The 47892-nt window shown below is 64.0% G+C and carries 52 protein-coding genes and 1 pseudogene; 36 read left to right on the forward strand and 17 right to left on the reverse strand.

The features are described from left to right. A pseudogene (locus tag FXB38_RS44065) lies at window positions 1-180 on the reverse strand (IS110 family transposase); the annotation flags it as partial. A 111-nt stretch (window positions 181-291) separates the two neighbouring features. Then, the gene (locus FXB38_RS28270; protein ID WP_148754210.1) at window positions 292-663 is read right to left on the reverse strand and encodes a nuclear transport factor 2 family protein; all 372 of its coding nucleotides are present in this window, start codon (window positions 661-663) and stop codon (window positions 292-294) included. 151 nt (window positions 664-814) lie between these two features. Here FXB38_RS28270 and guaA point away from each other — a divergent pair, with 151 nt between their 5' ends. The 7 genes from guaA (at window position 815) to FXB38_RS28305 (ending at window position 5973) form a co-directional block, all read left to right on the forward strand. After that, window positions 815-2413 (forward strand): glutamine-hydrolyzing GMP synthase, encoded by a 1599-nt coding sequence (gene guaA / locus FXB38_RS28275; protein WP_187435203.1) that lies wholly within the window; start codon window positions 815-817, stop codon window positions 2411-2413. Between the two features lie 74 nt (window positions 2414-2487). Next, the gene (locus tag FXB38_RS28280; protein ID WP_148754212.1) at window positions 2488-3099 is read left to right on the forward strand and encodes an HNH endonuclease; all 612 of its coding nucleotides are present in this window, start codon (window positions 2488-2490) and stop codon (window positions 3097-3099) included. Window positions 3100-3185: 86 nt separating this feature from the next. Continuing rightward, on the forward strand, window positions 3186-3428 hold the full coding sequence (locus tag FXB38_RS28285; RefSeq protein WP_148754213.1) for a type II toxin-antitoxin system Phd/YefM family antitoxin: 243 nt from the start codon (window positions 3186-3188) through the stop codon (window positions 3426-3428). A 3-nt stretch (window positions 3429-3431) separates the two neighbouring features. Then, on the forward strand, window positions 3432-3869 hold the full coding sequence (locus tag FXB38_RS28290; protein WP_148754214.1) for a type II toxin-antitoxin system VapC family toxin: 438 nt from the start codon (window positions 3432-3434) through the stop codon (window positions 3867-3869). Between the two features lie 275 nt (window positions 3870-4144). Further along, window positions 4145-4477: a hypothetical protein gene (locus FXB38_RS28295; RefSeq protein ID WP_148754215.1), complete on the forward strand. Its 333-nt coding sequence runs from the start codon at window positions 4145-4147 to the stop codon at window positions 4475-4477. Between the two features lie 168 nt (window positions 4478-4645). Then, complete coding sequence (locus FXB38_RS28300) at window positions 4646-4888, forward strand: hypothetical protein (protein ID WP_148754216.1); 243 nt, start codon at window positions 4646-4648, stop codon at window positions 4886-4888. Window positions 4889-5091: 203 nt separating this feature from the next. Next, entirely contained in the window at window positions 5092-5973 is an 882-nt protein-coding gene (locus tag FXB38_RS28305; protein WP_148754217.1) for an AraC family transcriptional regulator, read from the forward strand. A 188-nt stretch (window positions 5974-6161) separates the two neighbouring features. Here the strand turns inward: FXB38_RS28305 and FXB38_RS28310 are convergent, their stop codons facing one another. From FXB38_RS28310 to FXB38_RS28315, 3 genes are read right to left on the reverse strand one after another with little or no spacing between them, the layout of a single operon-like run. Next, complete coding sequence (locus tag FXB38_RS28310) at window positions 6162-6833, reverse strand: isoprenylcysteine carboxylmethyltransferase family protein (RefSeq protein WP_187435201.1); 672 nt, start codon at window positions 6831-6833, stop codon at window positions 6162-6164. Window positions 6834-6864: 31 nt separating this feature from the next. Further along, a complete protein-coding gene (locus FXB38_RS45330; RefSeq protein WP_488226228.1) occupies window positions 6865-7017 on the reverse strand; it encodes a GFA family protein in 153 nt (50 codons plus the stop codon). A 43-nt stretch (window positions 7018-7060) separates the two neighbouring features. Beyond that, window positions 7061-8200 (reverse strand): FAD-dependent oxidoreductase, encoded by a 1140-nt coding sequence (locus FXB38_RS28315; RefSeq protein ID WP_148754219.1) that lies wholly within the window; start codon window positions 8198-8200, stop codon window positions 7061-7063. A gap of 76 nt (window positions 8201-8276) precedes the next feature. Here FXB38_RS28315 and FXB38_RS28320 point away from each other — a divergent pair, with 76 nt between their 5' ends. The 3 genes from FXB38_RS28320 to FXB38_RS28330 all read left to right on the forward strand — a co-directional run bounded on the left by FXB38_RS28320 (window position 8277) and on the right by FXB38_RS28330 (window position 10080). After that, window positions 8277-8993 carry a TetR/AcrR family transcriptional regulator gene (locus FXB38_RS28320; protein ID WP_148754220.1) on the forward strand — a complete coding sequence of 239 codons (717 nt, stop codon included), beginning with the start codon at window positions 8277-8279 and terminating at the stop codon, window positions 8991-8993. A 62-nt stretch (window positions 8994-9055) separates the two neighbouring features. Then, window positions 9056-9718, forward strand: a complete 663-nt coding sequence (locus FXB38_RS28325) for an SRPBCC family protein (protein ID WP_148754221.1) — start codon at window positions 9056-9058, stop codon at window positions 9716-9718. After that, window positions 9718-10080: an ArsR/SmtB family transcription factor gene (locus FXB38_RS28330; protein ID WP_148754222.1), complete on the forward strand. Its 363-nt coding sequence runs from the start codon at window positions 9718-9720 to the stop codon at window positions 10078-10080. Before FXB38_RS28325 ends, FXB38_RS28330 begins: the two co-directional genes overlap by 1 nt. Window positions 10081-10116: 36 nt before the next feature. Here FXB38_RS28330 and FXB38_RS28335 read toward each other — a convergent pair whose 3' ends face one another. After that, window positions 10117-10626, reverse strand: a complete 510-nt coding sequence (locus tag FXB38_RS28335) for a peptide deformylase (RefSeq protein WP_148754223.1) — start codon at window positions 10624-10626, stop codon at window positions 10117-10119. Window positions 10627-10703: 77 nt separating this feature from the next. Between FXB38_RS28335 and FXB38_RS28340 the strand changes: the two genes are divergently transcribed. Further along, window positions 10704-11288, forward strand: a complete 585-nt coding sequence (locus FXB38_RS28340) for a TetR/AcrR family transcriptional regulator (protein ID WP_148754224.1) — start codon at window positions 10704-10706, stop codon at window positions 11286-11288. Between the two features lie 126 nt (window positions 11289-11414). After that, entirely contained in the window at window positions 11415-11993 is a 579-nt protein-coding gene (locus FXB38_RS28345; RefSeq protein ID WP_148754225.1) for a DUF308 domain-containing protein, read from the forward strand. Window positions 11994-12010: 17 nt separating this feature from the next. On the opposite strand, the gene FXB38_RS28350 is transcribed toward FXB38_RS28345, so the two are convergent. Continuing rightward, window positions 12011-12472: a cupin domain-containing protein gene (locus FXB38_RS28350; protein WP_148754226.1), complete on the reverse strand. Its 462-nt coding sequence runs from the start codon at window positions 12470-12472 to the stop codon at window positions 12011-12013. A gap of 159 nt (window positions 12473-12631) precedes the next feature. Here FXB38_RS28350 and FXB38_RS28355 point away from each other — a divergent pair, with 159 nt between their 5' ends. Next, window positions 12632-15991: a DEAD/DEAH box helicase gene (locus FXB38_RS28355; RefSeq protein ID WP_246230218.1), complete on the forward strand. Its 3360-nt coding sequence runs from the start codon at window positions 12632-12634 to the stop codon at window positions 15989-15991. A gap of 274 nt (window positions 15992-16265) precedes the next feature. Next, a complete protein-coding gene (locus FXB38_RS28360) occupies window positions 16266-17492 on the forward strand; it encodes an MFS transporter (RefSeq protein WP_148754227.1) in 1227 nt (408 codons plus the stop codon). 18 nt (window positions 17493-17510) lie between these two features. Here the strand turns inward: FXB38_RS28360 and FXB38_RS28365 are convergent, their stop codons facing one another. The 6 genes from FXB38_RS28365 to FXB38_RS28395 form a co-directional block, all read right to left on the reverse strand. Beyond that, window positions 17511-17897, reverse strand: coding sequence for an ester cyclase (locus tag FXB38_RS28365; RefSeq protein ID WP_148754228.1), 387 nt, complete (start codon window positions 17895-17897; stop codon window positions 17511-17513). 60 nt (window positions 17898-17957) lie between these two features. Beyond that, a complete protein-coding gene (locus FXB38_RS28370; protein WP_148754229.1) occupies window positions 17958-18830 on the reverse strand; it encodes a helix-turn-helix domain-containing GNAT family N-acetyltransferase in 873 nt (290 codons plus the stop codon). 158 nt (window positions 18831-18988) lie between these two features. Beyond that, window positions 18989-19936: a hypothetical protein gene (locus tag FXB38_RS28380; RefSeq protein WP_148754230.1), complete on the reverse strand. Its 948-nt coding sequence runs from the start codon at window positions 19934-19936 to the stop codon at window positions 18989-18991. Between the two features lie 10 nt (window positions 19937-19946). Next, window positions 19947-21260, reverse strand: coding sequence for an HlyD family type I secretion periplasmic adaptor subunit (locus FXB38_RS28385; protein ID WP_148754231.1), 1314 nt, complete (start codon window positions 21258-21260; stop codon window positions 19947-19949). Beyond that, entirely contained in the window at window positions 21257-23005 is a 1749-nt protein-coding gene (locus FXB38_RS28390; RefSeq protein ID WP_148754232.1) for a type I secretion system permease/ATPase, read from the reverse strand. The genes FXB38_RS28385 and FXB38_RS28390 overlap by 4 nt, the downstream gene beginning before the upstream one ends. A 124-nt stretch (window positions 23006-23129) precedes the next feature. Next, window positions 23130-23432, reverse strand: a complete 303-nt coding sequence (locus FXB38_RS28395; protein ID WP_148754233.1) for a hypothetical protein — start codon at window positions 23430-23432, stop codon at window positions 23130-23132. Between the two features lie 1174 nt (window positions 23433-24606). On the opposite strand from FXB38_RS28395, the gene FXB38_RS28410 reads away from it, so the two are divergent. The 3 genes from FXB38_RS28410 to FXB38_RS28420 all read left to right on the forward strand — a co-directional run bounded on the left by FXB38_RS28410 (window position 24607) and on the right by FXB38_RS28420 (window position 27524). After that, complete coding sequence (locus FXB38_RS28410) at window positions 24607-26271, forward strand: acetolactate synthase large subunit (RefSeq protein ID WP_148754234.1); 1665 nt, start codon at window positions 24607-24609, stop codon at window positions 26269-26271. Between the two features lie 208 nt (window positions 26272-26479). Continuing rightward, a complete protein-coding gene (locus FXB38_RS28415; protein WP_148754235.1) occupies window positions 26480-26827 on the forward strand; it encodes a Lin0512 family protein in 348 nt (115 codons plus the stop codon). 4 nt (window positions 26828-26831) lie between these two features. Further along, window positions 26832-27524 (forward strand): GNAT family N-acetyltransferase, encoded by a 693-nt coding sequence (locus FXB38_RS28420; RefSeq protein WP_148754236.1) that lies wholly within the window; start codon window positions 26832-26834, stop codon window positions 27522-27524. 31 nt (window positions 27525-27555) lie between these two features. Here FXB38_RS28420 and FXB38_RS28425 read toward each other — a convergent pair whose 3' ends face one another. Then, window positions 27556-28104: a hypothetical protein gene (locus tag FXB38_RS28425; protein WP_148754237.1), complete on the reverse strand. Its 549-nt coding sequence runs from the start codon at window positions 28102-28104 to the stop codon at window positions 27556-27558. Window positions 28105-28349: 245 nt separating this feature from the next. Between FXB38_RS28425 and FXB38_RS28430 the strand changes: the two genes are divergently transcribed. From FXB38_RS28430 to FXB38_RS28440, 4 genes are all read left to right on the forward strand, one after another. Next, window positions 28350-29540, forward strand: coding sequence for a serine hydrolase domain-containing protein (locus FXB38_RS28430; RefSeq protein ID WP_148754238.1), 1191 nt, complete (start codon window positions 28350-28352; stop codon window positions 29538-29540). 149 nt (window positions 29541-29689) lie between these two features. Beyond that, window positions 29690-30355, forward strand: a complete 666-nt coding sequence (locus tag FXB38_RS28435) for a DUF429 domain-containing protein (RefSeq protein WP_148754239.1) — start codon at window positions 29690-29692, stop codon at window positions 30353-30355. A 108-nt stretch (window positions 30356-30463) separates the two neighbouring features. Further along, window positions 30464-30607: a hypothetical protein gene (locus tag FXB38_RS43080; protein ID WP_187435202.1), complete on the forward strand. Its 144-nt coding sequence runs from the start codon at window positions 30464-30466 to the stop codon at window positions 30605-30607. Window positions 30608-30709: 102 nt separating this feature from the next. Beyond that, window positions 30710-31414, forward strand: a complete 705-nt coding sequence (locus tag FXB38_RS28440; protein WP_148754240.1) for a glutathione S-transferase family protein — start codon at window positions 30710-30712, stop codon at window positions 31412-31414. 102 nt (window positions 31415-31516) lie between these two features. Here FXB38_RS28440 and FXB38_RS28450 read toward each other — a convergent pair whose 3' ends face one another. Next, window positions 31517-31888: a tRNA-binding protein gene (locus FXB38_RS28450; RefSeq protein ID WP_148754241.1), complete on the reverse strand. Its 372-nt coding sequence runs from the start codon at window positions 31886-31888 to the stop codon at window positions 31517-31519. A gap of 120 nt (window positions 31889-32008) precedes the next feature. Between FXB38_RS28450 and FXB38_RS28455 the strand changes: the two genes are divergently transcribed. Then, window positions 32009-32368 (forward strand): ArsC family reductase, encoded by a 360-nt coding sequence (locus tag FXB38_RS28455; RefSeq protein WP_148754242.1) that lies wholly within the window; start codon window positions 32009-32011, stop codon window positions 32366-32368. A 3-nt stretch (window positions 32369-32371) separates the two neighbouring features. Here the strand turns inward: FXB38_RS28455 and FXB38_RS28460 are convergent, their stop codons facing one another. Continuing rightward, window positions 32372-33022: a PAS domain-containing protein gene (locus FXB38_RS28460; RefSeq protein ID WP_148754243.1), complete on the reverse strand. Its 651-nt coding sequence runs from the start codon at window positions 33020-33022 to the stop codon at window positions 32372-32374. Between the two features lie 339 nt (window positions 33023-33361). On the opposite strand from FXB38_RS28460, the gene FXB38_RS28465 reads away from it, so the two are divergent. The 7 genes from FXB38_RS28465 (at window position 33362) to FXB38_RS28495 (ending at window position 39851) form a co-directional block, all read left to right on the forward strand. Then, a complete protein-coding gene (locus tag FXB38_RS28465) occupies window positions 33362-34117 on the forward strand; it encodes an ABC transporter ATP-binding protein (RefSeq protein WP_148754244.1) in 756 nt (251 codons plus the stop codon). Beyond that, window positions 34110-34856 (forward strand): ABC transporter ATP-binding protein, encoded by a 747-nt coding sequence (locus tag FXB38_RS28470; protein ID WP_148754245.1) that lies wholly within the window; start codon window positions 34110-34112, stop codon window positions 34854-34856. The genes FXB38_RS28465 and FXB38_RS28470 overlap by 8 nt, the downstream gene beginning before the upstream one ends. Before the next feature lie 49 nt (window positions 34857-34905). Then, complete coding sequence (locus FXB38_RS28475; RefSeq protein WP_148754246.1) at window positions 34906-36126, forward strand: ABC transporter substrate-binding protein; 1221 nt, start codon at window positions 34906-34908, stop codon at window positions 36124-36126. 71 nt (window positions 36127-36197) lie between these two features. Then, complete coding sequence (locus FXB38_RS28480) at window positions 36198-37061, forward strand: branched-chain amino acid ABC transporter permease (protein ID WP_148754247.1); 864 nt, start codon at window positions 36198-36200, stop codon at window positions 37059-37061. 1 nt (window position 37062) lies between these two features. Further along, entirely contained in the window at window positions 37063-38031 is a 969-nt protein-coding gene (locus FXB38_RS28485) for a branched-chain amino acid ABC transporter permease (protein WP_148754248.1), read from the forward strand. A 156-nt stretch (window positions 38032-38187) separates the two neighbouring features. After that, window positions 38188-38832 (forward strand): DUF47 domain-containing protein, encoded by a 645-nt coding sequence (locus FXB38_RS28490; protein ID WP_148754249.1) that lies wholly within the window; start codon window positions 38188-38190, stop codon window positions 38830-38832. 14 nt (window positions 38833-38846) lie between these two features. Beyond that, window positions 38847-39851 (forward strand): inorganic phosphate transporter, encoded by a 1005-nt coding sequence (locus tag FXB38_RS28495; protein ID WP_148754250.1) that lies wholly within the window; start codon window positions 38847-38849, stop codon window positions 39849-39851. On the opposite strand, the gene sugE is transcribed toward FXB38_RS28495, so the two are convergent. Beyond that, on the reverse strand, window positions 39844-40158 hold the full coding sequence (gene sugE / locus FXB38_RS28500) for a quaternary ammonium compound efflux SMR transporter SugE (RefSeq protein ID WP_148754251.1): 315 nt from the start codon (window positions 40156-40158) through the stop codon (window positions 39844-39846). The two genes, FXB38_RS28495 and sugE, sit on opposite strands and share 8 nt — an antisense overlap. A 175-nt stretch (window positions 40159-40333) precedes the next feature. Between sugE and FXB38_RS28505 the strand changes: the two genes are divergently transcribed. The 7 genes from FXB38_RS28505 (at window position 40334) to der (ending at window position 47826) form a co-directional block, all read left to right on the forward strand. Beyond that, window positions 40334-41953, forward strand: a complete 1620-nt coding sequence (locus tag FXB38_RS28505) for a peptide chain release factor 3 (RefSeq protein WP_148754252.1) — start codon at window positions 40334-40336, stop codon at window positions 41951-41953. Between the two features lie 116 nt (window positions 41954-42069). Beyond that, on the forward strand, window positions 42070-42648 hold the full coding sequence (locus FXB38_RS28510) for a hypothetical protein (protein WP_148754253.1): 579 nt from the start codon (window positions 42070-42072) through the stop codon (window positions 42646-42648). Between the two features lie 71 nt (window positions 42649-42719). Beyond that, window positions 42720-43304: an NnrU family protein gene (locus tag FXB38_RS28515; RefSeq protein WP_148754254.1), complete on the forward strand. Its 585-nt coding sequence runs from the start codon at window positions 42720-42722 to the stop codon at window positions 43302-43304. Between the two features lie 72 nt (window positions 43305-43376). Next, on the forward strand, window positions 43377-44972 hold the full coding sequence (locus FXB38_RS28520; protein WP_148754255.1) for a class I adenylate-forming enzyme family protein: 1596 nt from the start codon (window positions 43377-43379) through the stop codon (window positions 44970-44972). Between the two features lie 173 nt (window positions 44973-45145). Further along, entirely contained in the window at window positions 45146-45799 is a 654-nt protein-coding gene (locus tag FXB38_RS28525) for a tetratricopeptide repeat protein (RefSeq protein ID WP_148754256.1), read from the forward strand. 30 nt (window positions 45800-45829) lie between these two features. Then, the gene (locus tag FXB38_RS28530; RefSeq protein ID WP_148754257.1) at window positions 45830-46393 is read left to right on the forward strand and encodes a hypothetical protein; all 564 of its coding nucleotides are present in this window, start codon (window positions 45830-45832) and stop codon (window positions 46391-46393) included. A gap of 50 nt (window positions 46394-46443) precedes the next feature. Then, on the forward strand, window positions 46444-47826 hold the full coding sequence (der, locus tag FXB38_RS28535) for a ribosome biogenesis GTPase Der (RefSeq protein ID WP_148754258.1): 1383 nt from the start codon (window positions 46444-46446) through the stop codon (window positions 47824-47826). Window positions 47827-47892: the final 66 nt, after the last annotated feature.

Genomic DNA, 47892 nt, shown 5'->3' on the forward strand with positions numbered 1-47892 from the left:
ACAGCTTCATCAAGCCGGCAATATCGCCGGCCGTGAGGCTATGCCTGGACATCTTCTCGCTTTGCCAGGCGAAAGCGAGGTTATCAGCCAATTCGAACGACTCAGTTCCAGCGACACAAAAATTGCGCCAAACTGCGTGCGGATAGCGGTCGGTCCGTCGGAAGGATGATCGAGCAACATCGTCGTCTCCAGGTTGGGTGGTTTTGCAACCTCAGTCTGGCCTCAGACCTGGTCGCTATCCACTCCCCATGGAATCTTCGCTGCGCTCGCAATGACGGGGAGGGAGCGACGTCAATCCGGTAGATGGTTCGCCGATCCCTGCACGATCAGCCCCGCATCATTCACCCGCAGGTATTCGCAGATCCGCTTGCCCCGCTCGTTCTCGTAGAACACCACCACGCTGTCAGGGCTGACGAACACGTCAATCAGTGAAAAGTGCAGGTCCGGCAGCAGCCCGAGCGCCTTGCCCCAATAGGCGCGCAACGCGTCCTTGCCGCGCACGGTGCCGCTGGCGCCGAATCCCATCGCGGGGATCCGGTCCGACGTCATCACGGCCGCGTCGTCGTAGAGCGTGAGCACGCGCTCGAGATCGCGCGTGTTCCAGGCCTCGACCCAGGTCCGGCCGAGCGCGGCTAGCGTTGATGGCTGATGGTGCTGTGACATGGCGTTTCTCCCTGATTGGCCCCGGTTTGGTGGAGGGGGGCAATTAGGTCAATAATACTTACCTATATCCATTTGTCCATGCCCAAAGAAGAATGTGGGCGCCCAGCCCCACGCGGTTGCGAGGAGGGGCGTGGTCGCGTATCTGCTTGCCATGACAGCAGCACAGAACGACCGCTCCGCGTCGACGCCCTCCGTGGCCTCGGCGCACGACAAGATTCTCATCGTCGACTTCGGCAGCCAGGTGACGCAGCTGATCGCGCGTCGCGTGCGCGAGGACGGCGTCTATTGCGAGATCGTCCCGTTCAACAAGGCCGAGCAGGCCTTTTTGGAGATGAAGCCGAAAGCGGTGATTCTCTCCGGCGGCCCGGAGTCGGTGCATGAGGCCGGCTCGCCCCGCGCGCCGCAAGCGATCTTCGCCTCCGGCGTGCCGGTGATGGGCATCTGCTACGGCCAGATGACCATGGCGGAGCAGCTCGGCGGCACCGTCGAGGGCGGCCATCACCGCGAATTCGGCCGCGCCGATGTCGAGGTCAAGGCGCCGAGCAAGCTGTTCGAGGACGTCTGGTCACCAGGCGGCAAGAACCAGGTCTGGATGAGCCATGGCGATCGCATCACAAAAATGCCGCCGGGCTTTTCCGTCGCCGGCACCTCGCCGAACGCGCCCTTCGCGATCATCCAGGACGAGACGCGCAAATATTACGGGCTGATGTTCCACCCCGAAGTGGTGCACACGCCCGACGGCGCCAAGCTGATCCGCAATTTCGTCCGCAAGATCGCCGGCCTCACCGGCGACTGGACCATGCGCGCCTTCCGCGAGGAGGAGATCGCAAAGATCCGCGCCCAGGTCGGCAAGGGCAAGGTGATCTGCGGCCTCTCCGGCGGCGTCGATTCAGCCGTCGCCGCCGTGCTGATCCACGAGGCCATCGGCGACCAGCTGACCTGCGTGTTCGTCGACCACGGCATGCTGCGCCTCGACGAAGCCAAGACCGTGGTCGATTTGTTCCGCCACCACTACAACATCCCGCTCGTGCACGTGGACGCCTCGAAGCAGTTTTTGGGCGAGCTCGAAGGCGTCACCGACCCCGAAACCAAGCGCAAGACCATCGGCCGCCTCTTCATCGAGGTGTTCGAGGCTGAGGCCAAGAAGATCGGCGGCGCGGACTTCCTGGCACAAGGCACGCTCTACCCTGATGTGATCGAGAGCGTCTCCTTCACCGGTGGTCCCTCGGTGACGATCAAGTCGCACCACAATGTCGGCGGTCTGCCCGAGCGCATGAACATGAAGCTCGTCGAGCCCCTGCGCGAGCTGTTCAAGGACGAGGTGCGCAAGTTAGGGCGCGAGCTTGGTCTTTCCGAAATCTTCGTCGGCCGCCACCCGTTCCCGGGCCCCGGCCTCGCCATCCGCTGCCCCGGCGACATCACAAGCGACAAGCTCGACATCCTGCGCAAGGCCGACGCCGTCTACATCGACCAGATCCGCAAGCACGGTCTCTACGATGACATCTGGCAGGCCTTCGCCGTGCTGCTCCCCGTCAAGACCGTCGGCGTCATGGGCGACGGCCGCACCTACGACTACGTCGTCGGCCTGCGCGCTGTCACCTCCACGGACGGCATGACCGCGGACTTCTACCAGTTCGACATGAAGTTTTTGGGCGAGACCGCCACGCGCATCATCAACGAGGTCAAGGGCGTGAACCGGGTGGTCTATGATGTGACCAGCAAGCCGCCGGGGACGATCGAGTGGGAGTAGGGGCGGCGTTTGCTGTCGCGTGATGGAGCTGCAATTCGAGATGCTCGCCAGTGCGCGCGCAGCGGAGTTGTGCCATGGCAAGACCACGATATGACGACGGCCTTCCGTCGAGGACTGAGATATTCGAGTTTTGGAAGGATCGTATTGCCGGATTGGTACGTTGGATTGATTGGGGCAAGCCCAGTTGTTGGGCTTGCAAATTTCACTACGGTCTCAAGTACGACATCAAACGATCCGACGCGAGTTGGGGTGAAATCCTCCGATGTTGGGATCGCATTCCCCTCCAACGTTGCCACATCGTAGGGCACTCACTTGGAGGCGGCGACGACGTCGCGAACCTGTTTTTGATGTGCCGCGAGTGCCACGATCGCATGCCGAATACGACCATTCCGGAGGTGTTTTTCGAGTGGGCGCGGGCTCAGAGCTGGAGCGCACGCGAGGATGCCAAGATCCGGGATGCGATGCAGACATTCGGAGTTGATGACACGACTATGCCTGATTTGGATCAGGTGCTGAATTCTGAGGATTTCAAGATTTGGTCCGGTGACAAGATCGGATTGCATTGGCCCCAATCAAGTTATCCATCCATTTCATCGCGCTTGACGCCGGCGACAATATTGGGACTTGCCATCTATTATCGCCGCACTTTTGGGAAGCGAACTCTGGAGAGACAATGCGGGCGCTAGCTGGAGAGCAGCAAGCGAACCGCATGAAACTCCCTTGAAATATAAATGCCGTTTTGATATGACTACTGTAGTCATATAGGTGTGCCATGCGAGAAATTCAGCTCCGTGATGCCAAAGCCAATCTCTCCGCAGTCGTCGACGAGGCGGTCGACGGCAAGCCGGCGGTGATCACGCGTCACGGCAAGAAGCAGGCGGTGGTCTTGAGCTACGAGGAGTGGCGACGTCTGTCGCAGGTTCCGAGCTTCGGACGCTTACTGATGGCAGCTCCCGTGAGGACAGGCGATCTGCCGGCGCGCAATCGTTCCAAGCTGCGCAAGACCGATTTCTGAGACGTGTACCTCGTCGATACCAACGTCATATCTGCTGTCTCACCGAATCGGCCAGCGTCGATGGCGCTGGTCGAATGGATCGATGCGCAATCCGCCTCTTTGTTCTTGTCCGTCGTGACGATTGCGGAAGTCGAGGATGGAATAGCCAAGCTACGCCGCGAGAAAGCCACGCGCAGGAGTAGGGACTTGACCCAGTGGCTTGACGCCGTACTGCACCTCTATGGTGATCGTATACTTGTATTCGACATGCAGACTGCGCGGCTCGCAGGCGAGCTGTCGGATCGGGCTCGCGGGCGGGGGCATGCGCCCGGATTTGCAGATATCATCATTGCTGCCACTGCACGCCAATACGCGCTGACAATCCTGTCGCGCAACGTCAGGCATTTCGAGCCGCTCGGCGTGCCTGTGCTCGATCCCTTTCGCCGGTTGCCCCCGTCCTGATCGTCACGCAGGTGAGTAGGATCGGTAGAGCGTAGCGAAACCCATCGCGACTACGAAGCGTGATTGATGGGTTTCCCTTTGCTCTACCCATCCTACAAAGTACTGATCGAGAAGCTCACGATCAAGAAGCTGCCGCACGGGCGGTTCGCATAGTCATCCGAGCGAAGCCCATTGCTGGACCAGTTCGAGCAACAGCTCGCCGACCTGGACGAGAACGCGGCCACACTTTATTTTCGGAAGTGGTTTTGGAGAGCGTGATCGAGAAGGAGGCCAACATGCCGATCATCCGTGTGTCCGTGATCCGCTGCGAGCCGCAGCACTTCGCCGAAATCAAGAAGATGATGGCGGACTCGCTTGCCGTGCTCGAACCGGGCATCCGCGCGATGCGCGGCCTCATCCACTTCTACGCGGGGGAAGATGAGGCGGTGAGCTCGCTGGTCAATGTCAGTCTGTGGCGCACCCTGGAGGATGCGAAGCAGCTCGACACATTCCAGCCGATGCTCGATCTCGGCAAGGCGTTCGTGGGCAAGGGCGCTACGTTCGAGCGCCCTGTCATGAATTACGCCTCGCAATGGGAGTTCGGGCCGGAGCGCTCGTCGCCCGATTGATCGCGGGGGTACGATCACAGTGCACTTGACCCCTGCGGCGTTGCTAGAGCGGCGAAATCTTGCAGCCCTTTACATATAGGCGCATGTAGTCACCATGACCCACATCAGCATCCGAGGTCTCCAGAAGATTTCCGGCGAAGCCATCGGCGGCTGCCGGGGCCGACACCCGTGAAATCGGGCGAGCGGACGGTGGGGCTGCTCATTCCCCTCAGGTCGGCCGATCCGGATCGCCTTGCTGCCGTGTTGAAACGGGCAACAGCGCTGGCCAAGGGCCGCGATGTGCGGGCGGACGACGTGGGGCTGGCGGCGTTCGGCGATGTCGATCCGGTCGATTGGTCGATCGCGGCCGTGAACGCCCTGACGGGCAAGCCCGGCAGGTCCCGTAACAATTCCCGCAAGTCGAAGCGGTGAGGCGGCCCTCGACGACGATCGTCATCGACGCGGTCATTTTGGTTGCCGCGGCTCGAGCGCGATCCTGAAGGCCGCCGGGTGTGCGATTCTGGTCACGACCGATCCGCGAGATCGTCGAGGACGCCGAGCAGCCCAAACCGCAAGATCGGTCGAGCGCATCGCGGCCATCGCGGCCTAACTCAAGCCGCCACGGAGGAGGGACGATGACGGCGGCACTGCGAAACTATCAGGCCCGGATGCGGCGGGTGCTGGATCATATCGACCGGCATCTCGACGCGGATCTGGATCTGGCCAGCTTAAGCGCTGTCGCGGCGTTCTCGAAATTTCATTTCCACCGGCAGTTCACGGCGACCTTCGGGCTGTCAGTGCATCGCTATGTCCAGCTGGCCCGTCTGAAGCGTGCATCGCATCAGCTGGCCTACAATGACGCCTTGGATGTCACCGAGATCGCGATGGATGCCGGTTACGATGCACCCGACGCCTTTGCCCGCGCCTTTCGGCAACGGTTCGGGCAGTCGCCGTCGTCGTTCCGGAAATCGCCGGACTGGGAGCCGTGGCTTGCGGCCTTCGGGCCTCTCGACAACGCCAGGAGCAAGCTCATGCAGAAGAACTTCAGCACTGACGACGTGACGATCCGCGATGTACGGCCCACCAGGGTGGCGATCATGGAGCATCGGGGCAGCCCTGAGAAACTCGGTGACACGATCCGGCGGTTTATCGCCTGGCGCAAGGCGGCCGGCCTGCATCCCAGCACAAGTCCGACCTTCACTGTCTGGCATTCCGAGGGGCGTCCGGTGCAGCATGACGAATATTGGATAGACCTTTGTGTCGGGACCGACCAGCCGATCGCGGCGAATGGCGAAGCGGTCAAGGACGGCGAGATTCCCGGCGGCCGCTGCGCGGTGCTGCGCGTCGTCGGTTACACCGATAATCTGGAGCCCGCCGCGCTCTTTCTCTATCGCGACTGGCTTCCGGCCAGCGGCGAGGAAGCCCGCGACTTCCCGATCTACTGTCAGCGGCTGAGACTTTTCCCGGAGGTGCAGGAGCATGAGACGGTCGCGGACGTGTTCTTGCCGCTGAAGTGATGCGCTGCCGTAAGGCGGATTAGCCCGCGGCCGCGCGAAGCGCGGTCCGCCGGCGTAATCCGCCATCTCTCATCACGTCGCGCTGATGGATGGCGGATTACGCTGCCGCTAATCCGCCCTACGGGTTCTGAGCTGCGCTCGACGACGGCGCCCCGTCCATGCAGCGCGATAGTCGCCGGCTTCGACACCTACCAGAACATCGGCACCAATCGGTAGCCCACGCGGTCGCAGTATTCGTCGTAGCCGGCTAGATGAGCCAGCAGGAGCGCCTCCTCGCGCATCAGTCGCCACACGAGAACCGGGACCAGCAGTGCGACTGGGAGAAGCCCAAACCACGAGCCCAGTGCCAGAGGTATCCCCGCAACCATGACCAGCGCACCCGAGTACATCGGGTGGCGTACGATCGCATAGGGACCAGTGACGATCACCTGCTGGCCCTCTGCGATCTCGATGGTTCCGGCAGTGAACGTGTTCTCCCGGAAGGTGAGGAAAACAATCAGGAAGCCGATAGCGATCATCCCCGCACCAGCCAGCGAAACGGCGAGGCTCACGTGTGACCAGCCGAAGCGCATGTCGAGCCCCGGTACGGCAAAGGTCGCCAGGAATACGAGTCCTGCCAGTGCCTGGACGACACCCTGGATCGGATCGGGCTCCGAACCCGGTCCCGCCTTCACGCGCCGTTCCAGCAGCGCCTTGTCGTGAAACCACAGCCAGACGGTGATCGCCGCAGCGCATCCGAAAAACACAGCCAAGGTCATCCAGGCGCGCCCGAAGTGCAGTGTCCCCGCCGAGCCGAAAAGCACGACGGCGATGGTCGCGAAAAGGAAGATGAGTCCAGCAAAGGCACGCACGAGCAGCATCCTGCTATGGTCGTGCTTTGGACCGCAGAATTCAAGATCGGGACCGCAACACGGCCGGTGCATCCGGCAGCGCTTCGATCTTGCCTGCGCCCTTCCGGCGGTCGTCGCAATAGCAGACGGCGCTGACGATCGGATGACCGAACGCTCTGACTTCAACAGCCCCGCAGGCGCATGCTGCAGTCATGACGGGAGCAGGGGGGCATGTTGGCAATCACCATGAGGATGGATCATTCCGGCATCCTCTCGCGCATCCCGGTGAAGAAGTCCACCAGGCCGAACGGCGCGCGTTCGCCGAGGCAGAGCTCCAGGATTTCATGCGCGCTGACGGCGGCCGACTGGCTGCGCGGGAACAGCGCGGCTTCGTAAGTCGCCAACGCCGCTTCGATGTCGCCGGGGTGTGCAGCGATGGCCTTGCCAAGTTCCGCGCCGTCGAGCATCGCGAGGTTCGCGCCGTCGCCGGCCGGCGGCATCAAATGCGCGGCATCGCCGAGCAGCGTCACTCCACGCCCGCGCGCCCAGCGATGGTCGTTGGGAAGTGTGTGGAGCATGCGCAGCACCGGCGGCGTGTCGGCGTCGGTGATCAGTGCCGTGAGCGCCGGCGCCCAGCCGGCGAATTCGGCTGCGATGCGCGCCGTCGCAGTGGCGACATCGGTGAAGTCGATCGCGGTAAACCATTCGGCGGGACGGTTCAGCGCGATGTAGGCATGAAGCGCGCTGTCCGGCTCGCGGTGCGCGAAGATGCCCTTGCCAGGAGCGTGCGCGAACAGCGCGCCGCCGCCGACCGCCTCAGCCGCAGCACGATGCCGTGCGTCCGCATCGTGCAGATAAGTTTCGATGAAGGACGTGCCGGCATAGTTGGGCGTCGCGTCCGACAGCAGCGGCCGCACCTTCGACCACGCACCGTCGGCGCCGACGAGGAGCTCGGTGCTGACGCCAAAACCGTCGGCGAATGTCAGCTCATGCCGCCCGCTGCCGCGTGCAACGACGCTCGCTAGCTTCTTGTCCCATCGGATTGTCTCCGGGGGCAGGGAGTCCAGAAGGATGCGCCTCAGCGCGCCCCGGCGCACCTCGGGCCGCCCGCCCGTGCCGTCGTCCGGCTCGTCGAGCAGCACCTTGCCGTGCTGGTCGAGCACACGCGAGGCCTGGCCGCCCTCGTGGATGAGTGCGCGGAATTGCTCGAACAGGCCAGCCGCCTTCAGCGCGAGCTGCCCGCTGTCGTCGTGGATGTCGAGCATCCCGCCTTGCGTCCGCGCCATCGCCGATACCTCGGCCTCGTAGACGGTGACGGGAATGCCATGCAGGTGAAGCACGCGGGCGAGGATGAGGCCGCCGAGGCCTGCACCGACAATCGTGACCGGAGGCGCCATCGGGTCCTTTACCAAAGTCAATGGAACGTCGTTCCATAGTATTGGAACGTCGTTCCAGTCCTGTCAAGATGACGACATGGCGAAGAAGACTCACCGGATTGAACGGCGCACCGATGCGCTCTCGCGGGAGCGGATCGTCGCGGCCGCGATCGAGATCCTCGACAGCGGCGGCGAGGGTGCGCTGACCGTCCGCGCGCTCGCGGCGCATCTGGCAACCGGCAGCGGGGCGATCTACTGGCACGTTGCCGACAAGGGCGAGCTGCTTGCGGCCGCGACCGACGAGGTCATCGCCCGTGTGATGTCCGAGGTAGCCGGTGGCACTAAGCCTCGCGAGGCGATCCGCGCGGTGGCACTCGGCCTGTTCGACGCGATCGATGTCCACCCCTGGGTCGGTACGCAGCTCTTTCGCGAGCCGTGGCGGCCCGCGATGCTGGAGATCATCGAGAGCGTCGGCGGACGGCTCCAGGCGCTCGGTGTGCCCCATGCCGCGCAATTCGATTCCGCATCGGCGCTGGTGCACTACATCCTCGGCGTCGCCGGACAGAACGCCGCGAACGCCCGCGTTCATGCCCCCGATACGGATAGATCGGCTTTCCTCACCTCCGTCGCAGCGCAGTGGGATGCGCTCGACCCCGCGAAATATCCATTCGTGCGACAGATGGCGACGCAGTTGCGCGACCACGATGATCGCGCGCAGTTCCTGGCCGGCATTGATTTGATCCTGGCGGGGATCGGCACGGTCCGGTCGGGCGGCGCCGACGAGCCGCCCGACGCTGCACCAATATCTATATAAGACTTGACTTATATTAGTGTAGATCGATATTCATCCGTGCGCACCGATAAGGGAGGATCGTGATGGAGATCGACGTCGCCAGGGTCTTGGGACTCGTTACGCGTTCGGTGACGAATTTCGAGAAGGACGGGAAGGCGGCCAGTGCGGTGACACTGACGCGGCTTTACGACACGAGCGTTGACGATCTCTGGGACGCCGTGACCAGTAGGGAGCGCATTCTGCGCTGGTTCTTGCCGGTCGAGGGAGACCTCCGGCTCGGCGGAAAATACCAGCTCAAGGGCAATGCGGGCGGCACTGTCACGGCGTGCACGCCGCCGACCCATTTTGCGGCGACGTGGGAGTTCGGCGGCGCGGTGGGCTGGATCGACGTCACGTTGACCGCAGAACGAAGTCAGGCGCGTTTGACGCTGGAGCACACCGCGATCATCGAGGATCATTGGAATCGGTTTGGTCCAGGTGCGGTCGGGATCGGTTGGGACCTCGCCATTGCAGGACTTGAGCGATATCTTGCGACCGGGGCATCGGTCGACCATGAGACGGCCGAGGCGTGGATGGGCTCTTCCGCGGGCAAGGAATTCATGACGATTTCAGGCGAATATTGGCGCGTAGCGCACGTCGCAAGCGGGGTCGATCCCGACACGGCGAAGCAGCGCTCGGACCGCACCATCGCCTTCTATCGTGGCGAGATGCCGCCTGACATCGCACATCCGGGCACAGGAAGCTGATGCACATCTTCGAGGTTCTCGCCGATCCCGTGCGCCGCCGTATTCTCGAACTGCTGGCGCCCGGCGAAATGGCGTCCGGCGAGGTCGTCGAGGCGATCGGGGCCGAGTACGGGATCACGCAGGCGGCCGTGTCGCAGCATCTCAAGGTGCTACGCGAGAGCGGCTTTGCAACGGTTCGGGCGGAGGCGCAAAGACGGCTCTACTCGGTCGACCCTGCGGGGCTTCGGGCGGTGGATTCGTGGATCGGCCAGTTCCGGAATTTCTGGGAGCCGAGGCTCGATGCGCTGGCAACCGAGATCGCGCGCGGCAAACGCGAGCGTCGCAACGCGCCAATGACCAGGCGGGGCGGGAAGAGGGCCTGAGGTCGCGGAGCGGATTACACCTTCGGCTAACCCGCCCTAAGGGGCCGATGACCCTCGTGACATCTTCTCGACCTTCCTTACCAGCCGCTCGCGCTTCAGCCGCGACAACCGCTGGATCCAGAACAGGCCATCGAGTTGATCGATCTCGTGCTGATGGCAGACGGCGCGCAAGCCATCCGACTCCTCGCTCTGCGTGGTGCCGTCGAGATCTTGATAGCTGATCCGCACGCGGGCGTGGCGCTGGACCTCGTCGTTGATGCCGGGCATCGAGACGCTGCCTTCGCGGTGCATGATCATCTCGGGTGAGGCCCATTCGATGTGTGGATTGACGTAGGTCTGCGGGCCCGTCTTGGCGTCGAGCTCGAGCACGACGACGCGCAAGGACACGCCGATATGCGGCGCCGTGATGCCGATGCCGGGCGCGGCGCGCATCGTCTCCAGCAGATCAGCTGCGAGCTCGCGCAAGCCGTCGTCGAAGGCGGTGACGGGGCGGGCGGGCATGGCGAGCCGGCGGTCGGGATAGCGCACGATCGGGCGAATGGTCATTGAAGGCTCCTACCACTCACGGGGGAGTGAAGCATCTCGTTCTTGACGCCCTACCAACTGGAAGGTAGTCATTCTCCATGATCAACGTTTCCTCGACCGCCGAAGACATTCTGGCCAGCGCCCGCGCGCTGATCATCGCGGGCGGCTACAACGGCTTCAGCTATGCCGACGTCGCCGAAATCGTCGGCATCCGCAAGCCGAGCATCCACCATCATTTCGCCAGCAAGGTCGACCTGGTTCGCACCCTGGTGTCGCGCTATCGCGAAGAGGCCGCGGCGGGGCTGGCGGCGCTCGAGCGCAACATCCCTGATACGCGCGAGCAGCTCAGAAATTATGTCGGATATTGGGAAGCGTGCATCACTGACGCGACGGCGCCCTTCTGCGTCTGTGCGCTGCTGGCCAGCGAGCTTCCAATCCTGCCGGAGGAGGTGGCGCTCGAAGTCCGCTCGCATTTCCGTTTCCTGGCGTCCTGGCTGGCATCGGTGATGGAGCGCGGCAAGCGGAAGGGGCAGCTCAAGCTCTCCGGAACGGCACGGGTCGAGGCTGAAGGATTCATGGCGACCATTCACGGCGCGATGCTGTCGGCGCGCGCCTATGGCGATCCCAAGATGTTCGGCGTGATCACCGCTCCGCTGCTGGATCGGCTGTCCACGAAACACTGAGAGACATCGGCAAGACGATATCGGCAAGACGGTATCAGCAAGACGACAACGGCACCCGCAGGCATGGGGTGAAGGCATCTTGCTGCGCGCGGAGACTACCAACTAGTAGGTAAAGGACTGAAAGCAATGACTCATCATCAAATGGATCTCGTTCGTGCCGACCGCGAGCAATGGCTCAAGCAATACTACTTCCTCCGCGCGGCATTCTCCGTCGCCTGGGTCGTTGCCGCGTTTGCCGTCGCGCCGTCGTCCCCGGCAATCGCCGGCGCCTTGCTCGTGCTCTATCCGGCATGGGACGCGGCCGCCAATTTCGTCGACGCCTTGCGCAGCGGCGGGCTCACGCAAAACCGCACGCAGGTTCTCAACGTTGTGGTCAGCCTCGCGACCACCATCGCGGTCATCGTCGCCTTGCGAACGGGCATGAACTGGGTGCTCGGCGTCTTCGGTGCCTGGGCGATCCTGTCCGGCTTGCTCCAGCTGGGAACCGCGATCCGGCGCTGGAAAAGTTTTGGCGCGCAATGGGCCATGGTACTCAGCGGCGGTCAGTCGGCGCTCGCCGGCGGCTTCTTCATCGCACAGGCCTTGACGCCCGCGGTGCCGTCGATCGCGAATGTCGCGGGCTATGCCGGGGTCGGCGCGCTCTACTTCTTCGTCTCGGCCGCATGGCTCGCCGCCAGCGACTGGCGCCGGCGCGCCGTGACGTAGCGCTGCGTCGCTTCCGGTCACGCGTCCGGATAGGGCGTGCCGTCCTTGTGCACGAACCTCCCGTCCGAATTTGCGCTCATCATGTCGATGTCCGAGCAGGTCGTGAGGTCGTCGGGCGAGCGCGAGCCGATCTCGAGATAGACGGCCACCGCGTCCGACCGGTTGATCATGTGATGGCCGTTGCCGCTGCCCTTCGGGAAGGCGGCGCAATCGCCTGCGCGCAGTACGGTTTCGCCGTCGTCCTCGATCAGCACCACCTCGCCTTCGAGCACGTAGACGAATTCGTCCTCGTGCGAATGCCAGTGCCGCTGGCTCGACCAGTTGCCCGGCGGCAGACGCATCAGATTGACGCCGAAATCGGAAAGGCCTCCGGCATTGCCGAGCCGCTTGCGGACGCGATCGGCGCAAGGAGCGTTGAAGGGCGCGGGATAGCCCGAACCCTTGCGGACTGGCAGGGCGGCAATGTCGATTTTTGGCATGGACATATTCCGTTCATTCGCAGTCGAGGCGAAGGCACATCTTGTTGGCTTGGAGCATCGACGTCTGGACCACGAACCGCTATTTTCCTGGAACGGGCGTGGCAGCGCGCCAGCATCGGCGGCGCGTTCGAACACTATAACGCTCTGGTCGAAACGGCTATGCTGCTGCCGATAATCTGGGTCGTGGAATCGCTGCAAGTGCTCTCGGACGTTCTCAAGCGAAAAGAAATCTATAGTTATTTCAACCGCTCGGCGATGGAGAAGGCGCACGCCTATCAGGCGCAGGGTCGCGTTTCGGCGGTCGGCGTCAGCGACGACCTGACCCACATCAGTTCCCGGGTGCTAGGCAGCGCGTCCTCGAATTATCGCGTTGACATCCAGCTGGAGTTCGACAACGGCAGGCTCACCGACATCGACGGCGATTGCAGTTGTCCGATGGCCCTCAACTGCAAGCATGTCGCGGCGACCCTGCTTGAAGCGCTGAGCGACAGGCAGCCGTCGACGCTGCCGCCGGTGCCACCCCCGCAGGCAGCAAAGCCTGCCAAGACGGAAGCGCCGTCGGCTCCGCCGGTCCTTGGTGTCGAGGTCAACAACTGGATCGACACTGTCGGCCGCGCGGCGCGGAGCGGCGATCATGCTGCGGACGAGAGCCAGCGATTGCTGTATTGCCTGCAGCCGTCGGACGACCCGATGCCTTACCTCGCGATAACCCTGCGATCGGTCCGGCTCCGCAAGGGCGGAGATTTTGCCGACAACTACACCAGTCCCAGCCTGTACGAATTCAAGCCGGAACGGGCGCCGAAATACTTCCGTGATGTCGACGTCGACATCGTGACGGAGGCGAACGGCCGCATCCGCAAGTCCTACACCCAAGGGCCGTGTCCGGAAGAGCTGTTGCACCGGATTGTCGCGACCGGCCGCGCATTCTGGCTTGACCACAAGCGGGCGCCGCTGAGCTGGGGCGAAGCGCGCGAGGGCCGGATCGAATGGCGCCCGGCGACCAGAGGCGTTGCACCGAACCTCGTCGTGTCGGGGGCGGTCGCGCTTAATGCCGAACCGCCGGTCTATGTCGACGAAGCCAGCGGTGTGATCGGGCCCGTACAGCTCGGCCTGCCGCCTCGGCTAGCCTGCCAGTTCCTGGCTGCACCCTCCATTCCGCGGGCGCAACTCGAAGAGGTGTCGCGCCGCCTGAGCCAGAGGCTGCCCGAGCTTCACCACGGTCTGCTGCCGGTGCCGCCGGCGGCTGCGGTGCTCGTCGACGAGGATCCGCGCCCCGTGCTGCGGCTGAAGCCGGGACATGTCGGTGCAAGCTATTACTACTATCGCAACAAGAACGAACAGTCGGGTCCCGCCGGCGTGGCCAGCCTCGGCTTCCGCTACGGCGGGTTCGACATCGATCCGAGCCAGCGAGCGAGCCGGCTGGAGCTGTTCCAAGGCGGGCAGGTCTATGCGATCGCGCGCCGCCAGGCGAAGGAAAAGCAGGCACGCAAGCGCCTCGCCGACGCCGGTCTCACCGAAGCGAGGTCGGCGCTTCCGATCCTCGACTACCGCCATGCCACGGACCTTACGCTGCGCGACCAGCGCGGCTGGTTCGATTTTCTTGCGCTGCACGCCGGGCAATTGCGGTCGGAGGGGTTCGAGATCCTGACCGACGACGATTTTCCGTTCCGGATGGCGGAGTCGTCGGGCGATTTCGATGCGGTGCTGGAGTCCAGCGGCATCGACTGGTTCGAACTGTCGCTCGGCATCGAGATCGAAGGCGAGCGGCGCGATCTCGCGCCGCTCCTGGCCGCGCTGGTTTCGACGCCCGGCTTCAGCCCCGAATCGCTGACGGCACTCGCGGACAAGGGCGAACGTTTCCTGCTGCCTCTCGCCGACGGCCGGCACGTCGCGCTGGCTGCGGATCGCTTCCTGCCGCTCGTGCTGGCGCTGCATGGCCTGCACATGAGTGGCGCTTTCGAGGACGCCTCCAGGAGCATCAGGCTGTCGCGCGCGGACGTCGTTCCGCTGCTCGGCGTCGAGAACGAGCGCTTCGCCTTTGGTGGAGCCGACAGTCTTCGCCGCCTCGCAGGCCTGCTCCAGGCGCGCGGCTTGACCGCGCCGGAACTGCCGCCGACCTTTCGCGCCACGCTTCGGCCCTATCAGGCGCAGGGTGTGGCATGGCTCGATCTGCTCCGCGAGAGCGGGCTGGGCGGAATCCTTGCCGACGACATGGGTCTGGGCAAGACCGTCCAGATCCTGGCCCTGATCGCGCTGGAGAAAGCGCGAGGTCATCTCGCCAATCCCGTGCTGGTCGTCGCGCCGACCAGCCTGATGACGAATTGGTCCGCCGAAGCGCAGAAATTTGCGCCGGAGCTGAAGGTCCTCGTCCTGCACGGGGCAGATCGCAAGCACAAGTTTCCCGCCATCGCCGAGCACGATCTGGTCCTGACCACCTATCCGCTGATCGCGCGGGATCGCGAAATTCTGCTGGCGCGGGAGTGGCATATGGCCGTGCTGGACGAGGCGCAGACGGTGAAGAATCCGGATGCCGCCACTACGCGATTTCTGCGCGAGACCAAGGCGCAGCATCGCTTCTGTCTCACGGGCACGCCGATGGAAAATCATCTCGGCGAACTCTGGTCGATCATGAGCTTCGTCAACCCCGGCTATCTCGGCGACAAGGCGGCCTTTTCGCGCCAGTGGCGCACGCCGATCGAAAAGCGCGCCGACAAGCCGCGGACCGCGGCATTGGCGCGGCGCGTCAAGCCCTTCCTGTTGCGACGGACCAAGACGGAGGTGGCGACCGAGCTGCCGGCCAAGAGCGAAATGGTGGAGACCATCACGCTGGAAGGACCGCAGCGCGATCTCTACGATTCGATAAGGCTCGCGATGTCGCGCAAGGTTCGCGAGGCCATCGCAAAGCGCGGCCTTGCCAAGAGCCACATCGTGGTGCTCGAAGCCCTGCTTCGGATGCGGCAGGCCTGTTGCGATCCGGCGTTGCTGAAACTGGACGACGGCGTCGAACGGCCATCGGCCAAGCTCGATCGTCTGATCGACATGGTGGGCGAGCTGCTGAGCGAGGGGCGCAAGATCATCATCTTCTCGCAATTCACCTCGATGCTCGATCTGGTCCGGAAGCGCCTTGACACGGGAGGCCTGCGCTACAGCATCCTCACCGGTCAAACCAAGGACCGAAAGACGGCGATTGAATCCTTTCAGCAAGGCGCGGCCGAAATCTTCCTGGTCAGCCTGAAGGCAGGCGGTGTCGGCCTCAATCTGACGGCCGCCGATACCGTCATCATTTTCGATCCCTGGTGGAATCCCGCTGTCGAGGAACAGGCGATCGATCGGGCCTATCGCATCGGGCAGGACAAGGCCGTCTTCGTTTACAGGCTGGTGGCCACCGGGACGATCGAGGAAAAGATGGACGAGCTCAAATCCAGAAAGCGCGCGCTCGCCGACGGCCTGTTCGACCGTGACGGCGGGATCGCGGCGGCCCTCACGGAGAGCGATGTGAATGCATTGTTCGACGCCTAGCCAGGCGCAGCAGACGCTCGGCGATGATGCGATCGAGTTCCACGGAATATGACATATTGCCGGTGTTTTGCCCGACGTGTCAAATTGCGGGTTTGCATCGTCGGCCGCCGGTAAGTCATTGATCCCGCAATGGCCGGCTACTGTGCATGGGGTTGTTTTCGGCATTTTGTTTTGGCGACACATCATGTGCCGGGCATAATTTAATCGCGCCGCCCTGTCTGCTTTCGCCAGTTCCATTCGTCTTCCACCCAGACAGACCTGACGGGAGACAAAGATGACTGCTTCCTCTTATCGCTGGGTGATCGTCGCCGCCGGCGGCCTGCTCGGCTGCGTCGCGATCGGCGGCATGTTTTCGCTGCCGGTGTTCCTGCAGCCGATCGCCAGGGACACCGGCTGGTCGGTGACCGGCATCTCCAGTGCGATGACGATCGGCTTCCTCGCGATGGCCTTCACCAGCATGGCGTGGGGCACGGTGACTGATAGGTTCGGGCCGCTGCCGGTGGTGCTGACGGGATCGATCGTGCTGGCGCTGAGCCTGTTCGCCGCGAGCCACGCGACCTCGCTGATCGTGTTCCAGTTCGTGTTCGGCCTCCTGGTCGGCGCCTCCTGCGCCGCGATCTTCGCGCCGATGATGGCGACCGTCGCCGGCTGGTTCGACACCCATCGCGGCCTCGCGGTCTCGCTGGTGTCGGCCGGCATGGGAGTGGCGCCGATGACGATGGCGCCGCTCGCCGCCTGGCTGGTTTCCCATCATGACTGGCGCACCGCGATGCAGATCGTGGCGCTGGTCGTCGCTGCCATCATGATCCCGGTCGCGCTCCTGGTCCGCCGTCCGCCAGCGCTCGCGCATCCGCCGGTCGCGGTGGCCGGCCAAGGCGGCCCGCAATCCGAGATGACCGTGGGCGAAGCGTTGCGCTCGCCGCAATTCCTGATCCTGCTCGCCACCAATTTCTTCTGCTGCGCCACCCATTCCGGCCCGATCATCCATACCGTCAGCTATGCCGTGAGCTGCGGCATTCCGCTGATCTCGGCGGTGACGATCTACAGTGTCGAGGGGCTGGCCGGCCTCGGCGGCCGCATCGCCTTCGGCCTGATGGGCGATCGGCTCGGCGCCAAGCGCGTGCTGGTCTCGGGCCTGCTCGCGCAAGCCTTCGGCGCGCTCGGCTATGTCTTCGCCCATGAGCTCACGACCTTCTACGCGGTCGCGACGGTGTTCGGCTTCATCTATGCCGGCACCATGCCGCTCTATGCGGTGATCGTCCGCGAAAACTTTCCGCTCAGGATGATGGGCACCGTGATCGGCGGCACGGCGATGGCCGGCAGCCTCGGCATGGCGACCGGCCCGCTCGCCGGCGGCCTGATCTATGATGCGTTCTCCAGCTATGCCTGGCTCTATATCGGCTCCTGGGCGATGGGCCTCGGCGCCTTCCTGATGGCGATGACGTTCCGGCCGTTCCCCAAGCCGCAAGCCGAGCCGGCGCCGGCACCGGTGGCGGCATGACGAGAATGAGGCGCAGCCTCAGAGCTGCGCCTCAATCGCCGCCTTGTCGATGATCGACCACACCTGCCGGATCTTTCCGTCGCGAAATTCGTAGAACACGTTTTCGCAGAAGGACACGCGCCGGCCGTTCACGGCCAGCCCAAGAAATGTCCCGACCGGCGTGCACTCGAATTTGAGCCGGGCAGCGACGTGGGGCGGCTCGGAGATCACCATCTCGATGTTGAAGCGCAGATCCGGAATCTCGCGAAAATCCTGCTCCAGCATCGCGCGGTAGCCCGCGAGCCCGAGCGGCCGCGCATTGTGGGCGACCTCGTCGTGCACGAACCGGCCGAGCGCGGGCCAATCCTGCCGATTCAGGCAAGCGATGTAGTTGCGATAGATGTCAGCAAGCTCGACTCCGGTCACGGTGATACTCCTGCGGCCCCGAGCCTAACTAACGCGGGAGCAGGGGAATCGACGCGCCGCTCACAGGCGTTTTTCGAAGAACAGATCCGGATACGGGTCATCGTTGAAACGCGGGATCTCGCGCCAGCCGGTGGTGCGGTAGAGCCGGCCGGCTTCCGGCAGCGCGCTGTTGGTGTCGAGCCGCAGCAGCGCGATGGCGAGCCTGCGCGCGGCATCCTCGGCGGCATCCATCAGGCGCTTGCCGAGGCCCAATCCGCGCGCCGAGGGCGCGACCCACAGCCGCTTGATTTCGGCATAGCCATGATCCGTTCCCTTCAGGCCGACGCAGCCGATCGGCAGCGTGTCCGACATCGCGACGATGAAGCTGCCGCGCGGCCGGCGCATGTCCTTGGCATCAGGGTCGCGCGACAGCGAGACGTCGAAGCCCTGCTTGAAGCGCCGGCCGAGCTCGGCGTAATATTCGCCAAGACAATAGCGCGCCTCGTCGCTGCGCGGATCCATTTCGGCGAGCGCGATGCGATCGCGCGTCAGCGCGGAGGCGACCAGATCCATCGCCGCGAGCAGCGCCTCGGCTTGCACATTCCGGGCGAGAAAGCTTTCGGCCTGCGTGTTCGACAGCGCCTCATAGGCCGCGAATTCGCGCTTGCCGGCGCGGGTCAGGCTGGCGACGCGACGGCGCGCATCGTCCTCATGCGCTTGCGTCTCGATCAGGCCTTCGTCTTCCAGGTTGCGCAACAGCCGGCTCATCAGCCCGGAATCGAGGCCGAGATAGTCGCGGACCTCGCCGACGTCCGAGCGTCCCTGTCCGATCGCATTGAGCACGCGCGCCGCGCCCAGCGGCCGGCCGCGCCCGAGGAATGAATTATCGAGCGCGCCGACGGCGGAGGTCACGGCACGGTTGAAGCGGCGGACGCGGGAGACGGGATCGAGCATTATCTGACTTTAGTCAGATATAAATCTGCCGTCAATCGCCGCGGGGATCGATCATCGAGAAACGGTCGGTACCTCGCCTTCATCCGCGATCCCAGCAACGGCTTCGTCTCGATGACGCCGCCGCTCAAGCGCGGCACGGAGCTGTCGCTGAAGGTCGCTTAGAAGTGATGCACGCCGAGCGCCGAGAACGCGCCGTCGTGCAGATCGTGGCTATCAGTCGGTTGGCCGAGAAAGCCAAGATGCAGCGTCACCGGCGGCAGCGTTGCCATCGGCACCGCGCCGGCGGTGTCGATGCCGCCGATATCGACGTGCGTCGCCGCGCTGTCATGAGGCGACGCCAGCGGTGTGCTGATGATATCCGTGACCAGCGCGCTGAACAAATCGGGGGAGGACGCCTCATGCCCGTCACCTCCGACGGAATGCAGCAGGCCGCCGACGAGGCCGGTGACGCTGTCAGTGAGCTGTCCGATTGTTCCGGTTACCGTGGATGTCAGCTGCGACACCGTCGTGCTCAGGCTGTCGAGCGTGTGCGAGACGGCGGACAGCGAGGTGTCGACAAAGTTCGTGATCGTGCTGCCGAGATCGTGCAGCGATGGTGGCGGATCGATCGACGCGGACGTCGCGGCATCGGCGTGAGTGGGGCCGCCGACGGCTACTGCCGCATGATCGGACGCGACGGGAGCGTGGCTGTCAATCGGGGCGGTCGCGCTGACCGAGCTGTCCGTCATGGCAACGACGCCGGTATTTCCGTCGGCATGCGAGACGCCGCCACCGGTCCCATCCATATGAAGCGTCGTCGAGGTCTCGTTCGTCGGCGGCACGCTCACATCGGAATGCTGATCGCCTGAGACTGGCTGGTGATCGCCCGGCGTTACTTCGGCCGGAGCCGGATCAGCGGCATGCGCCGGATCAGAGGCATGCGACGGCGTGGGTGGCACGTCGGACGGCAGCGGCTGCGCATCGTTGCCACCATGATATCCGGCGGCCTCGGCATCCTTCAGGAAGGCGATCAGCGCGGTCATGAACGCAATCGTCTCTTCCGTCGTGATGTGGCGGGCGATCTCGGCTTTTTCGGCGCGGCGGTTGTTCTGCTCGGATGCAGCCATTGGCTCCTCCTCAGCGTTCGAAGGCGCGGGTCAGCTCGTCGCGCAGCGGACCAAACAGATATTCGAATAGCGTGCGCGGCCGCGTCGGCACGATCACCTCGGCCGGCATGCCCGACTGCAATTCGATGCGCGACTTCTTGACGTCCTCCGGCTCAAGAGAGACCTCGACCGCGTAATAGCCGGGGCCGCCGGCCTTGTCGTTGGTGACGCGGTCGGCCGAGACCGTTCGCACGGTGCCGTAAAGGCGGGGACGCTCAACATAGTTGACGCCGGTCAGCCGGATCTCGGCGCGGCGGCCGACGGTGACGTCGTTGATGTCGGACAGCTTGAGTTGCGCATCGACGATCAGCGGATTGTCCGACGGCACGATGTCCATGAGCTTTGCACCGGGCTGGATCACGCCGCCTTCGGTGAACACGTCGAGCCCCACCACTGATCCGGTCGCGGGAGCCCTGATCTGTGTGTGCGTCACGACATCCGTCGCAGCGTCAACTTTCGGGGCGAGCTCCGCGAGCTTGTTCTCGGTGGAGCGGAGCTGGTCGGTGATCTCGCTCATCCGGGCGCGCTCGGCCTTGGCGATCTCTGCCTCATTCTGCGAAATCTGCTGCTGCATGCCGGCGATATTGGCGCGCTGCGCGCCGATATCGGCCTGGAGCTTGGCGTCCTCGCGCTGCAGCGCCAGGATCCGCGTCTTCGGCGTATAGCCCTGTTCGTACAGACGCTGCGCTCCGTTCATCTCGTCGGCCAGGAGCTCGCGCTGCTTTTCAGTGCCGGTGAGCTGTGCCTGCGTGCCGCCGATCTGCGCATTCAGCTCGGCGATCTTGCCCTTGAGCACGGATGTCTCCGCCTCGAACTGGTGTTTTCGCGCGGCCATCATCGCGGTCTCGTTCGCGATCGCCTGGCGCAAAGCGGGCTTCGCGTCCTTCGGATCGATGCCAAAGTCCATGGCATGGTCGTCGCGCTCGGCCATCAGTCGCGCCTCCGCCGCGCGGGCGGCGTCGCGATCGGCAACCAGCACGTCGAGCTTGGCGCGCGGATCGCTGTCGTCGAGCACCAGCAGAAGCTGTCCTTTTTCGACATGGGCGCCATCGCGCGCCAGAAGCTGGCGGACGACGCCGCCATAGGGATGCTGCACGCTCTGGCGCCGACCCTCAACCTGGAGGTTGCCGCTGGCGATCGCGGCCCCCGAGATCGGGGCGAGCGTGCCCCACAGCGTCATGGCTGACGCGAACGCACCGACCACGATGGCGCCAACCAGTGCGGGCCGTCCCGGCCGCGCATAATAAGCGCGCTCGCGATCGGCGACATAGGTTGCGGTGCTCATGACGCGGCCGCCCGTGCGGCGGCCTGCTGCTGCAAGGCCTGATAGACCTCGCCGGGAGGGCCGAGCATGTCGAGCATGCCGTTGCGGATCACCATCATGACGTCGACGATGTCGAGGATCGTGGTGCGGTGGGTGATGACGATGACGGCGGCGCCGTCGGCCTTGGCCTTGAGCAACGCGGCCTTCAGCGCCTCCTCGCCGGGTGCGTCGAGATTGGCGTTGGGCTCGTCAAGCACGAGCAGCGGCGGGCGGCCGAGCAGAGCGCGCGCCAAACCAAGCCGCTGGCGTTGTCCACCCGACAGGCCGACGCCGCCGCCGCCGAGCCGTGTGTCGTATTGCCGGGGCAGATCGAGCACCATGTCGTGGATGCCGGCGCGGATGGCGGCATCGATGATCTCGTCGGTCGAGGCATCGCCGAAGCGCGCGATGTTCTCGCGCACGGTGCCGGCGAACAGCCCGACATCCTGCGGGAGGTAGCCGACATGACGGCCGAATTCGACGGGGTCCCAGTGATTGTAGTCGAGGCCGCCGAAGCGCAAGCGGCCAGCGGCGGGCGACATGGCGCCGACCAGCAGGCGTGCCAACGTGCTCTTGCCCGAACCGCTGGGCCCGACGATGCCGAGCGCCTGGCCGCCGGCGAGCTCGAAGGACAGGCCTTTCAGCACCGGCTCGGGCCGCGACGGCAATTCGCAGACGAGCTCGCGCACCTCGACGGTATTGCGCTGCTTCGGCACGATGGTCTGCGGCACGGTCAGGTCGACGGTCGCCAGCAGGTTGCGCACCTCTGTGTGGGAATCGCGTGCGCCGATGAACTGCTTCCAGGTGCCGACCGCCTGTTCGACCGGAACCAGCGCACGGCCCATGACGATGCTGGCGGCGAAAATCGTTGCAGGCGTGATGGCGTGGTCGATCCCGAGCCACGCGCCGGTGCCGAGCATCAGGGATTGCAGTAGCAGGCGGAAGAAGCGGATCGACGACGTCATCACCATCACCGCGTTCTTGTCGCTGGCGATTGCCTGCTGCACCAGCATCGCCGAGCGCTGGGTCTGCCAGTTGCGCTCGACCGCCGGCTGCATGCCCATGGCGCGGATCACGTCGGCATGGCGCAGGACATTCTCGGTGAATACGTAGGACTGGTTGCCGGAGGACTCGGCCTGCTTCATCGGCGAGCGGGTCAGCACTTCGTTCACGCCTGCAAGTCCGAGCAGCAGCAGCGCGCCGATGGTCGCGACGAGGCCGAGCAGGGGGTGGATGAAGAACAGCAGCAGCAGATAGATCGGAATCCAGGGCAGGTCGAACGCGAAATAGATTCCGGGCCCTGTGACAAAAGTTCGGAATTGATCGAGATCGCGCAAATGCTGCGCGCCGCGCGAAGCGCCGCGCTCGGCCGACCGCACCACCAGCGCTTCGAACACGCGCGTCGACAGCTCCATGTCGAGCCGGATGCCGCAGCGGATCAGGATCCAGGCGCGCACCGCGTCGAGCCCGGCCATGGTCAGGAGCGCGATGGCGAGGATGAGGGTGAGAAGGACGAGGGTGGAGATGTTTTCGTTGAGCAGGACGCGATTATAGACCTGCATCAGATAGAGCGGCGAGGACAGATAGAGCAGGTTGATCGCGCTTGAGAACAGTCCGGCCCACAGGAAATGCGGCCAGAGTTTCAGCAGCGCTTCGCGGACGTCGTCGCCGCGCCGATACGGCGGCTCTGCCGCCTCGTCTGCGACCGTCGAAAGGGCTGCCGCCATCTGGATATCCTTAATGTGTCGAAATGTGTCGAACGATTCTGCGCCGGGACGCTGGCGGGCTCACGCATGGCGTGACGTGGGGCGGATCGCCCCACGTCACCTGTCGTCATCAGCGAACTAGGACTCAGACCAGACCGTGGAGGAGACCACCAACGTCGAGATGGCCGACATCCGCACTAAGGCCGACGGCGGTCGGCGCGGAGATCGAGGCGTCGATGCCACCGGTTCCTGCAAGGCCCGACGTGGAGACGTCGATGCTCGGGTTGGTTTCGATCAGCGCTCCCACATCGAGCGTGTGAGACAGATCGACCGAGCCGCTGGCGCCGGCCGTTGCACTTCCACCTGCATTGGCGCTGCCCGACAGCGCACCTGTTGCTGTTCCAAGCAGGCCGTCGACCGTGCCGAGCAGGTTTCCGAGAAGAGCCATGTGTACTCCTTTGGGTTGGCAGTTGAGATCGCGACAGAAAAGTCGCTGCCCAAGAAGTCGCCCCGACGCCGAAGGTTGCGGACTCACATGCGGCCATTTGGTGCTGATTTGTTGGGCGAGGAACTTCGGGTGCGGGAAGGGCAGTGCGGTTGACTCGGTTGGACGAAGATTCTTTGCGATGATGCGCAGCCCGGATGGAGCGCGGCGAAATCCGGGACCGCTGCATCCGCCGGCGAAAACCCCGGATGACGTTGCGCTCCATTCGGGATACGAGAGCTTGCGTTGCCCGACGGGCAAAACACCCAAACCCTCGGTCAATCCGCACCGTCAAAAATATGCCACTTTACCGAAATTCGGAAACGGCGTATGTGTCGTGCAACCCGGCCCAAGGAAGAGGGGCGTATCGCGATCGTCACGAACGCGGGTCGGATGGCGGTGGACGTGGGTCACGTCGGCGCGAAGGGTTTTGCAGGGCGGGCAACCGTGAGCGAAGGCCTCGCGCATACGACCGGTGTGATCCGCGTACGGCAAAATCGTGTGGTCCTGGCGCCCGGAGCCTGTGCGTCAAGGTTTGCGGTGATGCGTTGTGTCCAACCGGGCCCTCACATCAGTCATCCGCAAGGCGACGGGGGCAATAGTGCATCGCTCCCCGGGGAGAGCACGACATAAGCCGTAAAGCCACTGCGCAGGGAAGGCCGGATGTTTGGCTTCACCTGTATGCCGCTGTGCAGATTCTTGTAGCGCAATTATCGCACAGTGGACCGCGGGTGCCAGCCGGCACCCGGTCTTCCCTGCGCCCTCTTTCAATTGAGGGCAAGGCGCCGAAGCAAAGCTCGGGTGAAACAAGCCGCGAGGCTGCGAAGCTGTGTTTATCGTTGCACAAAGGTCTCGTGCCCCGGACGCTGCGCAGCATGAAGTGATGCGGTGCAGAGCCGGGGCCCATGCATCAGCGAGTACGCGGCCCGCTGGGTCCCGGCTCTGCGCAGCAGCGTAAGAACGCTGCAGCGCGTCCGGGACACGAGGGGGCGAATGTCGTCTCTCCATACGCCATCATTGCGCTCGCAATAACGGTGTTGATGGAGCTATGCGCCTCTTTGTGAGTTGTGCCCGCGGCGCCAGCCGCTACCATGCGCCCGCTCCCGGAACATGGGAGCCGGCAACAAGCGGAGGCGACATGAGCGAGCAGGAACGCAAAGCGAAGGGATCGGACCTGTTCGTCGCGGCGCTTGAGAACGAAGGCGTCGATCGCATTTTTGGCGTGCCCGGCGAGGAAAACCTCGACCTCGTCGAATCGCTGCGGACCTCCAGGATCGAGCTGGTCCTGACCCGCCACGAGCAGGCGGCCGCCTTCATGGCAGCGACCCACGGCCGGTTGACAGGCAAGCCCGGCGTCTGCCTCTCCACGCTTGGCCCGGGCGCCCTCAATCTGTCGACCGGCGCGGCTTACGCACATCTCGGCGCGATGCCGATGATCCTCATCACGGGGCAGAAGCCGATCATGAGTAGCCGGCAGGCGCGCTTCCAGATCGTGGACGTGGTCGCGACCATGAAGCCGCTGACCAAGCTCTCGCGGCAGATCATCAGCGCCTCCTCGATTCCGACCGTGGTGCGCGACGCCTTCCGGATGGCGACGGAGGAGCGGCCGGGTCCGGTGCATCTGGAGCTGCCCGAAGACATCGCGGGCGATGAGGTGCCGGCCGTCCCCGTGATCCCGATCCATCCGATCGAGATTCCCGTTGCGCACCGCGCCGCGCTCGACCGAGCCGCCGGGATGATTTTGGCCGCGAAGCGCCCGCTGGTGATGATGGGCGCGGCGACCAGCCGGCCGCGCTCGACCCACGGCATCGCGAGCTTCGTGCGCCGGACCGGCATTCCGTTCTTCACCACGCAGATGGGCAAGGGCACCGTTCCCGGCGGCACCAATCTCTACATGGGCACCGCGGCGCTGTCCGAGCGCGATTATGTCCACGACGCCATCGACGCCGCCGACCTGATCGTGGCGATCGGCCATGATCCGATCGAGAAGCCGCCCTTCATCATGGGGCCGTCGGGGCCGAAGGTAATTCACGTCAGCTACACCTCGGCGAGTGTCGAGCTGGTCTATTTTCCTGACGCCGAGGTCGTTGGCGATGTCGGCCCGAGCCTGGAGCTTCTGGCTGACCGGCTCGAAGGCAAGCTGCCGCAGGCGGCGGCGCTGTTGCCGTTGCGCGAAGAGATACTCAACCACATCGCCGACCGCGCCACCGAGGCGCGCTGGCCGCCGACGCCGCAGCGCATCGTGCACGACATCCGCCAGGTCATCCCGGAGAACGGCATCGTCGCGCTCGACAACGGCATGTACAAGATCTGGTTCGCGCGCAACTACCGCACCCGCGTCGCCAACACGTTGCTGCTCGACAATGCGCTGGCAACGATGGGCGCCGGCCTGCCGTCGGCGATGATGGCTGCGATGCTCTATCCCGATCGCCGCGTGCTCGCGGTCGCCGGCGACGGCGGCTTCATGATGAACAGCCAGGAGATGGAGACCGCCGTCCGGCTCAAGCTCAACCTCGTCGTGCTGGTGCTGGAGGACCACGCCTACGGCATGATCCGCTGGAAGCAGGCCGTCGATCACTTTGCCGATTATGGCATGACCTTCGGCAATCCCGACTTTGCCATGTACGCCAAGGCTTACGGCGCCAAGGGCCACCGCATCGCAAGCATCGACAGCTTTGGCCCGACGCTGGATGCTGCCTTCAAGGAAGGCGGCGTACACTTGATCTCGATCCCGATCGATTATTCGGAGAACGTGCGGGTGCTCGTCGACGAGCTGCGGGCCCATGAGAAATCGAAGGCCTGATGTGATGGGGCGAAGCTATTTCCACATGGTCATTGCGAGCGCAGCGAAGCAATCCAGAGTCCCTCCGTGGAAAGATTCCGGATTGCGTCGCTGCGCTCGCAATGATGGAGCTTGTGGCGGAGATCACGCCTGAATACGACAACGCACTTGTGTCGCGACCACCGATCGCCGACACTCCCAATCATCCAATCAGCCACAGGAATAAGACATGACTCGCGTTCGCTGTATCACCGAGATGGGCATGGGCGTCGACGTTCACGGCAGGGACGCCACCAAGGCGGCGAAGCGGGCGGTGTCGGATGCGATCCGGCATTCGAGCCTCGGTTTCTTTCGGATGATCGGCAAGACCGCGAACGACATGTTCGTCGACGTCACGATTGGCGTGCCCAATCCCGAGGCCGTCGACAAGGAGGCGGTTGCGAAGGAGCTTCCCTATGGCACCGTGACCGTCAACGCGGTCAAGGGCGGGCTGGAGATTGCGTCGGCCACCGAGCAGGCCAACGACCCCATCCTCATTGCCAATGCGGCCGTGATCGTTAGCTTCGACAAGGATTGAGCCGGTGTCCGACAACGATGTGCGGCTACTGGATCGTCCGATCTGGAGCGCGCTGACGACGAGCCATAAGCATCTGGCCGAAGGCGGCCCGCGCGCGCTGCGCTATCCCTTGGACATGACGCCGTTCGCCGACATGGTCGACATGTCGGCAGCAAGCTTTGCCGCGCTCGGTGATCTCATGTCCGGCTCGCAGGTCGCCGCGCTGTTCACGCCGGAGCCGGTCGATGTTCCCTCGGGCTTCAAGGTCGTGCTGACGGAGTCCGGCGAGCAGATGATCGGATCGCCTGCGGACAGTCCGTTGCGTGGCGTCGAGATCGTTACGCTCGGCGAGGCTGATGTGCCTGCCATGATGGCGCTGACGGCGCTGACCAAGCCCGGACCGTTCGCTTTACGGACGCACGAACTCGGCACGTTTCTCGGCATTCGCGCCGGGAGCGAGCTGGTCGCGATGACCGGCGAGCGCATGAAGCCGGGCAAGTTCGTCGAGATGACGGCCGTCTGCGTCCATCCCGACTATCGCGGGCGCGGCTACGCGCAGGCGCTGCTCGCCGCGGTCGCGCGCCAGATCGAGGCGCGCGGCGAGATTCCGTTCCTGCACGTGTTTTCGAACAACACATCCGCTATCGCGCTCTATCAGCGCCAGGGCATGCGCATCCGCCGTCGTCTGCACGTGACGGCGTTGATGAAGCAGGGGTGACGGCCCGGCGGAGTGCGCCGGGCCGCAGCCCTTATGTCGAATAGTCGACGAGCAGCGCGCTCGATGCGTTGGAGGACGCCGAGTTGCCGCTGGAGCTATAGGAGGTCGACTGGTTGGTCGCGTTCTGGAGCAGCGAGATCAACTCCTTCATCAGCTCTGCGGTGGTGGCCGAAGACGAGCTGGACGACGAATCGGACGAGGAGGTCGAATCCGTGCTGCTCGTGCTCGATGAGTCGCTGCTGCCATCGGGCGGCGGCGGTCCGCCGGCGCTGCCGGAGAAGGTGTTGGCGAACACGTTTTTCAGTTCGCTGGCCTGGTCGCTGGTCAGCTTGCCGCTCGATACCTCGTTCTGGATGAGGTCGTCGATCTTGGACTGCATCTCGTCAGCCGAAGGCGGCGACGAGGAGCTCGCGCTCGATGCGCCGCTCTTGAGCGATGAATCGATGTCGTCGAGCGCGGACGAGAGCGCGGACTCATCGCTCGAGCTGATGGTGCCCGCCGAGACTTCCTTGGTGAGCTCGCTCTTGAGGCGGTCGAGTGGGGAGTAGGAATTGGTGGTCGTTGCGGAGATCGAGGTCATTGACGGTCACCCTTGATGGAATTGAAGATACGCTGAACATGACCGTGAGGCTAAAGGTCGCGCGCTTAATGAGGTCTTGCCGCAAGGATTGCTGGCGTTTTCGTTGTGTTGCTCGCGCGGGTGCGAACACGCGGTGAAACAAAAATGCGGGTGTTGCCGGCGCCGTCCGCGCCTCGCGCGAACGGGCTTCCCCGCGGCCGATTCGTTGCTATATCCATCGCAACCAATTCGGGGAGAGCCCATCTATGGACGCCAGGACAGCAAATCCAGATTATTCCGCTGTGCGGACGGCGATGCAGCGCTATGTCGATCAGGAGATCGTCCCCGGCGTGTCCTGGGTGGTGCTGCGCGGACGCGAACTGGTCGACCAGCAATGCGTCGGGTTTGCCGATCGCGAGGCACGGACGGCGCTGCGGCCGAACCATATCTTCCGCGCGTTCTCCAATACCAAGATTTTCGTCACCTCTGCGATCATGCTGCTGGTCGAGGAGGGCCGCATCGGGCTCGATGACGCGATCGAAAAATTGCTGCCGCAGCTTGCCAATCGCAAAGTACTGAAGCAGGGCGCGGCAAATCTTGCTGATGTCGAGCCGGCGAAAAGCCCGATCACGATCCGGCAGCTGCTGACGCACACCTCGGGCCTCAGCTACGGCATCTTCGATCCCGGTACGGTGCTGTTCACAGGCTACAACGAGGCGCGCGTGCTCAATCCGCTGACGCCGCTGACGGACTTGATCGACAAGCTGGCCGATCTGCCGCTGTCATATCATCCCGGCACCAGCTGGGAATATTCGGTGGCGACCGACGTGCTCGGTCGCGTCGTCGAGGTCGTCTCGGGCAAGCCGCTCGATGCCTTCCTCAAGGCGCGCATCTTCGATCCGCTCGGCATGACCGATACCGGCTTCTCCGTGCCTGAAGCGCAGCAGGGCAGGCTGGTTGCGCACTATACCGGCGCCGACGTGCTTGATCCGACCAAGCCGGGCCTCACCCGCGCCGACAATCTGCCTTACCCGCAGGCCTATCGACGGCCGTTCCCGCTGCTGTCGGGCGGTGGCGGGCTGGTCTCGACGCTACCGGACATGCTCGCGCTGGTGCGTGCCCTGGTGCCCGGGCCGGAGGCGCTGCTGAAGCCGGAGACGCTGCGGCAGATGATGACCAACCAATTGCCGGCGGGCGAGACGATTCGCTTCGCCAATCTCGGGCCGATGCCTGGCAAGGGTTTTGGCCTTGGCGGCGCCGTCACCTTCGCGCCGACGCAGTTCGATCCCCCGAATTCCACCGGCGAATTCCAGTGGGGCGGGCTCGCCGGCACCCATTGGTGGATTTGCCCTGAGGCCAATACCGCCGGCGTCCTGATGGCCCAGCGCCACATGGGCTTCTGGAATCCGTTTTTCTTCGAGTTCAAGCGCCTGGCCTACCAGGCCGTTGGAGGCTGACCACGAACAAATTGCAGGCGCCCGCGAACCCTTTTGCGCGATCGCGCCCGCCGGCGGCACGCTCGGCGATGCGCTGCTGGCGCAACGGCTGTTCGAGGGTCGTCGGGGCGAAGGATGAACAAACGTTGGTAGGAGGCGCAACCGGACGCGTGAAAACCTATCTCGGTCTCGACGGATTTCGTTTCGGCTGGGTCGCCGCGTGGATCGACGAGTGTGGCCAGCACGGCTTCGACTATTCGCCGGGCCTCACGCGGCTGCTCGCGACGCCGCATGCGCGCGCGATGATCGACATGCCGATTGGGTTGAAGACAGAAGGTTATCGAACATGCGACTTGCGTGCGCGTGAAATGGTGGGCCCGGCCGTGTTTCTCGGGGCCCGCCGCGATCTCTGGAGGTTTCCCGATATGGCCGCAGCCAACCGGCACTATTGGGAGCACGAAGGCAAGGGGAGGGGCGTCTCGGCGCAGCTCTGGAATATCAGGGACAAGATCAGGGAGGTCGACGAGATCATGACACCGGTGCGGCAGGCGACGATCGGCGAAGCGCATCCGGAGCTGATCTTGTGGAATCTTGTGAGGGGAGTTCGGCTTGCGAAGAAGACATCGGCGGAAGGTCGCGAGCTGCGCATTGCACTGTTGGCGCAGCGCGGCTTCACGAAGCTCTCGAAATGGCTGATGCAGCGCCACGGCACCGGCATCGACCGCGACGATCTGATCGATGCCTGCGCATGTGCAGTCGCGGCGCGGGACAGCAAGCAGCGCGTCGGCGGGGATGAGATCGATCCGCGCGGTCTGCGGATGGAGATCAATTATTGAGCCAGCTCGCTGGATCGGGAAAAAGCGGCAATTTATTTGAAGTGTGGAGGAACTGCCAACGGCAACCCTGCGTTCCCTGTGCGAACCAAATACAGGGAAACGCTTGCGATGAATGATGTCAGTCAGTTTGCGACCGCTATGCTCGCACTTTTTTTCGTCGGAGCGCTGCTCGTGACCGGGCAGCTCTTCATCGAGCAACGCGCACAGCGCGACGCAGTGTACGCCACAAGTCATTTGCTGCGGCCATTGTGATCGAGTCTCGGCACCGAGACAGTTGAGATGGTAGCTCGGCCTTGCGCCGTTCGATGGCTCGCCTAGATTAAGCGGCAGCTCGCGAACGAAGCCGGGGTCTCGATGTCTGATTTGTCCGCCTTTCCGATCACCAAGCGCTGGCCTGCCAGGCATCCGGAGTTGCTTCAGCTCTATTCGCTGCCGACGCCGAACGGCGTCAAGGTTTCAATCATGCTGGAGGAGATCGGGCTGCCTTACGAAGTCCATCTCGTCGATTTCGGCAAGGACGACCAGAGGACGCCGGAATTCCTCTCGCTCAATCCCAACGGCAAGATCCCGGCGATCCTCGATCCCAATGGCCCCGGCGGCAAGCCGCTGCCGCTGTTCGAGTCCGGTGCGATCCTGCAATATCTCGCGGAGAAGACCGGCAAGCTGCTGCCGCAGGACGCCGCGCGGCGCTACCAGACCATCCAGTGGGTGCACTTCCAGATGGGCGGCATCGGGCCGATGTTCGGCCAGGTCGGCTTCTTCCACAAGTTCGCCGGCAAGGATTTTGAGGACAAGCGGCCGCTCGAGCGTTACGTGGGCGAGTCCAGGCGCCTGCTCGGCGTGATGGAGACGCATCTTTCCGGCCGGCAATGGTTCATGGATGACGACTACACCATCGCCGACGTCTCCATGCTCGGCTGGGTGCGCAACCTCATCGGCTTCTACGGCGCCGGCGATCTCGTCGCATTCAGCCAGTTCAAGTCGGTTGCCGCCTGGCTCGAACGCGGACTGGCGCGTCCTGCCGTGGAGCGCGGGCTCAACATCCCGAAGCGGCCGTGAAACTGGCTCAGAGCTTTGTAGCGCCGCCCGCGCCGCGGGCAAGAAATCCGATGCCGATCCTGAGGATCCATGGCAAGGGGCTGCGGTTGCCGCTCCCCCACGCTAGAACAGGCGCCCGCCGTTCGGCACCGGCTTGCTCGGCTGCATCAGCACGACCTTGCCGTCGGCATCGGGGAAGCCGAGCGTCAGCACCTCCGAGACGACAGGTCCGATCTGGCGCGGGGGGAAATTGACGACGGCCGCGACCTGCTGTCCGACCAGCGTCTCGAGCGGATGGTTCTCGGTGATCTGCGCCGAGCTCTTGCGCACGCCGATGGCCGGGCCGAAGTCGATCCACAACCGCCAGGCCGGCTTGCGCGCCTCGGGAAACGGTTTTGCGTCGACGATGGTGCCGACGCGGATGTCGACCGCGAGGAACGTGTTGAAGTCGATGGTCGGCGAGGCGGACGCGACTGGATCGTGGGTGACGTGCATGGTGTGTCCGTTCGGGTAGAGGTCGAAAGCGTCGTTGGCAATATTGTCGCGCGAAGCGGAGTTTCGTACAACGCCAAGGCCATGACCACGGCACGTAACGACGCATGCGCGAGGACCGTCTTGCCCAACATCATCTACGGCATCAAGAACTGCGACACCATGAAGAAGGCGCGCGCCTGGCTTGACACCCATGGCGTCACCTACGAGTTCCACGATTACAAGGCCGCCGGCGTCGAGAAGGACAAGCTCAAGCAATGGAGCGACAAGCTCGGCTGGGAAACGCTGCTCAATCGCGCCGGCACCACCTTCAAGAAGCTCCCGGACACCGACAAGGAAGGCCTGACCGAGAAGAAGGCGCTAGCCCTGATGCTAGCGCAACCATCGATGATCAAGCGGCCGGTGCTCGAAATCGGCGGCAAGCTCCTGGTCGGCTTCAAGCCGGATATCTACGACAAGGAAGTCAGGGCCAAATCGCGCTAAGTGTCAGTTCAGCTCGATGATCTCGGCGGTGACGCTCGGATCGCCGGGCTGATCGGCGAATTCGACGACGTCGGCGGCCGCAATGCGTCCTGGGGCGTGGTGAAACAGATCGCGGTCGATCACCGTGCGCAGTTTCGGCCGCGGCAGCGCGTCATTTCCGCGCAGCAGATTCTTGATCTCGAAGCCGCCGTCCTCGCAGAAGGTCTTGAGCGAAGCGATGACGTGGCTGACCTTGTCGTCGGTCAGGAAAGGCAGCAGCAGCCGTTCATAGGCAACGACGCGGCCATAGATGTCGTCGACGTCGGCAACGCTGTAGACCGGAAGCGCGCGCGCGATGCATTCGCGATAGACCGGCATGACAAAGGGCGCGAGCCGCGGTCCGACATAGTCCTCCAGCAGGATTCCCTTGCCGGTATGACCATAGGCGCGCGAGATCCGCGTGCCCTCGCTCTGGATGGTCAGGCGCGGCGTCGGCGTCGAATTGTCCACCGTGTAGTAGATGAGATCGGACAGCTCTTCCTCGAGCCGCGCGGGCTGGTACTCCCAGATCGCCGGCGCCGTATGGTGGCGCGCATAAAGTCGCAGCCACGTGTTGAGCAGGTCACGCTGCTTGATCGACTTGACGACGGAGGGAGCGGCGCTGGCGAAATCCAAAGCAATATTCCCGGCGAATGAAACCCGCCCATGATCGCCGCGGCGGGAAAATTTTTGATGAAGGCTGGCGCGCGGGACCAAAGACCGTTAACGACGGCTTGATGACCGGTGCCTTGCGAACCGGAAGGCCGGCGGGCGCGACATCACAAACCTCCAACTAAGGGAGCATAAGACTCCCGGCCGGAGGTCTGACCTGCTCAGCTTTCCGCCTTGCCTAACCCCCGTCACCTCCGGCATATTCCGCGCCCGGAGGCAGCGTTCCGGGAAGGCTCCAAGGCCTCCGGAAAGCCGAAGCAACAAGGACAGCCACGCGCATTGCGCGGGCAGGGGGAAATCTGTTTGGCCGATGAGTTCATTCTCGAAACGGAAGGCTTGACCAAGGAGTTCGCGGGCTTCTTTGCCGTCCGCGACGTTGCGCTTAGGGTTCGCCGTGGGAGTATTCACGCGTTGATCGGCCCGAACGGGGCCGGCAAGACGACGTGCTTCAATCTTCTGACCAAGTTCCTCAAACCGTCTGCCGGAAAAATCCTGTACAAGGGACAGGACATCACCGCCATGCCGCCCGCCGACGTGGCGCGCATGGGGCTGGTACGTTCTTTCCAGATCTCGGCGGTGTTTCCGCACATGACCGCTCTGGAAAACGTCCGTGTTGCGCTCCAGCGTCAGCACGGCAGCTCCTTTGATTTCTGGCGTTCGAAATCGACGCTCAACCGTTTCAACAACCGCGCGCTCGAATTGTTGAACGATGTCGGCCTCAGCGAGTTTGCCAATACGCCGGCGGTCGAAATGCCTTACGGGCGCAAGCGCGCGCTCGAGATCGCGACCACGCTGGCGCTCGATCCGGAGATGATGTTGCTGGACGAGCCGATGGCCGGCATGGGCCACGAGGACATCGACAAGATCGCAGCGCTGATCAAGCGCATCTCGGCGAAATACACGATCCTGATGGTCGAGCACAATTTGAGCGTCGTGGCCAATCTCTCTGACATCATCACCGTGCTGACGCGCGGGCAGGTGCTCGCGCAGGGCAATTACGGCGAACTCACCAAGGACGAGCGCGTCAAGGAAGCCTATCTGGGAGCCGGTCATGCCTGAGACTGCAATGGTCGACGCTCCGGCGAAGGCCGCAACCGGCGGCAACATCCTCCAGGTCCGCAACCTCGAAGCCTGGTACGGCGAGTCCCACATCCTGCACGGGATCGACTTCGACGTGAACGCGGGCGAGGTCGTCACGCTGCTCGGGCGCAACGGCGCCGGCAAGACGACCACGCTGAAGTCGATCATGGGCATCATCGGCAAGCGTGCCGGCTCGATCAAATTCAACAACCAGGACATCATCCGCGCGACCTCCGACAAGATCGCGCGCATGGGCATCGCGTTCTGCCCGGAGGAGCGGGGGATTTTCTCCAGTCTCGACGTGCGCGAGAATTTGTTGCTGCCGCCGGTGGTGCGCCCGGGCGGACTGCCGCTCGAACAGATATTCGATCTGTTTCCGAACCTGAAGGAGCGGCTCAACAGCCAGGGCACCAAGCTGTCCGGCGGCGAGCAGCAGATGCTTGCGATCGCGCGCATCCTGCGCACCGGCGCCAGGTTCCTGATGCTGGACGAGCCGACCGAAGGTCTTGCGCCTGTCATCATTCAGCAGATCGGTCACACCATTGCGCGGCTGAAGAAGGAAGGTTTCACGATCCTTCTGGTCGAGCAGAACTTCCGGTTCGCATCGACCGTCGCCGACCGCTATTACGTCGTCGAGCACGGCAAGATCATTGACGGATTTTCCAATGCGGAGCTTGCCGCCAACATGGACAAGCTCCACACCTATCTCGGCGTCTAGTACGGCCAAAGGGTCGGACGGTCGCGAGAAGATTCACGAGGGAAGTAGCATGAAAAAGTCGATTGCATCGTTGTTGCTTGGCACGGCGTTGGCCGTGACCGCCGCCGGCGCAGCCTTCGCGCAGGACAAGACGGTCAAGATCGGTGCGCTGTCCGATCAATCCGGTCTCTATGCCGACCTCGGAGGACCCGGCTCGACGCTCGCCGCCCAGATGGCAGTGGAAGATTCCGGCCTCGCCGCGAAGGGCTGGAAGATCGACATCATTTCGGGCGATCACCAGAACAAGCCGGATATCGGCACCGCGATCGCGCGGCAGTGGTTCGACGTCGACAAGGTCGACATCATCGTCGACGTGCCGAATTCCGGCGTAGCGCTCGCAGTCAATAACGTCGTGAAGGAAAAGAACGGCGTCTACATCAACTCGGGTGCGGCGACCTCCGACCTCACCAACGCGCAGTGCTCGCCCAACACCGTGCACTGGACCTACGACACCTACATGCTGGCCCACACCACGGGCCAGGCGCTGGTGAAGGCCGGTGGTGACACCTGGTTCTTCCTGACCGCGGACTACGCCTTCGGTGCGGCGCTCGAGCGCGATACCACCGCCGTTATCACCGCCAACGGCGGCAAGGTCGTCGGCGGCGTCAAGCATCCGCTCAACACGCCGGATTTCTCGTCCTTCCTGCTCCAGGCGCAAGCCTCCAAGGCCAAGATCATCGGCCTTGCCAATGCCGGCGGCGACACCACCAACACGATCAAGCAGGCGGCCGAGTTCGGCATCGTCAAGGGCGGCCAGAAGCTCGCGGCGCTGCTCTTGTTCCTCACCGACGTCAAGGCGATCGGTCTGGAAACCGCGCAGGGCCTGAACTTCACCGAGACCTTCTACTGGGACATGAACGATCAGACCCGGGCTTTCTCCAAGCGGTTCTCGGAGAAGATGAAGAGCGGCGCGATGCCGACCATGGTGCAGGCGGGTGTCTATGCGGGCGTGCGCCACTATCTCAAGGCGCTGGACGCGCTCGGCGGCAATCCTCATGACGGCATCAAGGTCGTCGAGAAGATGAAGTCGATGCCGACGGAAGACGAACTGTTCGGCAAGGGCGAGATCCAGCCCAACGGCCGCACCATCCACAACGCCTATCTGTTCGAGGTGAAGAAGCCCTCCGAGTCCAAGGGACCGTGGGACTTCTACAAGCTCGTCGGCACCGTGCCGGGCGATCAGGCCTTCACGCCGCTCTCCGAGAGCAAGTGCGCGCTGCTTAAGAAATAAGACCGAAGCCCGCCGGCGACGAGCCGGCGGGCGCTACTTTGGGAACGCCGAAGGGACTGGGTGCTGGATCGATGCAGGCTCTCTACGCACAGCTACTGGTGGGACTGATCAACGGCTCATTCTATGCGCTGCTCAGTCTCGGGCTCGCCGTCATTTTCGGCATGCTCAACATCATCAATTTCGCCCATGGCGCACTCTACATGATGGGCGCCTTCGTCGCCTATTTCCTGCTGAACCTCGGCGGCATCAATTACTGGTGGGCGCTGCTGTTTGCGCCGATCATCGTCGGCATCTTCGGCATGATCCTGGAACGGACCATGCTGAAATTCCTGACCGGGCTCGACCATCTCTACGGTCTGCTGCTGACCTTCGGCATCGCGCTGATCGTCCAAGGCGTGTTCCAGAACTATTTCGGTTCGTCGGGCCTGCCTTACTCCATTCCGGACCAGCTCAAGGGCGGCATGAATCTCGGATTCATGTTCCTGCCGATCTATCGCGGCTGGGTCGTCATCTTCTCGCTGGTGGTGTGCCTTGCGACCTGGTTCCTGATCGAGAAGACGCGGCTTGGGGCCAACTTGCGCGCCGCCACTGAAAATCCGACGCTGGTGCGAGCCTTCGGCATCAACGTGCCGCGCATGATCACGTTGACCTACGGTCTCGGCGTCGGCCTGGCGGCGCTCGCCGGCGTGCTCTCGGCGCCGATCAACCAGGTCCGGCCGCTGATGGGCGCCGACCTCATCATCGTGGTTTTCGCGGTGGTGGTGATCGGCGGCATGGGATCGATCATGGGCTCCATCATCACCGGCTTCGCGCTCGGCGTGATCGAGGGCCTGACCAAATATTTCTACCCCGAGGCCTCCAACACCGTCGTGTTCGTGCTGATGGTGCTGGTGCTCTTGGTGAAGCCAACCGGATTGACGGGAAGGGCAGCCTGATATGACAGCCTTGACGGACGACACGCTGCCGATGAGCCCCCGCGCGATGCGTGACGAGATGATCGTATTCGCGGTGATGGCGCTGCTGCTGGCCTCGGTGCCGTTCAGCGGCATCTATCCGTTCTTCGTGATGCAGGCGCTGTGCTTCGCTCTGCTCGCCTGCGCCTTCAATCTGCTGATCGGCTATGGCGGGCTGCTGTCGTTCGGCCATGCGATGTTCATGGGCACGGCCGGGTATTGCAGCGCGCACGCGCTGAAGGTGTGGGCGCTGCCGCCTGAGCTCGGCATTCTCGTCGGCATCGCTGCGGCGTTCGGGTTGTCGCTCATCACCGGCTACATCTCGATCCGCCGCCAGGGCATCTATTTCTCGATGATCACGCTGGCGCTGTCGCAGCTGCTGTACTTCATCTACCTCCAGGCGCCGTTCACCCACGGTGAGGACGGCATCCAGGGCATTCCGCAGGGGCACATGTTCGGCGTGCTCGACCTGTCGAAGCCGACGGTGCTCTATTACGTCGTGCTGGTCGGCTTCCTCGCGGGCTTCCTGCTGATCTATCGCATCATCAACTCGCCGTTCGGCGAGGTCCTGAAGTCGATCCGCGAGAACGAGCCGCGCGCCATCTCGCTCGGCTACCGGACCGACCAGTACAAGTTCCTGGCGTTTGTCCTGTCGGGAACGCTGGCGGGCTTTGCCGGCGCGCTGAAAGTGTTCGTGGCGCAGAACGCCTCGCTCACCGATGTGCACTGGTCGATGTCGGGCGAAGTCGTGCTGATGACGCTGGTCGGCGGTCTCGGCACCGTTTTCGGTCCCGTGGTCGGCGCCTTCGCGATCATCGCCATGCAGCAATATCTGGCCGGTTTCGGCCAATGGGTGACGGTGATCCAGGGCTCGATCTTCGTGATCTGCGTGCTCACCTTCCGCCGTGGCGTCGTTGGTGAAGTTGCGCACTACTTTCGGCGGTCGCTCTAAATAATTGATATCGCACCAGTTTCATTGGTGCGCGAATCCGGTGGATGATCCGGCTCCGCGGGCGCGAGATGACACGCGCGCGAAGCGAAAATGGTCTATGACGGTTTTACGACGGTCCGTTCGGGCCGGGCCATGTCCAACCGGTAGACTATTCCCATGATGCGTTGGTTTCGCGCTTTCCTGCCCAAGGAAGAACGGTTCTTCGACCTGTTCGACCGCCACGCCCAGACCGTGATCCAGGGCTCCGTCGCGTTGCAGGGCATGCTGAACGGGGGGGAGGAGACGCCGGTCTACTGTCAGCGGGTCAATCAGTTCGAGAACGATGCCGACAACATCACCCGTGAGGTGCTGACGGCGGTGCGCCGCACCTTCATCACGCCGTTCGACCGCGGCGACATCAAGAACCTCATTACCTCGATGGACGATGCCATCGACCAGATGCAGCAGACCGCCAAGGCGGTGATGCTGTTCGAGGTCCGCACCTTCGAGCCGCCAATGCGCGAGATCGGCGCGCTCCTGATCGAGTGCGCCAATCTGGTGGGACGCGCGCTGCCGCTGATGCAGTCAATCGGGCCCAACGTCGCAATGCTGACCGCGATCACGGAGGAATTGGGCAAGCTAGAAGGCCGCGTCGATGATCTCCACGACATCGGCCTGAAGGAGCTGTTCCTCAAGCACCGCAACGGCAGCGCGATGGACTTCATCGTCGGCGTCGAAATCTACGACCATCTCGAGAAGGTGGCCGATCGCTTCGACGACGTCGCGAACGAGATCAACAGCATCGTCATCGAGCAAGTTTAGGGCAGGGCCGCGCCGTGGATGCTGCGTTGGGTCTTCCCGTCCTGGTCGGATTGATCGCCGTCGCGCTGCTGTTCGACTTCCTGAACGGCCTGCACGACGCCGCCAATTCGATCGCGACCATCGTCTCGACCCGCGTGCTGCGGCCGCAATTCGCGGTGATCTGGGCCGCGTTCTTCAATTTCGTCGCCTTCATGGTGTTCGGCCTTCACGTCGCCCAGACCATCGGCACCGGCATCATCGATCCCGCGATTGTCGATGCCCAGGTGATCTTCGCAGCGCTTGTCGGCGCCATCGTCTGGAATCTCGTGACCTGGGCGTTAGGCATCCCGTCTTCCTCCTCGCATGCGCTGATCGGCGGCCTCGTCGGCGGCGGCATGGCCAAGGCCGGACTATCGGCGGCGGTCTGGAGTGGGCTGACCAAGGCCGTACTGGCGATCGTGCTGTCGCCGCTGGTCGGCTTCCTGCTTGCGATGATGCTGGTCGCCATCGTGTCCTGGCTCTCGGTGCGTTCGACGCCGTTCGCGGTCGACCGCGCCTTCCGCATCCTGCAATTCGCCTCCGCCTCGCTCTATTCGCTTGGCCATGGCGGCAATGATGCGCAGAAGACGATGGGCATCATCGCCGTGCTGCTCTATTCGCAGGGCCATCTCGGCGGCGAATTCACCGTGCCGTTCTGGGTGGTGCTGTCGTGCCAGGCGGCGATGGCGCTGGGCACGCTGATGGGCGGCTGGCGGATCGTCCGCACCATGGGCTTGCGCATTACCAAGCTGACGCCGATGCAGGGTTTCTGCGCCGAGACCGGCGGGGCGGCGACCCTGTTCATGGCCACCTTCCTCGGCGTCCCCGTCTCGACCACCCACACCATCACCGGCGCCATCGTCGGCGTCGGTGCGGCCCGCCGCGTCTCGGCGGTGCGCTGGAACGTGGCGAGCTCGATCGTCTATGCCTGGGTGATCACGATCCCGGCCTCGGCCATCGTCGCGGCGCTGAGCTGGTGGGCGGTCCAGATCTTCAAGTAACGAGCTTCAGCCCGACAATGCCGGCGACGATCAGCCCGATGCTGGCGAGGCGAAGCGCGGTGGCGGGTTCGCCGAACAGGATGATGCCCAGCGTCGCGGTGCCGACCGCCCCGATGCCGGTCCACACCGCATAGGCGGTTCCGACGGGCAGTGACTTGAGCGCGAGCCCGAGCAGGATCACGCTGCCCGCCATCGCCGCGAGCGTGATGACGGAAGGAACCGCCCTGCTGAAACCTTCGGTATATTTCAGGCCAATCGCCCAGGTGATCTCGAGAAGACCGGCGACGAACAGGATGCTCCAGGCCATGACGACCCTCCATTCATGGCAGGGTCGTCCCCGCAGGCTGATAGGCTGATGAGCAGGAAGGTCGTCCTCCCGCAAAGATCTGTCTGATCGAAGCCGATATGGGACTGGCCAAAGGGCTCCGCAATCACCAAATGAGGCTTGCTCAGGCCCATTTTCCCTGCCAAACGCTCCCGCCATGTCCGACATCGCCACCACAGCCGAATCGCCGGCCCGTTCCCCGCTTGCCGCAGAAGTGTCGCGGCGGCGCACTTTTGCGATCATTTCGCACCCGGACGCCGGCAAGACCACGCTGACCGAAAAGCTGCTGCTGTTCGGCGGCGCCATCAATCTGGCCGGCCAGGTCAAGGCCAAGGGCGAACGGCGCAACACCCGCTCGGACTGGATGAAGATCGAGCGCGAGCGCGGCATCTCGGTCGTGACCTCGGTCATGACCTTCGAGTTCGAGGGCCTCGTCTTCAACCTCCTGGACACGCCGGGCCACGAAGACTTTTCGGAAGACACCTACCGCACGCTGACTGCCGTCGACTCTGCTGTCATGGTGATCGATGCCGCCAAAGGCATCGAGGCGCGGACGCGAAAGCTGTTCGAGGTGTGTCGTCTTCGAGATATCCCGATCATCACCTTCATCAATAAAATGGATCGCGAGAGCCGCGACGTTTTCGAGCTGCTCGATGAGATCGAGAAGACACTGGCGCTCGATACCACGCCGATGACCTGGCCAGTCGGCCGCGGCCGCGACTTTCTCGGCACCTATGACGTCGCTAATGGCGGCGTGCGCCTGCTCGAAGGTGGAGGCGCCAAGACCGGCGCCGCGCAGCAGATCGAGATCGCGGAACTCGCCAAGCTCAATGCCAATCTCGACGTCTCGGCGGTGAAGGACGAGCTCGAGCTCGTGACGGAAGCCTCGAAGCCGTTCGAGCTCGACGCGTTTCGCGAGGGCCATCTGACGCCGGTCTATTTCGGCAGCGCGCTGCGCAATTTCGGCGTCGGCGACCTGCTGGAAGGCCTCGGCAAGTTCGCGCCCGAGCCGCGCGCGCAGGACAGCGACCAGCGCAAGGTCGAGGCGACCGATCCGCGCATGAGCGCCTTCGTGTTCAAGATCCAGGCGAACATGGATCCGAACCATCGGGACCGCATCGCCTTTGCGCGGCTCTGCTCCGGCAAGCTCAGCCGCGGCATGAAGGCGAAGCTGGTGCGCACCGGCAAGAGCATGCCGCTGTCGAGCCCGCAATTCTTCTTTGCCCAGGACCGTTCGGTTGCGGACGAGGCTTTTGCCGGCGACGTCGTCGGCATTCCCAATCACGGCACGCTGCGCATCGGCGATACCCTGACCGAGGGCGAGGATTTCAATTTCGTTGGCGTGCCGAGCTTCGCGCCTGAAATCGTCCGCCGGGTCCGTCTCACCGACGCGATGAAGGCGAAGAAGCTGAAGGAAGCGCTTCAGCAGATGTCGGAAGAGGGCGTTGTGCAGGTGTTCCGTCCGCGCGACGGCGCACCGGCGCTGGTCGGCGTGGTGGGCGCGCTGCAGCTCGACGTGCTCAAGGCGCGGCTCGAGGCGGAATATTCGCTGCCGGTCGAGTTCGAGGTGAGCGAGTTCCAGCTCGCGCGCTGGGTCTCCTCGGAGGACCGCAAGAAGCTCGACACGTTCCTCGCGGCCAACACCTCCAGCATCGCCGACGATGTCGACGGCGATCCCGTGTACCTCGCCCGGAACGAGTTCTATCTCGGCTACACCAGGGAACGCGCCGAGGGCATCGAGTTCACCAACGTCAAGGACGTCAAGAAGAAGGGGTAAGCGAAGCCCCGCCACTTAAGCGCGACCATGTGAACGCCCGCGGGCTTGACGCCTTCACAGGCGGTGCCACGTTTCATCACGTGACTTCTCATTACGTGATTTCGCGAGCTCAAGGCATGTGGCGCGCTATCCTCGTTCTTATTCTGCTGGCGCTATCGACGGTCGCCGCGGACGCGCGGCGTCGGCAGATCAATCCGATCCCGTTCTCGCATTCGCCGTGCAGCGTGCTCGACAATCGGCCCTGCACGCCGTCTTATTGCAGCGTACTCGATCACGGGCCCTGCATTCCCGAGATCGATTATCCCTACGGCGAGAACCTCCAGCTCACGATCGAGAGCGTCCCGTCAGACGCCGACCGCGCCAAATACCAGAAGCCGGATCACGATCTCGATACGATCGGTGACCTCTTCGCCGAGCTGCGTACCTGCTGGTCGCCGCCGTCGGACAATGCGCGGATGGGGATGCAGATGTCGGTGCGCTTCAGCTTCAACAAGGCCGGCGGCCTGATCGGCCCGCCGCGCCTGACATACGCGACCGCAGGCGTCCCGGCTGATACAAGGACGACCTATCTCAATGCGATCAGTTCGTCGCTGAACGCCTGCCTGCCGCTGAAATTCACCAGCGGTCTCGGCGGTGCCCTGGCCGGGCGTCCGATCGCGATCCGCTACGTCGATAATCGCGAGACCGGCAAGTAGCGCATCAGTTGCGACCGGCGGCCAATCAATGATACGCCATAGCCGGGGGCGCTGGTTGAGGGGAGGATGTCGTGGGTCTGCTGGTCATGATCCTGGGGCTGGTGCTGTTTTTCGCCGCCCATATTTTCACAACGAAACGAGACGCGCGCGCACAAGCGATCGAACGGCTGGGCGAGGGGACCTACAAGATCCTCTATTCGGTCGTCTCGCTCGCGGGACTGGCGCTGATCGTCTGGGGCTTTGGCCATTATCGCGCGACCGGCTGGATCGATGTCTGGTACCCGCCGAAGGCGATGAAGCACATCACGGTCGCGCTGATGCTGCCTGCCGTCATCCTGGTGGTCGCGTCATATTTGCGCGGGCGCATCTATGCGACGCTGAAGCATCCGATGCTCGCCGGCATCAAGCTGTGGGCGGCGGCGCATTTGCTCGCCAATGGCGATCTCGGCTCCATCATCCTGTTCGGCTCGTTTTTGGGCTGGGCGGTCTATGACCGCATTTCATTCAAGCATCGCACCGATAGCGGCGGCCCGCCGATTCCGGTAGGGGGCGTCACCAACGACCTGATTGCGATTGCCGTCGGCGTCGTTGCCTATCTGGCGCTGGCGTTTGCATTCCATCCTGTCGTGATCGGTGTTCCGGTCATGGGTGGCTAGCCGATCGGCGCAAGACAGCACCGCGTGCCCATGCGCGGAAGGTGACAAAAGCAACAAGCCGAGGGCCCTCTGATGGACTGGTCGCAATCTCAGATTCCGCCGATGCGGTTCGAGGCGCGGTTTGGCGATCGGGTGGTTCCGGCCTTCACCGATCGACCGGCCAGTCTTTGGGCGATGATTGCCGAGGCTTCCGCGCGCAACGGCGATGGCGAAGCGCTGGTCTGCGGCAATGTCCGGCTCAGTTGGCGGCAGGCGGTGGAGCAGGCCGCGCGGATTGCATCGGGCTTTCGCAAGCTCGGCCTGCGGCGCGGCGACCGCGTTGCGATCCTGCTCGGTAACCGCATCGAATTCCCACTGTTGCTGTTTGCCGCAGCGCATGAGGGGCTGGTCACCGTGCTGCTCAGCACGCGCCAGCAGAAGCCGGAGATCGCCTATGTCCTGACCGATTGCGGCGCCAAAATCCTGATCCACGAAGCGGGTCTCGCCGAGCGGCTGCCCGATGCGCAGGATGTGCCCGATGTGATCCATCGCGTCGCCATCGACGGCGATCCGGCTCTGTCGCGCTTCGCGGTGCTCGCCGACAACGCACCGGCCGCGGCACCGGTCGAAGTCAACGAGGAGGATACCGCGATGATCCTCTACACCTCGGGCACGACAGGCAAGCCGAAGGGCGCGATGCTCGCCCATTGCAACATCGTGCATTCCTCGATGGTGTTCGTGTCCTGCCTGCAATTGACGGCAGCCGACCGCTCGATCGCGGCCGTGCCGCTCGGGCACGTCACGGGCGTCGTCGCCAACATCACGACCATGATCCGCTGCGGCGGCGCGCTGATCATCATGCCGGAGTTCAAGGCGGCGGATTATCTCAAGCTCGCGGCGCGCGAGCGTGTCACCTACACGGTGATGGTGCCGGCGATGTACAATCTCTGCCTGCTGCAGCCGGATTTCGGCAGCTACGATCTCTCGAGCTGGCGCGTCGGCGGTTTTGGCGGCGCCCCGATGCCGGTCGCGACCATCGAGAAGCTCAAGGCGACAATTCCGGGCCTGAAGCTTGCAAATTGCTACGGCTCGACCGAGACGGCGTCGCCGTCCACCATCATGCCGGCCGAGCTGACGGCGAGCCATATCGACAGCGTCGGCCTGTCGTGTCCGGGCGCGCGCATCATCGTGATGGGGACGGACGGGCGCGAGCTGCCGCCCGGCGAGATCGGCGAGCTCTGGATCCAGGGCTCCTCCGTCATCAAGGGTTACTGGAACAACCCGAAGGCCACGGCCGAGAGCTTCTCCGGCGGCTTCTGGCATTCGGGCGACCTCGGCTCGGTCGATGCCGAAGGATTCGTCCGTGTGTTCGACCGCCAGAAGGACATGATCAACCGCGGCGGGTTGAAGATCTATTCGGCCGAGGTCGAATCCGTGCTGGCCGGCCACCCCGCCGTGGTCGAGAGCGCGATCATTGCAAAGCCATGCCCGGTGCTGGGCGAGCGCGTCCATGCGGTCGTGGTCACACGTATCCAGGTCGGCAGCGACGACCTACGGGCCTGGTGCGCTGAGCGGCTGTCCGATTACAAGGTGCCGGAGACCATGACAGTCTCGGCGGAGCCCCTGCCGCGCAACGCCAATGGCAAGGTGGTGAAGCGCCAGCTGCGGGAGCTGCTGGTCGGGGCCTGACCGGGCTGGGGTAGGGGGCACCGGGACCCCCGGATCGCGCGTTAACACCTTGATCGGCCTTGCTTTGCCTTGCCACCGCCATATCGATAGGGTATCGCCGCCGCGACGTGGGGACGGGCTTTAGACGCGCACAATCTGGCGCGCCCTCCCGGCCGGGCATGGGATTAGCATAAGTGTCTGAATTATTTGACGAAGTCGACGAGGAAGTACGTCGCGAACAGCTCAAGAAGCTGTGGGACAACTATTCGCTCTACTTCATCGCCCTCATGGTGCTGGTGGTGGCGGCCGTGGGCGGCTGGCGCGGCTATCAGTATCTGGAGGCCAAGAAGGCCGCCGAGGCCGGCGCGATCTTCGAGAAGGCTGTTGAGCTGTCGGAGCAGGGCAAGCACGCGGAAGCCGAGACGGCCTTTGCCGATCTCGCCGCCAAGGCGCCGTCCGGCTACCGCACCCTGGCGCGGCTTCGCGCTGCAGCCGAGGCATCGGCCCGCGATCCCAAGGCTGCGGCCAAGATGTACGACGACATCGCCGCCGACTCCGGTGTCGGCAGCGAGTGGCGGGATCTTGCAAAGGTCCGCGCCGCCGGCCTGCTGGTAGACAGCGCGAGCTACGCCGACATCCAGCAGCGGCTGGAGACCTCTGCCGAGCCTAAATCGACCTTCCGCCACAGCGCTCGCGAGATGCTGGCGCTGTCGGCTTGGCGCAACAACGACATGACCGCGGCCCGCAAATGGCTCGATGCGATCGCCGAGGACGGCGAAACGCCGCCGGGCCTGCGTTCGCGCGCCGAGGCGCTCCAGGCCTTGCTGCCGCCCGTCGCCAAGAGCTGACGGCCCCGAGAGCTGAGACGAGATAGTAATATGCGCGCCACGCCCCGCTTGATCGCAGCCGCCGTCCTGATCGCCTTCACAGCTGTTCTGGGCGGTTGCTCCAGCTTCGATCCGAGCGATCTGCTCGACTTCCTCGATACCAAGAAGAAGCTGCCGGGCGACCGCAAGCCGGTATTCCCCGAGGGCGTTCCGGGTCTCGAGCAGGGCGTACCGAAGGACATGTACAAGGGCGCGCAGCAACAGCAGGATCCCAACGCGCCTGCCGTCGCGGCACTGCCGGCCGAGCCGCCGCCCGCCGAGCCCGCGAAACCGTCGAAATCCGCCAAGGGCAAGAAGACCAGGCAGCCGGCCGCGACCGCAGCCGCACCGGCCGAAGCGCCGGCCGGCGAGGTCGATGGCGAGGTCCAGCCCGAGGCGGCGCCGGCGCCTGCCGCGCCGCCGCCCAAGCAGAAGATCGTCCGCAAGCGCACCACCGCGCCGCCGCCGGACCAGCAACCCGCACAGCAGCCGGCACAATCGGCACAGACCACCCAGCAACAGCAGTCGCAGGGGGCGTTCCCGGCGCCGATGCCCAGCGGCAGTTTCTCGCGCTGATATTTTTCACTGAATTGACAGGCGCTAGCTTCACGGCGCACGAATGACTGATGTCCTTTACAATTGCCATTATCGGCCGACCCAATGTCGGCAAGTCGACGCTGTTCAACCGCCTGGTTGGACAGAAGCTCGCGCTTGTCGATGATTTGCCCGGCGTCACCCGCGACCGCCGTGAGGGCGAGGCCAGGCTCGGTGGTCTCGAATTCACCATCATCGACACCGCGGGCCTCGACGAGGGCGCCAAGGGCTCGCTGACGGCGCGCATGCAGGAGCAGACCGAGACCGCGATCGCGCTGGCCGACGCGCTGTTCTTCGTGATCGATGCCCGCATAGGCCTCACACCCACCGACCGTGCCTTCGCCGATTTCGCCCGCAAGGCCAACAAGCCGGTGCTGCTGGTCGCCAACAAGAGCGAGGGCAAGCACGGTGACGCCGGCGCAATGGAATCCTTTGCGCTCGGCCTCGGTGATCCCATCCAGATCTCGGCCGAGCACGGCGAGGGTATGGGCGAGCTCTACGACGAGCTCGCCAAGCTGATGCCGGAGCCCGTCGACGAGGATGAGGCCGAGGACGACGAGCCGCTCACCGAGGAAGAGGCCGCGACGCGCCCGATCCGGGTTGCCATCGTCGGCCGGCCCAATGCCGGCAAGTCGACCATGATCAACCATCTGCTCGGCGAGGAACGCCTGCTGACGAGCCCGGAGGCCGGCACCACGCGCGATTCGATCGCGGTCGAGCTCAACTGGAAAGGCCGGGAATTCCGCGTGTTCGACACCGCCGGCCTGCGCCGGCGTTCGCGCATCGAGGAGAAGCTGGAAAAGCTCTCGGTTGCTGATGCGTTGCGCGCGGTGCGCTTTGCCGAAGTCGTCGTGATGATGATGGATGCCCAGAACCGCTTCGAAGAGCAGGATCTGCGCATCGCCGATCTGATCGAGCGCGAGGGACGCGCGGTCGTCCTCGCCGTCAACAAATGGGACCTGATGGAGACCAAGGGCGGCGGCGCGATCTCGACGTTGCGCCGCGACGCCGACCATTGGCTGCCGCAGATCAAGGGCGTGCCTATCGTCGCCGTCTCCGGCCTGATGGGCGAGGGCATCGATCGCCTGATGCAGGCGATCCAGGACGCCTATGCGCTCTGGAACAGGCGCGTCTCGACCTCGGCATTGAACCGCTGGTTCGAGGAGGCTGTCCAGGCCAATCCACCGCCGGCCGTGTCCGGCCGCCGGCTGAAGCTGAACTACATCACCCAGACCAAGGCGCGCCCGCCGAGCTTCGTCTTGTTCTGCTCGCGTGCGGACGCAGTTCCGCAATCTTATCTGCGCTACCTCATCAACTCGATGCGCGAGGCTTTCGAGCTGCCGGGCACGCCGGTGCGCATCACCTTGCGCGAGAAGGCCAACCCCTTCGCCCACAAGCGCAAGCGGCCCTCGTGAGCGGGACGCTGGTGACAAAACAGGTTTCGTAGGGTGGGCACGCTACGAGACTGGGCAAGAATTGTT

The organism is Bradyrhizobium cytisi, assembly GCF_008123515.1.
Taxonomy (GTDB): domain Bacteria; phylum Pseudomonadota; class Alphaproteobacteria; order Rhizobiales; family Xanthobacteraceae; genus Bradyrhizobium; species Bradyrhizobium cytisi.

Excerpts from the sequence above, each read along its gene's own strand:
- FXB38_RS28270 (WP_148754210.1), bottom strand. The coding sequence starts at position 663 with ATGTCACAGCACCATCAGCCATCAACGCTAGCCGCGCTCGGCCGGACC.
- guaA (WP_187435203.1), top strand. The coding sequence starts at position 815 with ATGACAGCAGCACAGAACGACCGCTCCGCGTCGACGCCCTCCGTGGCC.
- FXB38_RS28280 (WP_148754212.1), top strand. The coding sequence starts at position 2,488 with ATGGCAAGACCACGATATGACGACGGCCTTCCGTCGAGGACTGAGATA.
- FXB38_RS28285 (WP_148754213.1), top strand. The coding sequence starts at position 3,186 with ATGCGAGAAATTCAGCTCCGTGATGCCAAAGCCAATCTCTCCGCAGTC.
- FXB38_RS28295 (WP_148754215.1), top strand. The coding sequence starts at position 4,145 with ATGCCGATCATCCGTGTGTCCGTGATCCGCTGCGAGCCGCAGCACTTC.
- FXB38_RS28305 (WP_148754217.1), top strand. The coding sequence starts at position 5,092 with ATGACGGCGGCACTGCGAAACTATCAGGCCCGGATGCGGCGGGTGCTG.
- FXB38_RS28310 (WP_187435201.1), bottom strand. The coding sequence starts at position 6,833 with ATGCTGCTCGTGCGTGCCTTTGCTGGACTCATCTTCCTTTTCGCGACC.
- FXB38_RS45330 (WP_488226228.1), bottom strand. The coding sequence starts at position 7,017 with ATGACTGCAGCATGCGCCTGCGGGGCTGTTGAAGTCAGAGCGTTCGGT.
- FXB38_RS28315 (WP_148754219.1), bottom strand. The coding sequence starts at position 8,200 with ATGGCGCCTCCGGTCACGATTGTCGGTGCAGGCCTCGGCGGCCTCATC.
- FXB38_RS28320 (WP_148754220.1), top strand. The coding sequence starts at position 8,277 with ATGGCGAAGAAGACTCACCGGATTGAACGGCGCACCGATGCGCTCTCG.
- FXB38_RS28325 (WP_148754221.1), top strand. The coding sequence starts at position 9,056 with ATGGAGATCGACGTCGCCAGGGTCTTGGGACTCGTTACGCGTTCGGTG.
- FXB38_RS28330 (WP_148754222.1), top strand. The coding sequence starts at position 9,718 with ATGCACATCTTCGAGGTTCTCGCCGATCCCGTGCGCCGCCGTATTCTC.
- FXB38_RS28335 (WP_148754223.1), bottom strand. The coding sequence starts at position 10,626 with ATGACCATTCGCCCGATCGTGCGCTATCCCGACCGCCGGCTCGCCATG.
- FXB38_RS28340 (WP_148754224.1), top strand. The coding sequence starts at position 10,704 with ATGATCAACGTTTCCTCGACCGCCGAAGACATTCTGGCCAGCGCCCGC.
- FXB38_RS28345 (WP_148754225.1), top strand. The coding sequence starts at position 11,415 with ATGACTCATCATCAAATGGATCTCGTTCGTGCCGACCGCGAGCAATGG.
- FXB38_RS28350 (WP_148754226.1), bottom strand. The coding sequence starts at position 12,472 with ATGCCAAAAATCGACATTGCCGCCCTGCCAGTCCGCAAGGGTTCGGGC.
- FXB38_RS28355 (WP_246230218.1), top strand. The coding sequence starts at position 12,632 with ATGCTGCTGCCGATAATCTGGGTCGTGGAATCGCTGCAAGTGCTCTCG.
- FXB38_RS28360 (WP_148754227.1), top strand. The coding sequence starts at position 16,266 with ATGACTGCTTCCTCTTATCGCTGGGTGATCGTCGCCGCCGGCGGCCTG.
- FXB38_RS28370 (WP_148754229.1), bottom strand. The coding sequence starts at position 18,830 with ATGCTCGATCCCGTCTCCCGCGTCCGCCGCTTCAACCGTGCCGTGACC.
- FXB38_RS28380 (WP_148754230.1), bottom strand. The coding sequence starts at position 19,936 with ATGGCTGCATCCGAGCAGAACAACCGCCGCGCCGAAAAAGCCGAGATC.
- FXB38_RS28385 (WP_148754231.1), bottom strand. The coding sequence starts at position 21,260 with ATGAGCACCGCAACCTATGTCGCCGATCGCGAGCGCGCTTATTATGCG.
- FXB38_RS28390 (WP_148754232.1), bottom strand. The coding sequence starts at position 23,005 with ATGGCGGCAGCCCTTTCGACGGTCGCAGACGAGGCGGCAGAGCCGCCG.
- FXB38_RS28395 (WP_148754233.1), bottom strand. The coding sequence starts at position 23,432 with ATGGCTCTTCTCGGAAACCTGCTCGGCACGGTCGACGGCCTGCTTGGA.
- FXB38_RS28410 (WP_148754234.1), top strand. The coding sequence starts at position 24,607 with ATGAGCGAGCAGGAACGCAAAGCGAAGGGATCGGACCTGTTCGTCGCG.
- FXB38_RS28415 (WP_148754235.1), top strand. The coding sequence starts at position 26,480 with ATGACTCGCGTTCGCTGTATCACCGAGATGGGCATGGGCGTCGACGTT.
- FXB38_RS28425 (WP_148754237.1), bottom strand. The coding sequence starts at position 28,104 with ATGACCTCGATCTCCGCAACGACCACCAATTCCTACTCCCCACTCGAC.
- FXB38_RS28430 (WP_148754238.1), top strand. The coding sequence starts at position 28,350 with ATGGACGCCAGGACAGCAAATCCAGATTATTCCGCTGTGCGGACGGCG.
- FXB38_RS43080 (WP_187435202.1), top strand. The coding sequence starts at position 30,464 with ATGAATGATGTCAGTCAGTTTGCGACCGCTATGCTCGCACTTTTTTTC.
- FXB38_RS28440 (WP_148754240.1), top strand. The coding sequence starts at position 30,710 with ATGTCTGATTTGTCCGCCTTTCCGATCACCAAGCGCTGGCCTGCCAGG.
- FXB38_RS28450 (WP_148754241.1), bottom strand. The coding sequence starts at position 31,888 with ATGCACGTCACCCACGATCCAGTCGCGTCCGCCTCGCCGACCATCGAC.
- FXB38_RS28470 (WP_148754245.1), top strand. The coding sequence starts at position 34,110 with ATGCCTGAGACTGCAATGGTCGACGCTCCGGCGAAGGCCGCAACCGGC.
- FXB38_RS28475 (WP_148754246.1), top strand. The coding sequence starts at position 34,906 with ATGAAAAAGTCGATTGCATCGTTGTTGCTTGGCACGGCGTTGGCCGTG.
- FXB38_RS28480 (WP_148754247.1), top strand. The coding sequence starts at position 36,198 with ATGCAGGCTCTCTACGCACAGCTACTGGTGGGACTGATCAACGGCTCA.
- FXB38_RS28485 (WP_148754248.1), top strand. The coding sequence starts at position 37,063 with ATGACAGCCTTGACGGACGACACGCTGCCGATGAGCCCCCGCGCGATG.
- FXB38_RS28490 (WP_148754249.1), top strand. The coding sequence starts at position 38,188 with ATGATGCGTTGGTTTCGCGCTTTCCTGCCCAAGGAAGAACGGTTCTTC.
- sugE (WP_148754251.1), bottom strand. The coding sequence starts at position 40,158 with ATGGCCTGGAGCATCCTGTTCGTCGCCGGTCTTCTCGAGATCACCTGG.
- FXB38_RS28505 (WP_148754252.1), top strand. The coding sequence starts at position 40,334 with ATGTCCGACATCGCCACCACAGCCGAATCGCCGGCCCGTTCCCCGCTT.
- FXB38_RS28510 (WP_148754253.1), top strand. The coding sequence starts at position 42,070 with ATGTGGCGCGCTATCCTCGTTCTTATTCTGCTGGCGCTATCGACGGTC.
- FXB38_RS28520 (WP_148754255.1), top strand. The coding sequence starts at position 43,377 with ATGGACTGGTCGCAATCTCAGATTCCGCCGATGCGGTTCGAGGCGCGG.
- FXB38_RS28530 (WP_148754257.1), top strand. The coding sequence starts at position 45,830 with ATGCGCGCCACGCCCCGCTTGATCGCAGCCGCCGTCCTGATCGCCTTC.
- der (WP_148754258.1), top strand. The coding sequence starts at position 46,444 with ATGTCCTTTACAATTGCCATTATCGGCCGACCCAATGTCGGCAAGTCG.